We start from the raw sequence: 57468 nt of genomic DNA on the forward strand, positions 1-57468 counted from the left end.
ACGCCGGACGCGCCGGCACGGCCGGGCCGTCGCCGTCCGAGCCGTCCACTGCTTCTGACTGATCGACCTGACTGGTCACTGCCGCGGACCTCCTGTCGGGGAGCCAGCAGCGGGCGTGAGCCGTGTGCCCCGTCCGCCTGGTGCACCGAGGGAATCCTAAGCGGGCGGGGCGCGACTGGAGGGGAACTCGCGCAGACCGTTCCGGTGGCCGGAACGGGGTCAGGACTCCAGGTAGGCGAGGACGGCGAGAACCCGCCGGTGGTCACCCTGGCTCTGGCCCAAACCCAGTTTCTGGAAGATGTTCGACACGTGCTTCTCGACCGCGCCGTCGGAGACCACCAGCTGCTTGGCGATCGCCGCGTTGGTGCGGCCCTCCGCCATCAGGCCGAGCACCTCGCGCTCGCGCGGGGTCAGGCCGGCCAGGGTGTCGCCCCGGCGGCTGCGGCTGAACAGCTGCTGCACCACCTCCGGGTCGAGCACCGTGCCGCCCTCGGCGACCTGGGCCACCGCGTCGGCGAACTCGCGGACCTCGGCGACCCGGTCCTTGAGCAGGTAGCCCACCCCGCGGGTGGAGCCGGCCAGCAGTTCGCTGGCGTACTGCTGCTCGACGTGCTGGGAGAGCACCAGCACGCCCAGGTCGGGGTAGCGGCCGCGCAGCTCCACGCAGGCCCGCACGCCCTCGTCGGTGTGCGTCGGGGGCATCCGCACGTCCGCCACCACGACGTCGGGCAGGGCGCCCGCGCCGTGCAGTTCGTCGATCGTCCGCACCAGGGCGGCGCCGTCCCCGACTCCCGCCACGACCTCCATCCCACGGTCCGTCAGCAGTCGTGTCAGCCCCTCCCGGAGCAGCACGGAGTCCTCGGCGATCACCACGCGCAACATGGCACCGACCCTATCGAGAACGCGGCGGCGCCAGCGGCGCACCGGCTACATGGTGCGGATCGCCACCGTGTCGCACAGCTCCTGCAGGGCGGACTTCGCGGGGCAGTCGGGCAGGGTGTCGAGCAGCGCGCGGGCCTCCTCGGCGTAGCGCAGCGTCTCGCGGCGGGCCCGCTCCAGCGCCGGGTGGCGGCGCAGCAGGCGCAGCGCCTCGGCGTGGGCGGCGTCGTCGGCGGCGAGGTCGGTGTCGAGCAGGGCGCGCAGCCGGGCGTCCTCGGGGTCGCCCGGGTCGGCGGGCATCTGGCGCAGCATCAGCACGGGCAGCGTGGGGACGCCCTCGCGCAGGTCGGTGCCGGGGGTCTTGCCGGACTCGTGGCCGTCGCTGGCGATGTCGAGGACGTCGTCGGCGAGCTGGAAGGCGGTGCCGATCCGCTCGCCGTACTGGGTGAGCAGGTCGACGATCCACGGCTCGGCCCCGGCCATCAGCGAGCCGAAGCGGCAGGAGACGGCGATCAGCGAGCCGGTCTTGCCGGAGATGACGTCCAGGTAGTGGCGCAGCGGGTCGTCCTCGGGGCGCGGCCCGGCGGTCTCCAGGATCTGGCCGGTGACCAGGCGCTCGAAGGCGTCGGACTGGATCCGGACGGCCTCGGGGCCGAGGTCGGAGAGCACCTGGGAGGCGCGGGAGAACAGGAAGTCGCCGGTGAGGATGGCGACCGAGTTGTCCCAGCGGCTGTTGGCGCTGGGGGCGCCGCGGCGCACGGGCGCCTCGTCCATCACGTCGTCGTGGTAGAGCGTCGCGAGGTGGGTCAGTTCGACCACCACGGCGGAGGGCACCACGCCGGGCGCCGCGGGGTCGCCGAACTGGGCGGCGAGCATCACCAGCAGCGGCCTGAACCGCTTGCCCCCGGCCTCGATGAGGTGGCTGGCGGTCACCGTGATGAAGGGCACGTCGCTCTTGACGGCCTCGATCAGGGCGGCCTCCACGGCCTCCATGCCGGCCTGGACGTCGCGGGTCAGATCGCGGTCCTGCACGCTCAGCCCGAAGGGCCCCACGACGGTCACGCTGACCACTCCTGTCCCTGGTCGATCCGGCGGGCCGGTCCCTCGGCCCCGCCGGTGCACATACAAGGCAGCGTATCCGGTCCGGAGTGGATCACTGCACGGGCATGGGCCCGACTTCCCTGGTGGCGGGAGGTGGGCCGTGGACGACCGCGCCCCGGCCGGTCCACGACCGCGGCCCCCGCCCGGTGGGGGCGGGGGCCGCGGCGGTCGGGGACGGTTCAGCGGGTGAACAGGGCGGCCTTGGAGGCCAGGTCGAGGAAGTACTGCGGGAGCAGGCCGAGGCCCAGGGTGACCAGCACGCCGACGCCGATGGCGGTGGCGGTGAGCGGGCTGGGGACGGCCACCGCGGGGCCGGAGGGCTGCGGGTCGGAGAAGAACATCAGCACGATGACCCGGATGTAGAAGAACGCGGCGACCGCGGAGGACAGCACACCGACGATGACCAGCGGGGTGGCCCCGCCCTCGGCCGCGGCCTGGAAGACCGCGAACTTGCCGGTGAACCCGGAGGTCAGCGGGATGCCCGCGAAGGCCAGCAGGAACAGCGCGAACACCGCCGCCAGCAGCGGCGAACGGCGGCCCAGCCCGGCCCAGTTGGACAGGTGGGTGGCCTCGCCCTTGGAGTCCCGCACCAGGGTGACCACGGCGAACGCGCCGAGCGTCACGAAGGAGTACGCCAGCAGGTAGAAGAGCACCGCGGCGACGCCGCGCCGGTCGGTGGCGATCAGGCCGGTCAGGATGAACCCGGCGTGCGCGACCGAGGAGTAGGCGAGCAGCCGCTTCACGTCCTGCTGGGTGATGGCCAGCACCGCGCCGACCACCATGGTGAGGATCGCCACACCCCACATGACGGGCCGCCAGTCCCAGCGGATGCCGGGGAAGGCGACGTAGAACAGCCGCAGCAGGGCGCCGAACGCGGCGGTCTTGGTGGCGGCCGCCATGAACCCGGTGACCGGGGTCGGGGCGCCCTGGTAGACGTCCGGCGTCCAGGAGTGGAACGGCACCGCGCCGACCTTGAACAGCAGGCCGACGGCCAGCATGGCCAGGCCGATCAGCAGCAGCGCGTCGTTCTGGGTGGTGACGGCGAGCGCCGGGGTGACCTGGGAGACGCCGGAGACCACGTCGGCGATCTCGCCCAGCTGCAGCGAGCCCGCGTAGCCGTACACCAGGGCGGTGCCGAACAGGAAGAACGCCGAGGCGAACGCGCCGAGCAGGAAGTACTTGACGGCCGCCTCCTGCGAGATCAGGCGGCGGCGCCGGGCGAGCGCGCACATCAGGTACAGCGGGAGGGAGAGCACCTCCAGCGCCACGAACATGGTCAGCAGGTCGTTGGCTGCGGGGAAGAGCAGCATGCCGCCGACCGCGAACAGGGTCAGCGGGTAGATCTCGGTGGTGCGCAGGCCCTCGCGGGTCGCGTCGCGCTCCTGCTCGCCGCCGGGGACGGCCGCGGCCTGGGCGGCGAACGCGTCGACCCGGTGGCCGTTGATGCGCGGCTCCAGCCGGCCCTCGGCGTAGGTCAGCACCGCCAGCACCGCGGTGAGCAGGATCACGCCCTGCAGGAACAGCGCCGGGCCGTCGATGGCGACCGCGCCCATCGCCAGCAGCCCGGCCCTGGTGGTGCCGTGGCCCTGGGCGGCGAGCACCACCACGGCGGCGAAGGCGCCGCCGAGGCCGAGCAGCGAGACGCCCAGCTGGGCGGTGGCGCGCAGGCGCCGCGGCAGGAAGGCCTCGACCAGCACGCCGAGCAGGGCGGCGCCGAAGACCACCAGCATCGGCGAGAGCTGCCCGTACTCGATGTGCGGGGCGGGGATGCTCGGACCGCTGCCGTTGGCGGCGGCCAGTGCGTGGACGGGGATCACTTCTGCTCGCCTCCGTTGGTGGCGGCGACCGGGTGGGCCGGCGCCGGGTCGGTGCGGTGGACCTGGCTCAGGGTGTCGTTCACGGCCGGGTTCACCAGGTCGGTGAGCGGCTTCGGGTAGACGCCCAGCAGCAGGGTCAGGGCCACCAGCGGGGCGACGACGGCCAGTTCGCGGACCTTCAGGTCCCTGACGCCCTCGACGCCGGCCTTCACCGGGCCGGTCATGGTGCGCTGGTACAGCAGCAGGGCGTACAGCGCGGCCAGCACGATGCCGAAGGTGGCGACGATCCCGATCGCCGGGTAGCGGCTGAAGGTGCCGACCAGGACCAGGAACTCGCTGACGAACGGCGCCATGCCGGGCAGCGACAGCGTCGCCAGGCCGCCGATCAGGAAGGTCCCGGCCAGCACCGGGGCGACCTTCTGCACGCCGCCGTAGTCGGCGATCAGGCGGGAGCCGCGGCGGGAGATCAGGAAGCCGGCGACCAGCATCCAGGCGGCGGTGGAGATGCCGTGGTTGACCATGTAGAGGGTCGCGCCGGACTGGCCCTGGCTGGTCATCGCGAAGACGCCCAGGATGATGAACCCGAAGTGCGAGATGGACGCGTAGGCGACCAGCCGCTTGATGTCCTTCTGCCCGATCGCGACCAGCGCGCCGTAGACGATGCCGATCAGCGCCAGCACCATGATCACCGGGGCGAAGGTCTTCGACGCGTCCGGGAACAGGCCCAGGCAGAAGCGCAGCATCGCGAAGGTGCCGACCTTGTCGACCACCGCGGTGATCAGCACGGCCGTCCCGGCGGTGGACTCGCCCATCGCGTTCGGTAGCCAGGTGTGCAGCGGCCACATCGGGGCCTTCACCGCGAAGGCGAAGAAGAAGCCGAGGAACAGCGCCCGCTGCGCGTTCGGGTCGATCACCAGCTTGCCGGAGGAGATCGCGTCGGTCAGCGCGGTCAGGCTGAAGGTGGCCTGCCCCTGGTCGCCCGCCACCACGTACAGGCCGATCACGGCGGCCAGCATGACCAGGCCGCCGAGCAGGTTGTACAGCAGGAACTTGACGGCCGCGTACGAGCGCTGGCGGTCCGCGTCGGGGCCGCCCGCCCGGTCGCCGAAGCCGCCGATCAGGAAGTACATCGGGATCAGCATGGCTTCGAAGAACACGTAGAACACGAAGACGTCGGTGGCCAGGAAGGACACCAGCACCATCGCCTCGACGGCCAGGATCAGCGCGAAGAACGCCTGGGTGCGCCGCTTGGACTCGAACGAGCCCTCGGGGGCGGCAGGGTCGGCGTCGTGCCAGCCGGCCAGCATCACCAGCGGCACCAGCACGGCGGTGAGCAGCACCAGGGCGGTGCCGATGCCGTCCGCGCCGAGCGAGAAGCTGATCCCGAAGGAGCGGATCCAGGAGTGGGACTCGGTCAACTGGTAGCGGGCGCCGCCGGGTTCGAAGGCGACGGCGATCGCGGCGGCCAGGCCGAGGGTGAGGACGGAGACCGCGAGCGCGACGGTCTTGGTGGTGCGCCGCCGGGCCTCGCTGGTCCCGGCCGGGAGGGCAGCGGTGAGCACCGCTCCGGCGGCCGGGACGGCACAGGTGGCGGAGAGGAGGTAGCTCATCAGACCGACCTCATCAGGAGAGTGGAGGCGACCAGCACCAGCGTGCCGCCGAACATGGAGAGCGCGTACGTGCGGACGTAGCCGGTCTGGATCCGGCGCAGCCGCCCGGAGATCCCGCCGATCGCGGCGGCCAGGCCGTTGACGAGGCCGTCCAGGCCCCGGCTGTCGAACCAGACCAGGGTGGCGGCCAGCGCCGAGCCGGGGCGGACCAGGACGGCGTGGTTGAAGTCGTCCTGCAGCAGGTCGCGGCGGGCGGCCCGGGTGAGCAGCGAGCCGACCGGCGCCTTGACCGGGACGGGGTTGCGGCCGTACATCTGCCAGGCCAGGGCCGCGCCCGCGAGCATGCAGACGGTGGCGAGGCCGGTGACGGTCCACGCGCTCAGCGGGGAGTCGCCCTCGGCGTGGCCGGTGACCGGCTCCAGCCAGTGCAGGAAGGAGTTCCCGTAGATGAACAGGCCGCCCGCGAAGACCGAGCCGAAGGCCAGCACGACCATCGGGACCGTCATGGACTTCGGGGACTCGTGCGGGTGCGGCTCGTTGCCGTCCGCGTCGGGCTGCCAGCGCTTCTCGCCGAAGAAGGTCAGCACCATCACCCGGGTCATGTAGAACGCGGTGATCGCGGCGCCGAGCAGGGCGCACAGGCCGAGGATCCAGCCCTCGGTGCCGCCCTTGGCGAACGCCGCCTCGATGATCTTGTCCTTGGAGAAGAAGCCGGACAGGCCCGGGAACCCGATGATCGCCAGGTAGCCGAGGCCGAAGGTGGCGAAGGTGACCGGCATGTACGTCCGCAGGCCGCCGTAGTGCCGCATGTTCACCTCGTCGTTCATGCCGTGCATGACCGACCCGGCGCCGAGGAACATCCCGGCCTTGAAGAAGCCGTGGGTGACCAGGTGCATGATCGCGAAGGCGTAGCCGATCGGACCCAGGCCCGCCGCCATGATCATGTAGCCGATCTGCGACATGGTCGAGCCCGCCAGGGCCTTCTTGATGTCGTCCTTGGCGCAACCGACGACCGCACCGAACAGCAGCGTCACCGCGCCGACCACCACCACGGCGGTCTGCGCGTCCGGCGCCAGGTTGAAGATCGCGCCGGAGCGGACGATCAGGTAGACGCCCGCGGTGACCATGGTGGCCGCGTGGATGAGGGCGGAGACCGGGGTCGGGCCCTCCATCGCGTCACCCAGCCAGGACTGCAGCGGCACCTGCGCCGACTTGCCGCAGGCCGCCAGCAGCAGCATCAGGCCGATCGCGGTGAGCTTGCCCTCGCTCGCGTCGCCCGCGGTGGCGAACACCGGCTGGAAGGCGAAGGACCCGAACTCCACGAACATCAGCATGATCGCGATGGACAGGCCCATGTCGCCGACCCGGTTGACGACGAACGCCTTCTTGGCGGCCGTCGCGGCGCTCGGCTTGTGCTGCCAGAACCCGATCAGCAGGAAGGACGCGAGACCCACGCCCTCCCAGCCGACGTACAGCAGAAGGTAGTTGTCGGCCAGCACCAGCACCAGCATGGCGGCCAGGAACAGGTTCAGGTAGGCGAAGAAGCGGCGGCGGCGCTCGTCGTGCGCCATGTAGCCCACCGAGTACAGGTGGATCAGGGTGCCGACGCCGGTGATCAGCAGGACGAAGGTGATCGAGAGTTGGTCGAGCTGGAAGGCGACGTCGGCCCGGAAGCCGTCCACCGGGATCCAGCTGTACAACTGCTCGGTGACGGCGCGGTGTTCGGCGTCCCGGCCGAGCATGTCCGCGAACAGGGCCAGGCCGAGGGCGAAGGAGAGCGCGGCCAGGGCGGTCGCGATCCAGTGCCCGAGCCGGTCCAGGGCCCGTCCGCCGAGCAGTAGCAGGGCAGCGCCGGCCAGCGGCGCCGCGACCAGCAGCGGAATGAGAGAGTTCACTGAAGGGCCCTCCGCCTACAGCTTCATCAGGTTGCTGTCGTCGACCGAAGCGGAGTGCCTGGTCCGGAAGATGGAGACGATGATGGCGAGGCCGACCACGACCTCGGCCGCCGCGACCACCATGGTGAAGAACGCGAGGATCTGCCCGTCCAGGTTGCCGTGCATCCGGGAGAAGGTGACCAGCGCCAGGTTCGAGGCGTTCAGCATCAGCTCCACGCACATGAACAGCACGATCGCGTTGCGCCGCAGCAGCACCCCGGAGGCACCGATGGTGAACAGCAGCGCGGCGAGGTACAGGTAGTTGGCCGGGTTCACTCCGCCTCCTCCTTGTCCTTGGTCGGCACGGTCTCCAGCGCCTGGCGCGGCCCGGTGACCTGCGGGCGGGCGGAGGACGGGCGGCCCAGCCAGTCGGCCGTGGTCTCCTCCAGCTCGGCCATCCGCTGCAGCATCTCCTGGCTGACGTCGCGGACCTGGCCGCGCTCGCGCAGGGTGCCCATCACCGAGTCCTCGGCGACCGTGCCGTCCGGCAGCAGCGCCGGGACGTCCACCGCGTTGTGCCGGGCGTACACGCCGGGGGCGGGCAGCGGCGGCACCTGGATGTTGTCCCTGACCCGCTGCGCGGCCAGCTGGCGCTGGGTCAGCGGGGCGCGGACCTTCTCGCGGTGGGTCAGCACCATCGCGCCGACCGCCGCGGTGATCAGCAGCGCGCCGGTCACCTCGAACGCCCACACGTACTTGGTGAAGACCAGCCGGGCCAGGCCCTGCACGTTGCCCTCGGCGTTCGCCTCGGACAGGCCGGTGAAGTTCCGCAGGTGCGCGTTGGCCAGGCCCGCGACCAGCAGCACGCCGAAGCCCAGGCCGCAGAGCACCGCGGCGATCCGCTGGCCCCTCAGCTGCTCCTTCAGCGAGTCCGCCGACGAGACGCCGACCAGCATCACCACGAACAGGAACAGCATCATGATCGCGCCGGTGTACACCACGATCTGCACCACGCCCAGGAACACCGCGCCCTGCGCCATGTAGCAGACCGCCAGCGCCAGCATGGTCGCCGCCAGGCAGAGCGCCGAGTGCACGGCCTTCTTCATCAGCAGCATGCCGAGCGCCCCGCCGACCGCGATCACGGCCAGCACCCAGAACTGCACGGCCTCGCCGGTGGAGGTCATGACTGCTCCTCCTTCTCCCGCTCGTGCTGCTCCTGCCGGACGGTGCCGGGCGCCGCGCCGGTGATCTCGCCCCGGTAGTACGCGCCCTCGTCGGCGCCCGGGAAGATCGCGTGCGGGGAGTCGACCATGCCCTCGGTCAGCCCGACCAGCAGCTGCTCCTTGGTGAAGATCAGGTCCTGCCGGGAGGAGTCCGCCAGCTCGTACTCGTTGGTCATGGTCAGCGCCCGGGTCGGGCACGCCTCCACGCACAGGCCGCACAGGATGCAGCGGGCGTAGTTGATCTGGTACACCGCGCCGTACCGCTCGCCGGGCGAGTAGCGCTCCTCGTCCCGGTTGTCGGCGCCCTCGACGTAGATCGCGTCGGCCGGACAGGCCCAGGCGCACAGCTCGCAGCCGACGCACTTCTCCAGGCCGTCCGGGTGCCGGTTCAGCTGGTGGCGGCCGTGGAAGCGCGGAGCGGTGGGCTTCTTGTACTCCGGGTACTGCTCGGTGAGCCGCTTCTTGAACATGGCCTTGAAGGTCACGCCGAAGCCGGCGGCCGGCCCGAGGACCGACTTCTCTGACGACTCGTCAGGCATCTCGGATCAGCTCCCTTCGGAATGGTCGGCGCCGTTGAGGGCGTCCTGGAGTTGCGGGGTCCGGCGGCGGCGGCGCGGCACGGGCGGCAGTTCCTGCCCGGGCAGCGGCGGCACCGGGTAGCCCCCGGCCATCGGGTCGAAGGCCGGGGCGGCCTCCGGCGCGGGCTCGGGCTTCTTGCGCAGCAGGTCGACCACCAGCGCGACCAGCAGCACCGCCGCCAGCGGCGCGCCCACGTACAGCACCACCTTGGCGAAGTCGTAGCCCTCGTTGCGCAGCGCCCGCACGGTGGAGACCATCACCAGCCACACCAGGGAGACCGGGATCAGCACCTTCCAACCGAGCTTCATGAACTGGTCGTAGCGCAGCCGGGGCAGGGTGCCGCGCAGCCAGATGAAGAAGAACAGCAGCAGCTGGATCTTCAGCACGATCCACAGCATCGGCCACCAGCCGTGGTTCGCGCCCTCCCAGAAGGTCGAGACCGGCCACGGGGCCCGCCAGCCGCCCAGGAACAGCGTGGAGGCGACCGCCGAGACGGTGACCATGTTGACGTACTCGGCCAGCATGAACATCGCGAACTTCAGCGAGGAGTACTCGGTGTTGAAGCCGCCGACCAGCTCGCCCTCAGCCTCCGGGAGGTCGAACGGGGCCCGGTTGGTCTCGCCGACCATCGCGACGATGTAGACGATGAACGACACCGGCAGCAGCACCGCGAACCAGGTCGGCTGCTGCGAGGAGACGATCTCCGAGGTCGACATCGAGCCCGAGTAGATGAACACCGCCGCGAACGACAGGCCCATCGCGATCTCGTAGCTGATCATCTGCGCGGAGGAGCGGATGCCGCCCAGCAGCGGGTACGTCGAGCCGGAGGACCAGCCCGCCAGCACGATGCCGTAGATGCCCACCGAGGCGGTGGCCAGGATGTACAGCAGCGCGATCGGCAGGTCGGTCAGCTGCAGCGGCGTCCGGGTGCCGAAGATCGACACCTGGTTGTCGGCCGGGCCGAACGGGATCACCGCGAACGCCATGAACGCGGGGATCGCCGAGACGATCGGCGCCAGGACGTAGACCGCCTTGTCGGCGTTCTTGACCACCAGGTCTTCCTTCAGCGCCAGCTTCACGCCGTCGGCCAGCGACTGCAGCAGGCCCCACGGGCCGTGCCGGTTCGGGCCGATCCGCAGCTGCATCCAGGCGACGACCTTGCGCTCCCAGACGATGGCGATCAGCACCGTCAGGACCAGGAACGCGAAGCAGAACACCGCCTTCAGCAGCACCAGCCACCACGGGTCGCGGCCGAAGAAGCCGAGCGTGTCGGCAGCAGCAAGGACCCTCATGACTCCTCCGCCGGGGCGATGGTGACCAGGTGGCCGACCGTGGTGCCGAGCGTGCGGTGCGCGCCGCCGTCCGGCGTCGAGTTGAGCGGCAGCCAGACCGTGCGGTCCGGCATCGCGTCGGTGATCTCCAGCGGCAGGGTCAGCGACCCGGCCGGGCCGGTGACCCGCAGCGCCGTCCGCGCGCCGACCTCGGCGGCGGTGGCGGCGGACAGCCGGGCGACCGCGGCGTGCCGCGTCCCGGCCAGGTGGGCGTCGCCCTCCTGCAGCGAGCCGTTGTCCAGCAGCATCCGGTGCCCGGCCAGCACGGCCTGCCCGGTGGCCGGGCGGGGCAGCGCGGCGGGGTGGGCGGCGGGCTCGGCCGGACGGTCGCCCGTCCACGGGGCGAAACGGTCCAGCTCCAGCCGGGCCGCCCGGACGTCGGGCAGGCCGATCGGCCTGCCCAGCGCGTCCGCGACCATGTTCAGCACCCGGACGTCGGCGTGCAGGTGGCGCTGCATCAACTGGTCGGGCTTGAGCGCCGGTTCGAACATCCGGACCCGGCCCTCCCAGTCCAGGAAGGTGCCCGCCTTCTCGGCGACCGCGGCGACCGGCAGCACCACGTCGGCGTGCGCGGTGACCGCGGACGGGCGCAGCTCCAGCGAGAGCACGAACCCGACCCGGGCCAGCGCCTCGTCGGCGAGCGCCGGGTCCGGCAGGTCGTCCGGGTCGACGCCGCCGACCACCAGCGCGTCCAGTTCGCCCGCGGCGGCGGCGGCCAGGATCTGGCCGGTGTCGCGGCCAGGGCGGGCGGGCAGCTCGGCGACGCCCCAGTGCGCGGCGGCCTCGGCGCGGGCGGCGGGCACCGCGACGGACCGGCCGCCGGGCAGCAGCCCGGGCAGCGCGCCCGCCTCGACGGCGCCGCGCTCGCCGGCCCGGCGCGGCACCCAGGCGAGCTTCGCCCCGGTGGCGTGCGCCAGGCGCAGCGCGGCGGTCAGGCCGCCCGCGGTCTGCGCGAGCCGTTCGCCGACCAGCACGACGGCGCCCGGGGAGCGCAGCGCGTCGGCGCAGCGTCCGGCGTCGTCGGCGAGCACCTCGTCGCCCGCGAGCGCGGCCAGCCACTCGACCTCGGTGCCGGGGGCGGCGGGCAGCAGCGCGCCGCGCAGCTTGGCCAGGCCGCGGGTGGCGTGGGTGGCGATCGAGAAGACCCGCAGCCCGCTCGCCCGGTTGGCCTTGCGTAGCCGCAGGAAGACGATCGGCGCCTCCTCCTCGGCCTCCAGGCCGACCAGCAGCACGGCCGGGGCCGCCTCCAGCTGCCGGTAGGAGACGCCGCCGCCGTCCAGGTCGACGCCGGTGCCCGCGACGGCCGCGGCCAGGAAGTCGGCCTCCTCGCCGCTGTGCGGCCGGGAGCGGAAGTCGACGTCGTTGGTGCCGAGCGCGAGCCGGGCGAACTTGCCGTAGCCGTACGCGTCCTCGACGGTGACCCGGCCGCCCGCGAGCACCGCGGCACGCGCCCCGCGCAGCCCCTCGGCGGCCCGGGCCAGCGCCTCCGGCCAGGACGCGGCGACGAGTTCGCCGCCGCGGCGGACCATCGGCGCGGTGAAGCGGTCGCGCTGCTGGGCGTAGCGGAACGCGAACCGGCCCTTGTCGCAGTTCCACTCCTCGTTGACCTCCGGCTCGTTGCCGGCCAGGCGCCGCAGCACCTTGCCGCGCCGGTGGTCGGTGCGCTGCCCGCAGCCCGCCGAGCAGTGCTCGCACACGGACGGGGAGGACACCAGGTCGAACGGGCGGGAGCGGAACCGGTAGGCGGCGGAGGTGAGCGCGCCGACCGGGCAGATCTGGATGGTGTTGCCGGAGAAGTACGAGTCCAGCGGCTGGTCGACGCCGGTGCCGATCTGCTGCAGCGCGCCGCGCTCCACCAGGTCGATGAACGGGTCGCCGGCGATCTGCTGCGAGAAGCGGGTGCAGCGCGCGCACAGCACGCAGCGCTCGCGGTCCAGCAGCACCTGGGTGGAGAGCGGGACGGGCTTCTCGTACGTCCGCTTGACGCCCTCGAACCGGGAGTCGGTGTCGCCGGTGGACATCGCCTGGTTCTGCAGCGGGCACTCGCCGCCCTTGTCGCAGACCGGGCAGTCCAGCGGGTGGTTGATCAGCAGCAGTTCCATCACGCCGCGCTGCGCCTTCTCGGCGACCGGCGAGGACAGCTGGGTGCGCACCACCATGCCCTCGGCGACCGGGATGGTGCAGGAGGCGACCGGCTTGCGCTGCCCCTCGACCTCCACGATGCACTGGCGGCACGCCCCGGCGGGGTCGAGCAGCGGGTGGTCGCAGAAGCGCGGGATCTGGGTGCCGATCTGCTCGGCGGCGCGGATCACCAGCGTGCCCTTGGGGACGCTGACCTCGACGCCGTCGATGGTGAGCGTGACCAGCTCGGTCTGGGTGGAAGGCTCCGTGACCGTCACGCGTGCACCTCCCTCTCGGTGGCGGACTCGTGGCCGGGGGCCCGGTCGGCCCAGACGGTGGAGGCCGCCGGGTCGAACGGGCAGCGGTGTTCGTTGAGGTGCTGCTCGTACTCGGCGCGGAAGTGCTGCAGCGAGGAGACGATCGGGCTGGCCGCGCCGTCGCCCAGGGCGCAGAAGGACTTGCCGTTGATGTTGTCGGCGATGTCCAGCAGCTTCTCCAGGTCGCCCGGCTCTCCCTGGCCCGCCTCGATCCGCTTGAGCAGCTGGACCAGCCAGTAGGTGCCCTCGCGGCACGGGGTGCACTTGCCGCAGGACTCGTGGGCGTAGAACTCGGTCCACCGGGTGACGGCCCGCACCACGCAGGTGGTCTCGTCGAAGACCTGCAGCGCCTTGGTGCCGAGCATCGACCCGGCCGCGCCGACGCCCTCGTAGTCCAGCGGGACGTCCAGGTGCTCGTCGGTGAACATGGGGGTCGAGGAGCCGCCCGGGGTCCAGAACTTGAGCCGGTGCCCGGCCCGGATCCCGCCGGTGATCTCCAGCAGCTGGCGCAGCGTGATGCCGAGCGGCGCCTCGTACTGGCCGGGGTTGGTGACGTGCCCGGAGAGCGAGTAGAGCGTGAAGCCGGGCGACTTCTCGGTGCCCAGCGACTTGAACCAGTCCTTGCCGCGGGCCAGGATCGGCGGCACCGAGGCGATCGACTCGACGTTGTTCACCACGGTCGGGCAGGCATACAGGCCCGCGATCGCCGGGAACGGCGGCCGCAGCCGGGGCTGGCCGCGGCGCCCCTCCAGCGAGTCGAGCAGCGCGGTCTCCTCGCCGCAGATGTACGCGCCCGCACCGGCGTGGACGGTGATGTCCAGGTTGATGCCGGAGCCCTGGATGTCCTTGCCGAGGTACCCGGCCGCGTACGCCTCGGCGACCGCCGCCTGCAGGCGGCGCAGCACCGGGACGACCTCGCCGCGCAGGTAGACGAAGGCGTGCTCGCAGCGGATCGCGTACGAGGCGATGACCATGCCCTCGATCAGCGAGTGCGGGTTGGCGAACAGCAGCGGGATGTCCTTGCAGGTGCCCGGCTCGGACTCGTCGGCGTTGACCACCAGGTAGTGCGGCTTGCCGTCGTTCTGCGGGATGAACTGCCACTTCATGCCGGTGGGGAAGCCGGCGCCGCCGCGCCCGCGCAGGCCCGCGTCCTTGACCAGGGCGATCACGTCGTCCGGGGCCATCGCGAGGGCGGCGCGCAGGCCGTCGTAGCCGCCGTGGCGGCGGTAGGTCTCCAGCGTCCAGGGGCGGTGGTCGTCCCAGGACGCGGACAGGACCGGGGAGAGGAGCTTCTCGGCCGGTTCGGCGGAGGTCATCACGCTTCCGTCCCTTCGTGCCGCGGGGAGACCACCTTGGTGCCCGGGGTGCCGGGCAGCGCCTCGCCCTTGGCCAGCCGCAGGCCCGCCAGCGAGGGCGCGCCGCCCGCGCCGGACTCGTCGACGGCGCCGGGGCGCTCGTCGGCGAAGCCGGCCAGGATCCGGGAGGTCTCCTTGAACGAACAGAGCTTGGCGCCGCGGGTGGGGCGGACCTCCTGCCCGGCGCGCAGCTGGTCGACCAGCTGCTTGGCGCTCTCCGGGGTCTGGTTGTCGAAGAACTCCCAGTTGACCATCACCACGGGGGCGTAGTCGCAGGCCGCGTTGCACTCGATCCGCTCGATCGAGACCGAACCGTCCTCGGTGGTGCGGTTGTTGGCGATGCCGAGGTGCTCGGAGAGCTCGTCGAAGATCTGGTCGCCGCCGAGCACCGCGCACAGCGTGTTGGTGCACACGCCGACGTGGTACTCGCCCGCGGGGCGCCGCCGGTACATCGTGTAGAAGGTCGCGACGGCGGTGACCTCGGCGGTGGTCAGGTCCAACTGCTCGGCGCAGAACCGGATCCCGGTCGGGGTGACGCAGCCGTCCTCGGCCTGCACCAGGTGCAGCAGCGGCAGCAGGGCGGACCTCGACTGCGGGTAGCGGGCGATCAACTCCCGCGCGTCGGCGGCGAGTCGGGCCTCCACCTCCGGCGGGTAGGGCTTGGCCGGCAGCGCCGGCAGGCCGAGTTCAGTGCTGCTCACCGGTCCACGCCTCCCATCACCGGGTCGATCCCGGCCACCGCCACGATCACGTCGGCCAGCGGGCCGCCCTCGCACATCGCGGCCATCGTCTGCAGGTTGGTGAAGGACGGGTCGCGGAAGTGCACCCGGTAGGGCCGGGTGCCGCCGTCGCTGACCACGTGCACGCCGAGTTCGCCCTTGGGCGACTCCACCGCGGCGTAGGCCTGGCCGACCGGCACCCTGAAGCCCTCGGTGACCAGCTTGAAGTGGTGGATCAGGGCCTCCATCGAGGTGCCCATGATCTTCCGGATGTGGTCCAGCGAGTTGCCCATGCCGTCGGGGCCGACGGCCAGCTGGGACGGCCAGGCGATCTTCTTGTCGGCCACCATGACCGGCCCGGGGGCCAGCCGCTCCAGGCACTGCTCGACGATCCGCAGCGACTGCTTCATCTCCTCCAGGCGGATCAGGAACCGCCCGTAGGAGTCCGCGGTGTCGGCCACCGCGACGTCGAAGTCGTAGGTCTCGTACCCGCAGTACGGGTCGGACTTGCGCAGGTCGTGCGGCAGTCCGGTGGCCCGCAGGATCGGGCCGGTGGCGCCGAGCGCCAGGCAGCCGGGCAGGTCGAGGAAGCCGACGTCGACCAGCCGGGCCTTGAAGACCGGGTTGTCGGTGGCCAGCTTGTCGTACTCGTGCATCCGCGAGCGCAGCAGGTTGACGCCCTCGCGGATCTTGTCGACCGCGCCGGGCGGCAGGTCCTGGGCCAGGCCGCCGGGGCGGACGTAGGCGTGGTTCATCCGCAGGCCGGTGACCAGCTCGAAGATGTCCAGGACGACCTCGCGGTCCCGGAAGCCGTAGATCATCAGGGTGGTGGAGCCGATCTCCATGCCGCCGGTGGCCAGCGCCACCAGGTGCGAGGAGATCCGGTTGAGCTCCATCATCAGCACCCGGATCACGGTGGCCCGCTCGGGCACGTCCGCGGTGATCCCGAGGAGCTTCTCCACGGCCAGGCAGTAGGCGGTCTCGTTGTAGAGCGGGGTGAGGTAGTCCATCCGCGTCACGAACGTGGTGCCCTGCACCCAGGAGCGGAACTCCATGTTCTTCTCGATGCCGGTGTGCAGGTAGCCGATGCCGCAGCGGGCCTCGGTGACCGTCTCGCCGTCGATCTCCAGGATCAGCCGCAGCACGCCGTGGGTGGACGGGTGCTGCGGGCCCATGTTGACGATGATCCGCTCGTCGTCGGCGCCGGCCACCGCCTGGGCGACCTCGCCCCAGTCGCCGCCGGTGACGGTGAAGACCCGCCCCTCGGTGGTCTCCCGGGCGCCTGCTTCGTAGTGGGTGCTGCTCATCAGCTGTACGACCTCCGCTGGTCGGGAGCCGGGATCTGGGCGCCCTTGTACTCGACGGGGATGCCGCCGAGCGGGTAGTCCTTGCGCTGCGGGTGGCCCAGCCAGTCGTCCGGCATCATGATCCGGGTGAGCGCCGGGTGGCCCTCGAAGACCAGGCCGAAGAAGTCGTAGGTCTCCCGCTCGTGCCAGTCGTTGGTCGGGTAGACGCTCACCACGGACGGGATCCGCGGGTCGGCGTCGGGCGCGGTGACCTCCAGCCGGATCAGCCGGCCGTGGGTGATCGAGCGCAGGTGGTAGACCGCGTGCAGCTCCCGGCCCTTGTCCTGCGGGTAGTGCACGCCGCTGACGCCCAGGCACAGTTCGAAGCGCAGCGCCGGGTCGTCGCGCAGGATCCGCACCGCCGTGAGCAGGTGCTCGCGCTCGACGTGGAAGGTCAGCTCGCCGCGGTCGACGACGGTCTTCCCGATCACGTCGGCGACGTCGAGGCCCTGCTCCTCCAGCGCGCCCTCGAACTCGTCGGCCACCTCGTCGAAGTAGCCTCCGTACGGGCGCTCGCTGGGGCCGGGCAGCACGATCGGCGCGGTCAGGCCGCCGAAGCCGGAGGTGTCGCCGGTGCCGCGGGCGCCGAACATGCCCTGCCGGGCGCCGACCACCTCGACCGGGATCTCCCGCCGGGTCGCCGGGACCTCGGGCTGCTGGGGCTTCTGCTCCTCGCTCATCGCAGCAGCCCCCGCATCTCGCTGGTCGGGGTGGCCTGCAGCGCGAGGCGCTCGGCCTCCTCCTCGGCCCGGCGCCTGTGCACGCCGAGCTTCTCGTGCTGGATCTTCTCGTGCAGCTTGATGATCGCGTCCATCAGCATCTCCGGACGGGGCGGGCAGCCCGGCAGGTAGATGTCCACGGGGACGATGTGGTCGACGCCCTGGACGATCGCGTAGTTGTTGAACATGCCGCCGGAGGAGGCGCACACGCCCATCGAGATGACCCACTTCGGGTTCGGCATCTGGTCGTAGACCTGCCGCAGCACCGGCGCCATCTTCTGGCTGACCCGGCCGGCCACGATCATCAGGTCGGCCTGCCGGGGCGAGCCGCGGAAGACCTCCATGCCGAACCGGGCCAGGTCGTAGCGGCCCGCGCCGGTGGTCATCATCTCGATCGCGCAGCAGGCCAGACCGAAGGTGGCCGGGAAGAGCGACGCCTTCCGCACCCAGCCCGCGGCGGCCTCCACGCTGGTGAGCAGAAAGCCGCTCGGCAGCTTCTCCTCGATACCCATCAGTTCCCTCTCAATGCCCTCGAGTCCGGTGGCTTGTCCGCCCGTTCACAAACGTCCGCGCGTCCCGTGCGCGGCGGCGGCCGCGGTCTAGTCCCACTCCAGGCCGCCGCGGCGCCAGACGTAGGCGTAGGCGACGAACACGGTGGCGATGAACAGGAGCATCTCGACCAGCCCGAAGATCCCCAGGGCGTCGAAGCTGACCGCCCAGGGGTAGAGGAAGACGATCTCGATGTCGAAGACGATGAACAGCATCGCCGTCAGGTAGTACTTGATCGGGAACCGACCGCCGCCCACCGGCTGCGGGGTCGGTTCGATGCCGCACTCGTACGCCTCCAACTTGGCCCGGTTGTAACGCTTCGGGCCGGTGAGCGAGGCCATCACGACGGAGCCGACCGCGAACGCCGCCGCGATGGCACCGAGTACGAGGATCGGCGCGTAGGCATTCATAGCCCCCGCTCCCTCCGTCCAGTCGTCCTTGACTGCAAATCGGAACCACCAGGTCACCGAGGGTGAACCGATGATCCACTTCGTGGGATCCGGCTCCATGTGAGGCAGTTCACAAAGCCAGGTTGGAGCGCATCCTATGCCTGTCCGCTTGTGATCTGCGACACGCAGTTCCCGATGATCTTTGTGATCTTCGCCACCCGACGAAGGCCCACGAAGGCGGATCGGTCACCACTGTTCGACCCAGAGCGGGCGATTGACCACATACAGTCGCAACACGGAGCGAAACGACCGCCGTTCGGCCACGCCCTATATCAATTCTGCGGCGGTCGAGGCAAATTTCGGAGTGATCGGGTTTACGTGATAGTGGATCTCACCCTGGCGGTGGACCCGGAGCGGCAGCCGCTTGACCCTTCGTTCACAAGCTCTCAAGAGCCCTCGGGGAGCCTCAGGAGCCCACGGCGGAGCGCGGCGCCCGCCGCCGCCCCCACTCGGTGCCCGCCAGCACCGCCACCGCCCCCAGCAGCGCGAGCGGGCCCGGCCGGTCCCCCGCCAGCACGATCCCGCACAGCGCCGCCCACAGCGGCTCGGTGCCCAGCAGCAGGCTCACCCGGGACGCCGAGGTGGCCCGCACCGCCCACAGCTGCACGAAGAACGCGAACAGCGTGCACAGCAGCGACAGGTACAGCAGCAGGCCCCAGCGCGCCGCGTCGAAGGAGGCCGCCACGCTCAGCGGGGACGGGCCCGCCAACGGCGCCGCCAGCACGAACACGGCCGTGGCGAAAGCCAGTTGGACCCAGGTCAGGGCCAGTGCGTCCACCCCGCGCACCGACCGCAGCCGGGCCGTCGCCAGCACGTTCACCGTCCGCGCCACCGCCGCGCCCAGCACCAGCAGGTCACCCGCCGACGGCGCCCGCAGCCCGCCGCCCCCGGTCAGCAGGGCCACCCCCAGCACCGACAGCCCCGCCGCCGCCAGGAACGCCCCCGACGGCGCCGAGCGCCGCAGCGCCGCCTCCGCGAGCGGCGTGAACACCATCGTCAGGCTGATCACCAGCCCCGCGTTGGTCGCCGAGGTGTGCACCACCCCGTACGTCTCCAGCAGGAACACCGCCCCCAGCACCGCCCCCAGCACCGCCCCGCCGCCCCACTGCGCCGCCGACAGCCCACGCAGCCGCCGCCACGCCACCGCCCCCAGCACCGGCAGCACCAGGGCGAACCGCAGCGCCAGCACCGCCACCACCGTCCGGTCCTCCGCCACCTGCCGGACCGCCCAGAAGCTCGACCCCCACACCACCGCCACCACCAGCAGCGGCAGGTCCCGCCACGCCTGCGAACGGACGGGTTCGATCGACACGACGGCCACGGCACGGCTCCCGGAGCACTCGACGGGGGCCCGTGCGGCGTCGGACGGGAGGGGTACGGAGGCCGCCACTCTCCCGCACGCGGAAGGCGGCGGGCAAGCGCTTTCGCGCCCGCCCGCCGCCTTCCGGGGCCCGGGTCGGTCAGGCGCGCGGCGCCACCTTGGCCAGGCCGTTGATGATCCGGTCCGCGACGTCGCCGCCGGTCGGGTCGGTCAGGTTGGCCAGCAGCTTGAGGACGAACTTCATCAGCACGGGGTGGGTCAGGCCGCGCTCGGCGGCGATCCGCATCACCTTGTCGTTGCCGATCAGCTTCACGAAGGCCCGGCCGAGCGTGTAGTAGCCGCCGTAGGTGTCCTTGAGCAGCTGCGGGTAGCGGGCCAGGGCGCGCTCGCGGCCCTCGGGGGTGATCCGGGCCATGGCCTGGACGATGACGCCCGCGGCGAGCTGGCCGGATTCCATCGCATAGGCGATGCCCTCGCCGTTGAACGGGTTGACCAGGCCGCCCGCGTCGCCGACCAGCAGCAGGCCGCGGGTGTAGTGCGGCTGCCGGTTGAAGGCCATCGGCAGGGCGGCGCCGCGGATCGGCTCGGTCATGTTCTCCGGCGTGTAGCCCCACTCCTCGGGCATGCCGGCGCACCAGCTCTTCAGCACCTCGCGCCAGTTCAGGTCGCCGAAGGCGGGCGAGGAGTTGAGGATGCCCAGACCCACGTTGGAGGTGCCGTCGCCCATGCCGAAGATCCAGCCGTAGCCGGGCAGCAGCTTCCTCTGCCCGCCGCGGGTGTCCCACAGCTCCAGCCAGGACTCCAGGTAGTCGTCGTCGTGCCGGGGCGAGGTGAAGTACGTCCGGTAGGCGACGCCCATCGGCCGGGACTCGATCCGGTGCAGGCCCATCGCCAGCGACAGCCGGGTGGAGTTGCCGTCCGCGGCGACCACCAGCGGCGCGTGGAACTCGACCTCGCGCTTGTCCGGCCCGAGCTTGGCGGTGACGCCGGTGATCCGCCCGGTGCGGTCCTGGACGGGGCCGCTGACGTTGCAGTTCTCGTACAGCCGGGCGCCGGCCTTCTGCGCCTGCCGGGCCAGCAGCTCGTCGAAGTCGGCGCGCTTGCGCACCAGGCCGTAGTCGGGGAAGGCGGCCAGGTCCGGCCAGTCCAGCTCCAGCCGGACGCCGCCGCCGATGATCCGCAGGCCCTTGTTCTGCAGCCAGCCGTTCTCGGCGGACACGTCGACGCCCATGTCGACCAACTGCTTGACGGCGCGCGGGGTCAGGCCGTCCCCGCACACCTTCTCGCGCGGGAACTCGGTCTTCTCCAGCAGCAGCACGTCCAGGCCCGCCTGGGCCAGCCAGTACGCGGTGCTGGAGCCGGCCGGACCGGCGCCGACCACGATGACGTCGGCGGTGGACTCGACGGCGGTCTCGGTCATACGGGGCTCTCTCCTGAGCGCGTCGGGGTCACGGGGTCGGGCACGGCCGCCCCGCCGACGCCTTCCCGGCGGACGGGGTGCCGAACCACCGCAGTCTACGGGGCCTTGAAGCCGCGGTGGAGGGCGACGATGCCGCCGGTCAGGTTGCGCCACGCCACCTTCGTCCAGCCCGCCTGCTGCAGCTGGGCGGCCAGCGCGGGCTGGTCCGGCCAGGACCGGATCGACTCCGCGAGGTACACGTACGCCTCCGGGTTGGACGACACCCTGGTCGCCACCGGCGGCAGCGCACGCATCAGGTACTCGGTGTAGACCGTGCGGAACGGCGTCCAGGTCGGCGTGGAGAACTCGCAGATCACCAACTTGCCGCCGGGCTTGGTCACCCGCAGCATCTCCCGCAGCGCGACCTCGTGCTCCTGCACGTTGCGCAGCGCGAACGAGATCGTCACGGCGTCGAAGGACTCGTCCGCGAACGGCAGCCGGGTCGCGTCGCCCGCGGTCAGCGCGAGTTCGGGGTGGCGGTTCTTGCCCTCGGTCAGCATCCCGATCGAGAAGTCGCACGGCACCACGTCGGCGCCGGCCTCCAGGAAGGGCAGCGAGGACGTCCCGGTGCCCGCACCGAGGTCCAGGATCCGCTGGCCCGCGACGGCCCCCACCGCATCGGCCACCGCCCGCCGCCACAACCGGGCCTGGCCCAGCGAGAGCACGTCGTTGGTGCGGTCGTACTTGGCCGCGACGTCGTCGAACATGGCGGCGACGTCCTGCGGCTGCTTGTCCAGATGGGCTCGGGTCACGAGCCCATTGTTCACCTTGCGGTGCCGCGGACCTCAACCAGGGCTCACCGCAGGGCGCGGCGGCCCCCCTTGCGGCGGCGCCGGGAGCGCTTGCCGTGGGTCAGCGCGGGCATCCCCTCCGCGGCGAACGCGACCGTGAACGCGGCCCGTTCCCGCTCCGCGCCCGCCCGGCCGCGCCGGATCCGCCACAGGCACAGCGCGCACAGCAGCACCGCCGCGGGCACGCTGGTCTGCGCCAACCCGACGCCCACCGGCTGCGGGTAGGTCTTCCCGCACACCCGCACCGCACCGGGGTCGTCCGCCGCGTGCTCCAGGCAGATCGGGTCGCCCACCCGCGCGTCCGACGGCAGCCACAGGTCCGCGGCGGTCAGCCGCCGCCCGTCCGCCGGGTACGCGACCTGGCTGTACGTGCCGCTGCCGCCGGGGAGTTGGGTGACCGTCCCCTCGACCCGCACCGGGTGCGCGTCGATCCGGTCGGCCTGGTCGGCCTGGCGCCACCCCAGCAGGCACATCGCCACCGCCACCACCGCGCTCAGCACGGCTCCGACGTACCACCCCCGGCCGGTGCGGCTCCGAGGACGTTCGGGGGTCGCGGCTCGCATACGTCCTGTTCCTGACTCGGGCTGAGGTCTGAACCGGGATGTTAGCCGCAAAGGGCTCCCCGGGTCACGGGGAGTCAGAAAGGCGGGTACGCTTCGCCGTCGAACGAACCGTCCCCGTCGCCGTTCCCGCTACCGCCGCCGGTAGAGCAGCCGTCCGTCCAGCACCGTGGCCAGGCAGGCCGCCGCGCCGCCCGCCAGCTCCTCGACCGTCCCGACCGCGAACACGGCGAAGTCCGCCGCCCCGCCGACCGTCAGCGGCCGGTGCACGGCGTCCGCCGGCTGCCGCCCGTCCAGCGGGTCGAGCGGGCCCGGTCCGGCGTCCGGGCCGGGGAGGTGGCGCAGGCCGGAGCGGGCCACCGCGGTGCGGACGGCGGGACGGTGCAGCGGCCCGGACAGGGCCGTCGCGCCGTGGCCGAGCAGCCGTTGGAGGCCGCGGCGGGCGCTGCCGCCCCACTGCTCGTCCGTCAGTTCCCGCTCCGGCAGCAGCGGCCGGTCGCCGGCCCCCTCCCGCGGGTCCGGGTGGTAGGCGGTCTCCAGCAGCCAGGCGCCGTGCCGGTTGAGCAGCCCGGGCACCAGCACCCCGGGCCACTCGCGGACCCGGGCCGACCCGGCCGCCGGGCCGCCCGCCAGCTCCCCGAAGGGCCCGACCGCGGCGACGCGTGCGCCGTCGACCAGCACCGCCCCGTCCGCGACCGAGCCGGTGCCGGTGCCGGTGAACAGCAGGCGGGCCCGGTGCAGCGTCAGCACGTCGCGCGGGTCAGTTCGTCGCGAGGATGGTCAGTTCGGGGTGCGCGGTGCCGCCCTCGATCGCGGTGGAGGCGATGTGCGAGGCGACCCGCGGGTCGACCGGGTCGTTCGCCGGGTCGTCGAGGACGCGCAGGTGCTCGTAGGTGGTGGAGCGCTGCGCGGGCACCCGGCCCGCGGTGCGGATCAGGTGGATCAGCTCGTGCAGGTTGGAGCGGTGCTTGGCCCCGGCCGCGGAGACCACGTTCTCCTCCAGCATGACCGAGCCGAGGTCGTCCGCGCCGTAGTGCAGCGACAGTTGGCCCGCCTCCTTGCCGGTGGTGAGCCAGGAGCCCTGGATGTGCGCGACGTTGTCGAGGAAGAGCCGGGCGATGGCGATCATCCGCAGGTACTCGAAGACCGTGGCCTGGGTCGAGCCCTTCAGGTGGTTGTTCTGCGGCTGGTAGGTGTAGGGGATGAACGCCCGGAACCCGCCGGTGCGGTCCTGCACGTCGCGGATCATCCGCAGGTGCTCGATCCGCTCGGCGTTGGTCTCGCCGGTGCCCATCAGCATGGTGGAGGTCGACTCGACGCCGAGGCGGTGCGCGGTCTCCATGATCTCCAGCCAGCGCTCGCCGGACTCCTTCAGCGGCGCGATCGCCTTCCGCGGCCGCTCCGGCAGCAGTTCGGCCCCGGCGCCCGCGAAGGAGTCCAGGCCCGCGGCGTGGATCCGGGTGATCGCCTCCTCCACCGACACGCCCGAGATCCTTGCCATGTGCTCGACCTCGGAGGCGCCCAGCGAGTGGATCACCAGCTGCGGGAACGCGGCCTTGATCGCGGCGAAGTTCTCCTCGTAGTACTCGACCCCGTAGTCGGGGTGGTGCCCGCCCTGGAACATGATCTGGGTGCCGCCGAGCTCGACGGTCTCCGCGCACCGGCGCAGGACCTCGTCCAGCTCCCGCGACCAGCCCTTGTCGCTCTTCGGCGGCACGTAGAACGCGCAGAACTTGCACGCCGTCACGCAGACGTTGGTGTAGTTGATGTTCCGCTCGATGATGTACGTGGCGATGTGCTCCACCCCCGCGTACCGCCGCCGCCGCACCGCGTCCGCCGCCGAGCCGAGCGCGTGCAGCGGTGCCGACCGGTACAGCTCCAGGGCCTCCTCGGCGGTGATCCGGCCGCCCTCGGCCGCGCGGTCCAGCACGGCCTGCAACTGGGTGGCGGAAAGGTTCTGCTCGGACACCTGGCGGGCCTGCTTTCTTCGTCGAAGGGCCGGACCCGCCCAGCCTACGCCAGCACGTTTCCGCCCCACCGCAGGCCCGTTCCACGCCGCCTACTGCTTGAGCAGGTCGCCCTCCGGGTCGGAGCCGAACGCCGCCTCGGAGACCGCCACGTGCAGCCCGCCGCCGTTGACCAGGGTGTACGTCTGCTTCTCGGGGACGCCGGTGCAGGCGCTGTCGCTGCCGTCCGGGCGCTCCTGCAGCAGCACCTTGCCGTCCTCGACCGAGAGCAGGGTGAGCACGCCCCGGCAGACGGTGCTGCTGATCTCGGAGGCGTTGCTGGTGCGCCCGACCTCGTCGCCGACCCTGCCGGGGGTGAAGGTCACGGTGAAGACCGAGGAGAGCGGGACGATCTTGGTGGTGATGGTGCCTTTGAAGGTGCCCACGAAGGCGGCGGGGAGTGCCTTCCCGCTGCCCTTCCCCGGTGTCGCCGTCCCGCTCGGGCTCCCGCTCGGGCTCCCGCTCGGGCTCCCGCTCGGGCTCCCGCTCGCTGCCGCACTCGCGGCCGCACTCGCACCGGCCGTCCCGGTGACCGCGTCCTGCCCGGGCGTGCCGCTCGGGCCGGGGCCGTCCGGCGACCAGGGCAGGTTGCCGCTCGCCGCCAGCCCGCCGTACAGCGCGCCCGCCAGCACCACCGCGGCGGCGGCCGCCGCCCACCGGGGCCGCCGCCCGCGCCGTTCCCGCTCCGGCGCCGGTCGCCGCCCGCCGTCAAGGACGGTCGGCACCCGGTCCGCGGGGGCCGCGCCGACGGGGCCGGTGGCGCCCTCCAGGTCGAGGAGTTCGACGGCGGCGCGGCCGACCGCGGCGGCCAGCGGGCCGGGCAGCCAGCCCTCGGGGCCGTCCGCGGCGGCGGGGGCGAGGCGGGCGCGCAGTTCGGCGGGGGCGGGGCGCAGCTGCGGGTCCTTGGCGAGGCAGGCGGCCACCACCGCGCGCAGTTCGCCGTCCAGGCCGTCGAGTTCGGGTTCCTCGTGCAGCACCCGGTAGAGCAGGACGGCGGCGCTGACGCCCTCGCCGAACGGGGCGGTGCCGGTCGCGGCGAAGGCGAGCAGCGCGCCGAGCGAGAAGACGTCGCCGGCCGGTCCGGTGGGCGACCCGGCGGCCTGTTCGGGCGACATGAAGCCGGGCGAGCCGACCACGTAGCCGCTGTGGGTGAGGGTGGTGGCGGCGTCGAGCGCGCGGGCGACGCCGAAGTCGATCAGCCGGGGCCCGTCCAGGGCGAGCAGCACGTTGGACGGTTTGACGTCCCGGTGCACCAGGCCGAGGGCGTGCACCTGTTCCAGCGCCTCGGCGAGCCTGCTGCCGAGGGCGTGCACGGAGGGGACGGGGAGCGGTCCGGCGGTGCGGACGGCCTCGCCGAGCGAGGGCCCGGCGACGTAGCCGGTGGCGACCCAGGGGCGGGGGCCGTCGGTGTCGGCGTCAAGCACGGGGGCGGTCCAGCGGCCGCCGACCCGCCGGGCGGCGGCCACCTCCTGGCGGAACCTGGCCCGGAACTCGGGGTCGTCGGCGAGTTCGGGGCGGACGACCTTGACCGCGACGGTCCGGCCGCCCGCGGTGCGGCCCAGGTAGACCCGTCCCATGCCGCCCGCGCCGAGGCGGCGCAGCAGCCGGTAGTCGCCGATCGCCGCCGGGTCGTCGACCGCCAACGGTTCCATGCCCGCCCCCTCGTTCCCCGTTCCGGGCCTCCCGGCCGGTCCGATCATCCCAGGGCGGCGGCCGGTCGGGACGCCGAACCGCTCAGACCGCCGCGGGCGCGCTCTCCAGCAGCCGGATCGGCACGTCCGGGGCGAAGCCGCTGTCGTGGGCGACCCGGCGGGCGAACTCGGCGATCCCGGCCAGCTGGCGTGCGCCGAGCGAGAAGTCGAGCGCCTCGGAGAAGTACGTCTCCAGCAGCGGGGCGTCGAACTCCTCCCAACGGGCGGCCTGCTCGGCGACCTTGGCGGCCTCGGTCAGCGAGAGGTCGCGGGACTCCAGGAAGGCCCGGTGGACGGCGGCGGTCAGTTCGGGGTGCCGTTCGGCGTACTCGCGGCGGGCGGCCCAGACGGCGAAGACGAACGGCAGCCCGGTCCACTCCTTCCACATCGCGCCGAGGTCGTGCACGGCCAGCCCCTGCCGGGGGGCCTGCTCCAGCGAGGCGCGCAGCGCGGGGTCGCCGATCAGGACGGCGGCGTCGGCCTCGGCCAGCATCGCGTCCAGGTCGGGCGGGCAGGAGAAGTACTCGGGGTGCACGCCCTCGCGCTCCTCCAGCAGCAGCCGGGCCAGCCGCACCGAGGTGCGGCTGGTCGAGCCGAGGGCGACCCTGCGGCCGTCCAGTTCGGCCAGTGGGACCTTGCTGACGATCACGCAGGACATCACCGGCCCGTCGCTGCCGACCGCGATGTCGGGGAGGACGACCAGCGCGTCCGCGTTGCGCAGGTACTCCACGCAGGTGATCGGCCCGAGGTCGAGCTCCCCGGCCACCAGCCGGTCGCTGAGCTTCTCCGGGGTGTCCTTGCTGAGGTCGAGGTCGAGCAGGTTCCCGGTGCGCGCGAGGCCCCAGTAGAGGGGAAGACAGTTGAGGAACTGAATATGGCCGACCCGCGGCCTGACCGCGCTCTCCGGCCGTCCGGCATCGCTACTGCTCACCGTGTGCTCCCTTGCCGTTGGTGCTCTCCCGGCAGGGTATGCCCGCTGATTGGGACGGTTCGCACCCGGTGCCCGACACACCGTCCGACACCCCTGTTCACCCCTGGTCGGGGCAGCCACCGCGTGCTACCGTTCCACTCAGTTGCAGTTTGATTCCCCTTGCAGTACTTGGAGCCTGCGGAGCATGTAACCGCAGGCTTTTTGTAATTTTTCAGCAGTAACAGGCGTCAATTGAGCTTTGATTGAAGCACTGTGCGAAAAAACTCCGGGCTCGTCCGGAGGCAGGGCGATCAGCGCAGCGGACCCGGGCGCCACAAGGTGTGGTGTCCACAACGTCCCTCGCAAGGAGAACGGTATGGCGACCGGAACCGTCAAGTGGTTCAACGCCGAGAAGGGCTTCGGCTTCATCGCCCAGGAGGGCGGCGGCCCCGACGTCTTCGTCCACTACTCCGCCATCAACGCGACCGGTTTCCGCTCGCTGGAGGAGAACCAGGCGGTCAGCTTCGACGTCACCCAGGGCCCGAAGGGCCCGCAGGCGGAGAACGTCACCCCCGTCTGAGACAACATCTCCCATCTGATCGCTCACGGCCCCTCGGGTCCGTACGAGTAGCAGTTCCCAAGGAGGCCCGCCCCGGCGGGCCTCCTGCCTTTTCCGCGCATTCCCGCCGCATTCCGCCGGTTGCGCCCGCATTTTCCCGCCCCGTCCCTTTCGGGCCCCGCCCGGGGCGCCCGGCCGCCACCGGGGGAGGATCGGTGCCATGCACCGCCTCCGCTCCGCCCGCCGCGCCCTCGACCGCACCCTCGGCCGGATCGGCGTCGACACCTACCTCCTGCTGCTGCTCGGCACCGTCCTGCTGGCCACCCTGCTGCCCGCCCGCGGCGCCGCCGCCACCGCCGTCACCGACGCGGTCTCGCTCGCCGTCGCCCTGCTCTTCTTCCTGTACGGGGCCCGGCTCTCCCCGCAGGAGGCGCTGGCCGGGGCCCGGCACTGGCGGCTGCATCTGCTGGTCCTCGGCTGCACCTTCGTGCTGTTCCCGCTGCTGGGCGAGGCGACCCGGCTGCTGCCGGACGCGGTGCTGCCGCCGCAGCTGTTCACCGGCGTGCTCTTCCTCACCCTGCTGCCGTCCACCGTGCAGTCCTCGATCGCGTTCACCTCGGTCGCGGGCGGCAACGTCGCGGCGGCGATCTGCGCGGCGACCTTCTCCAGCCTGCTCGGCGTGGTGCTGACCCCGCTGCTGGCGGCCTGGCTGCTGTCCGGCGCGGCCGGGGTGAGCGTGGACGGCGGGCAGGTGCTCGACATCGTGCTGCAACTCCTCGTCCCGTTCGCGCTCGGGCAGCTGCTGCGCCGCCGGGTCGGCCCGTGGATCGCCCGGCACCGGCTGGTCACCACGCTGGTCGACCGCGGTTCGATCCTGCTGATCGTCTACAGCGCGTTCGGCACGGGCGTCCGCGAGGGCATCTGGAGCCGGGTCACCCCCGTCCAGCTGCTCGGGCTGGCCGCGGTCTCGCTGGCCCTGCTCTCCGCCGTCCTCGGCTTCACCCGTCTCGCCGCCCGCCGCCTCGGCTTCTCCCGCGCGGACGGGATCACCCTCCAGTTCTGCGGCTCCAAGAAGTCCCTGGCCAACGGCCTCCCGCTGGCCACCATCCTGTTCCCGGCCCCCGCGGTGGGCCTGGCGGTGCTGCCGCTGATGCTCTTCCACCAGCTCCAGCTGATGGTCTGCACCGTCCTCGCCCAGCGCTGGTCGCGCGCCGCGGCCCGCGGGTGACCCTCCCCCGGCGCCGGGCCCGGTCAGGCCAGCGGCGTGCGGTGCAGGCCGATCAGCAGGCGCCACACCCGCCCCGCGACGGCCGCCGGGGGCTCGTCGACCAGCCTGTGCAGCCAGTCGGCCAGGACGCCGGTGAACGCGCCCGCCACCGCCGAGGCGATCAGCGGTGCGTCCGGGGCGCCCGCCAGCTCCCGCTCCGTCCGGCTGCGCTCGCGCAGTTCCCGGTGCAGCACCGGCCCCAGCGGGCCGCCGCCGCCCGGCGCCAGCAGCTCGCGGTACAGCCCGGCGTGGGCGGCCGCCCGGCCGAAGAACTCCACCAGTGCGGACGGGGGCGCCGCCGGGTCCGCGACGCCGCGCCAGGCGTGCAGCGCGTCCACCGCCTCCCGGACCACGCCCGCGCAGGCGTCCACCGCCAGCGCCGACAGGTCGGGGTAGTGCAGGTAGAACGTCGCCCGGCCGACGCCCGCCCGGCGCGCCACCGCCGCCACGCCCAGTTCCGCCAGCGGGCGGTCCGCGCACTCCGCCAGCAGGGCGGCCCGCAGTTTCGCCCTGGTCCGCTCGGCCCGCGGGTCGCCCGCCGCGCCCGCCGCGCCCGCCCGGCTCACCCGGCCGCCAGCACCGCGGCCAGCGCCACCGCGCCCGGCAGGGCCTGGGCGAGCAGGATGCGGCGGTTCGCGGTCAGCCCGCCGTACAGGCCCGCCACCAGCACGCAGGCCAGGAAGAAGACCCGCACCCGGAAGCCGGTCGGGTCGTCCGCCACCAGGCCCCACACCAGGCCGGCCGCCAGGAAGCCGTTGTACAGGCCCTGGTTGGCCGCCATCGGAGCCGTCCGGCGGGCCAGCTCGGCGTCGAACCCGGACAGCGCCCGGCCCGGGGCCTTCTCCCACAGGAACATCTCCAGCACCAGGATGTACCCGTGCAACAGGGCCACCGCCCCGACCAGCACCGTCGCCACGACCTCCACGGCCGCCTCCTTTTCTGGACAGGTGTCCAGAATAACCGGACATCCGTCCAGAACGGCATCCCCTCCACCCGCCGACACCCACCCGGCTACGCTGCCCGGGTGACCTCACTGCCGGACAGCCCGCAGACCCGGATCGGCGCCGCCGACCGCGACGCCGCCGTGGACCGCCTCAACCTCGCCTACGCCGAGGAGCGGATCACCCAGGACGAACTCGACCAGCGCGTCCACGCGGCCCTCACCGCCACCGTCCGCGCCGACCTCGACGCCGTCCTGCACGACCTCCCCGCCGAGGCCCCCGGCAGCACCGTCACCCTGAGCGCCGTGAACGGCCGCCTGGTCCGCCGCGGCCCCTGGCGCGTCCCGCGCTCGCTGACCGTCACCTCCGCCTTCGCCAAGGTCCACCTCGACCTCGGCGCCGCGGTCATCGAGCACCCCGTCGTCGACATCCACCTCGGCCTCGGCTTCGGCCGCGCCACCATCACCGTCCCGCACGACGCCACCGTCGACCTCGACGGCCTCCAGCAGTCCTGGAAGACCGTCCGCTACCGCCCCCCGCACACCCCCTCCCCCACCCCCGGCCCCACCGTCCGCATCACCGGCACCCCGGGCTTCGGCCGCCTCAAGATCCGCCACGCCCGCCGCTGACGCGGCCGCCTCAGAACCGGGAGGTGTCCACCCGCAGCCCGAACGGCTCCGGCAGCTCGATCGGCTCCCCGAACGGCAGCGGTCCGATCGCCCGGGTGTACCCGAGCGCGCCCGGCTCGGAGAACAGCGTGCAGGCCCGGTCCTGGCGGTCGATCAGCAGGTAGAGCGGCGCCCCGTACTCGGCGTACCGGCGCCGCTTCACCACCCGGTCGGTGTCCGCGTTCGAATCGGACGTCACCTCGACCACCAGCAGCGTCTGATCGGGCAGCAGGGCGGCACTGCCCTTCGCCAGTGCCTCGGGCACGACCGCGACATCGGGGATGTACCAGTTGCTCGACCCCGGCAGGTCCAAGTCCCCGGCACCCATCACGCAGTCGAGCTCGAAAACCCTGGCCGTCAGTTGGCGGCGCAAGTGGCTGGCGATCGATTCGTGGTCCCACCCCGGCGACATCGGCTCGATGACCCCTTCCACGATCTGGACGCGATCACCGGCGTGGTGCTGGATCGCGTACTTCAGTGCCTGCTCCGGGTCGACCGAGCTGTACGGACGTTCACCGCCGGGCAGTGCGCTCATCGGCCCCTCCTTCAGTCGCCTCCACGCTACCGAGCGCCCCGCCCCGCCCCAAGCGGTCTCACTCCAACGTGCGAAGGCCCGCACCCTCGCGGGGTGCGGGCCTTCGTGTGCGCCGGAGCGGGCCGGGCGTCAGGCGGCGACGGGCTCGTTGGTGGCCTGGGCCGGGACGGTGGCCGGGCGGTCCTCGGCGAGGAGGTCGCCGGTGGGGGTGTTGTAGGCGGTGAGGTCGAGGGTCTTCTCGCGGGCGGAGACCAGGATCGGGACGACGACCTGACCGGCCACGTTGGTGGCGGTGCGCATCATGTCGAGGATCGGGTCGATCGCCAGCAGCAGGCCGACGCCCTCCAGCGGGAGGCCCAGGGTGGAGAGGGTCAGGGTGAGCATCACGATCGCGCCGGTGAGGCCGGCGGTGGCCGCGGAGCCGATCACCGAGACGAAGGCGATGAGCAGGTAGTCCTTGACACCGAGGTCGATGCCGTACACCTGGGCGACGAAGATCGCGGCCAGCGACGGGTAGATCGCGGCGCAGCCGTCCATCTTGGTGGTGGCGCCGAACGGCACCGCGAAGGAGGCGTACTCGGACGGGACGCCCAGGCGCTCGGTGACGCGGCGGGTGACGGGCAGGGTGCCGACCGAGGAGCGGGAGACGAAGGCGAGCTGGATCGCGGGCCAGGCGCCCTTGAAGAAGTTCAGCGGGTTGAGGCCGCCGACGAAGCGCAGCAGCAGCGAGTAGACGCCGAACAGGACGATCGCGCAGCCGACGTAGACGTCGACGGTGAGGGTGGAGAAGGGCTTGAGCAGGTCCCAGCCGTAGGCGGCGACGGACTTGCCGATCAGGCCGAGGGTGCCGAGCGGGGCGAGCCGGATGACCCACCACAGGGCGGTCTGGACGAGTTCGAGGATCGCCTCGGAGAGCTTGCGGACCGGCTCGGCCTTCTCGCCGAGCTTGAGGACGGCCGCGCCGACGACCACGCCGAGGAAGACGATCTGGAGGACGTTCACCTGGAGGAAGGCGTCGGCGATGTTGGTCGGGATGATGCCGGTGAGGAAGTCGACCCAGGTGCCGCCCTTCTCCACGCCCTTGACGCCCGCGGTGGAGAGGTTGGCGCCCTTGCCGGGGTCGGTGAGCAGGCCGAGGCCGAGGCCGACGGCGACCGCGATCAGCGAGGTGGCCAGGAACCAGAACAGGGTGCGGACGGCGAGGCGGGCCGCGTTGGTGACGTTGCGCAGGTTGGCGACCGAGACGACGATCGCGGTGAAGACCAGCGGCGGGACGGCCAGCTTGAGCAGCTGGACGAAGGTCTTGCCGATGGTGTCGAGGGTGGTCTTCAGCCAGGACACGTCGCCGGAGCGGGCGATCCAGCCCAGCAGCAGGCCGAGGACGAGGCCGCCGACGATCTGGACCCAGAAGGGGGTGCGGCGGAGGCGTCCCAGCAGGGTGGGCGCGGGCGCGGTGGACATGGGTGTGCGTCTCCGGGGGGTGGTGGAGCAGGCGGGGGGAGGGGGCGGGGGCGGCGGCACGACGGACGCGGGGCCGGGCGGGGAGGCCCGGGGCCGACAGCTGTGGCGGTCGGTGCGTCAGGAGGGGCGTGCCGCCCGCATACAGCCGCCGGAGCGACAGCGACGCGGGCCGTCCACGGCACCGGGCAGACGCGGGCAGCACGGCACGAGCGGGGTGCTCGTCCCGGCCCGGCGCGCGGCGTCTGCAGTGGTCATGGCCAGCACATTAGCAACAAACCTTTGAGATGTTCAAAGTACTTGTTTGAGGTCGTTCCCGAACCACCCTTTCCTGACGGGGCGTCAGTGGATCACGGGCAGCTTTGACGCCCATCGGTTATACGTATAACTTGAAGCGACACCCCACCGCCGGAAGGACGCCCATGGGCTACGCCGCACTGCTCCGCGCCCCGCACGTCGCCCGGCTGCTGCTCGGCACCCTGCTCGGCCGCCTCCCCGCCGGGATGACCGCCCTGGTCGTCGCGCTCGCCCTGCGCGAGGCCGGGGCGCCGTACAGCCGGATCGGCCTGGCCACCGCCGCGTACGCGATCGCCGCCGCCGTCGGCGGGCCCGTCCTCGGCCGGATCGTCGACCTGACCGGGCAGCCCCGCGTCCTGCTCGCCTCCGCCGTCCTGGCCGGCACCGGCTACGCCCTGCTCGCCCTCGCCCCCGGCTCCGCGCTCGCCGCCCCGCTCGGCGCCGCGGTCGCCGGGCTGTGCATGCCCCCGCTGGAGCCCTGCCTGCGCTCGCTCTGGCCCGACGTGGTCGCGGAGGAGCAGCTCGACACCGCGTACGCCTTCGACTCCGCCTCCCAGCAGGTGCTGTACGTGGCCGGGCCGCTCGCCGTCGCCGGGATCGCCGGGGCCGCCTCCCCCACCGCCGCGCTGTGGACCGCCGCCGTACTCGGCCTGCTCGGCGCCCTGGTGGTGGCCGGGTCCGCGCCCGCCCGGGCCTGGCAGGCCCCGCCGCGGGCGGCCTCCGCCGGGCTGCTCGGCCCGCTGCGCTCGCCCGGGCTGGTCCTGCTGCTGCTCGGCCTGGCCGGCGCGGGCTGGGCGGTCGGCGCGCAGAACGTGCTGTTCATCGCGTACGCCGAGCAGCACCCCGGCGGCCTGCCCGGCGGCGCGGGCACCCTGCTCGCGCTGGCCGCGCTGGCCGGGCTGCTCGGCGCGCTGGCCTACGGCGCGGCCCGCTGGCGGGCCGACACCGCGACCCGGACCTGGGTGCTCGCCCTCGGCATGGCCGCCTGCTACCTGCCGCTGCTGCTCCTGCCCGGCCCCTGGCCGATGGCCGCGCTCGCCTTCGTCTCCGGCCTGGGCCTGGCCCCGCTGCTGGCCGCCGCGTTCGTGCTGGTCGCCGAGCTCGCCCCGACCGGCACCGTCACCGAGGCGTTCGCCTGGCTGGTCACCCTCTTCGCCACCGGCAACGCCGCGGGCTACGCCGTCTCCGGCGCCCTGGTCGACACCTCGCTGCACGCCGTCGCGCTCTGCGCCACCGGCGGCATCGCCCTCGGCGGCCTGCTGCTGCTCACCGCCCGCACCCGGCTGCGTCCGGCCGCCGCCCCCGCCGCCCTGGTGACCGCCTGACTCAGTCCGCCCGCCACCAGTCGCCGCCGCCCTCGGTCAGCGCCCGCCGCAGGTAGTCCTCCAGCCGGTAGCAGACCAGGGTGCGGCTGTCCGTCTCGTGGTCCCAGACGAACACCTCCTCGCGCTCGGGCGTGCGCGGGCAGCCGAACAGGTCGCCGCCGGGGCCGCTGCCGAAGAACAGCAGCGGCTCGAACGGCATGTACAGCCGCGCGAGCGACGGGTCGGTACGCAGCTGCGCGTTCTCCCGGGCGATCCGTCCCGCGCTCCACACCACCTCCAGGGCGGCGTCCTCGCCGACCCCGCCGCACTCCCGCAGCAGCTCCGCCAGCCCGCGCGGCAGCCGCTGCCCGAGCGCCCGCTCGACCTCCGCGAGCTCCTCCGGCCCGGCGGGGGCGCCGAGCACCGCGTCCGCCGCGATCCCCGCGATCAGTTCACTCCACATCCGCCCAGTCTCCCCGACCGGAAACCCCTCGCCCGCACCCTCCGCCGCCTGCTTGGATGCGCCGCATGACCAGTTTCGAACTGCCCGCCGGGTACCGCGTCTCCACCGACCCCGACCGCCTCGACCGGGCGGCCGTGCACCGCTGGCTCTCCGAGGATGCGTACTGGGCGCTCGGGCGGCCCCGCGAGAAGCAGGAGCGGGCCATCGACAACTCGCTCAACTTCGGCCTGTACGAGGAGGGTTCGGGCGCCCAGGTCGGGTACGCCCGGGTGGTGACCGACCGGGCCACCTTCGCCTGGCTGTGCGACGTGTTCATCGCCCCGGAGGCCCGCGGCCGGGGCCTGGGCACCGCGCTCGCGGCCGCCGTCCGGGACGAGCTCGCCGGACTGGGCCTGCGCCGCCTGCTGCTGGCCACCAAGGACGCGCACGGGGTGTACGCCAAGGTCGGGTTCGAGCCGATGACCGAGACCGAGAAGTGGATGGTCCTCGGGCAGCAGTAGGACGCCCGGGCGGCAGGAGGGCGCTCAGGCCGCCGCGGTGGAGTCCCGCACCACCAGCGTGGTCGCCAACGGGGCCACCGGCGACGGCAGTTCGCCGTCCAGCAGGGCGGCCAGGGTGGCCAGCCCGGCCCGGCCGAGCCGCTCACCGGGCAGGTCGACGGTGGTCAGCGGCGGGCTGAGCAGCTCGGCCACCGGGATGTTGTCCATGCCGACCACCGAGAGGTCCCGCGGGATCCGCAGCCCCAGTCCCGCCGCGGCCCGGTACAGGCCGGACGCCACCACGTCGTCGTCGCAGACCACCGCGCCGGGCCGCCCCGGCCCGGCCAGCAGCTCCCGGGCGGCCCGCTCCGCCTCCCGGCTGCCCTCGTTCAGGCTGACCGCCAGCTCCCGCACCTCCAGGCCCGCGGACGCCGCCGCGAACGCCGCCTGCCGGACCCGGAAGGTGTACGCGGAGTGCGCCGAGCGCAGGTGGCCGATCCGCCGGTGGCCCAGGCCCGCGAGGTGGTCGACGGCGGCGCGCATGCCCGCCGCCAGGTCCAGTTCGACGGTGGGGCGGCCGGGCCGGTCGGCCGGGTCGGCGTCCAGGAACACCGCCGCGGTGTCGGCGGGCAGTTCGCCCAGCTGCCGGTCGTCCGGCGAGCACACCAGCAGCCCGTCGAAGCGCCCGGCGGCGGCCGCCTCGGCCAGCGTCGCCGCGTCCCAGCCGCTGGAGACCACCACGGCCAGGCCGTGCCGGGCCGCCTCCTCGTGCACGCCGGTCAGCACCCGGCCGAAGAACGGCCCCAGCAGGTTCGGCACCGCCAGCAGCACCATCCCGCTGCGGCCCAGCCGCAGTTGCCGGCCGGCGGCCTGCGGGCGGTAGCCCAGCTCGCGGGCCGCGGCGTGGATCCGCTCCCGGGTGGCTTCCGAGACCCGGTGCCCGGCGCTGCCGGAGAACACCAGCGACACCGTCGCCTGCGACACCCCCGCCAGCCGGGCCACGTCACGGCCGGTCGGGCGGCGCCGCGCGCCCTCGCCGGGCGGGCTGTCCGCCAACGCCGGTCAGCCGGCCTGGGCCTGCTGGGCCGCGGCCGCCCGGGCCGCGTCGTCCGCCGCGTCCTCCGCGGAGTCCCGCGTCACCGCGCGGGACTTGCGGGCCTCGATCCGCTCGGCGATCTGCGCGGACATCTCGTCGCGCTGCTTGCTCAGCGCCACGTAACTGATCGCCGAGGAGGCGACCGCGGCCAGCGCGAACAGCAGCAGCACGCCGAGCGAGCCCACCACCGGGATCACCTTGAAGTGTCCCAGGATCAGGGCGACCAGCAGGCAGGCCAGGAAGATGCTGGCCCGCAGCGAGGTGTAGCGGAGCGTGGCGTGGTTCTTGCTGCTCACCGGGATCGTCCTTCGCTGCCGGGTCGCGCCGGCGGGCGCGCGGGGTCATGGGCCCTCCCAGTGAAGCACGACCTCACACCGCGGGGTCGCGCAGGTCGAGCCACATCGTCACGTCGTCCCGGTCGTCGCCCGGGGCGACCCGGATCGCGCCCGGCACCCGGCCGACCTCCACGTAGCCGCTGCGCCGGTAGAACTCCTCCAGGCCGTGCCCGCCGCGCAGGGTCAGCTTCAGCCCCGCCAGGCCCCACTCCCGGGCCACCCGCTCCGCCTCCGCGAGCAGGTGCGTCCCGTAGCCGCGGCCCTGCGACTCCGGGTGCACCATCACCCGCTTCAGCAGCCGCCAGTGGTCCATCAGCCCGAACCGCAGGTCCTCGAAGAACACCACCGCCACGACCCGGCCGTCCGGCTCGTACCCGACCAGCAGCCGGTCCGGCCCCAGCGCCGCGAACTGCCGCTCCGCCACCGGCCGGACGTCCTCCACCGTCACCGGCGGCACGAACCCGACCGCGCCGCCGGCGTTGGAGACCTCCGTCCACAGCGCGGTGACCTCCTCCCGCAGTGCGGGGGTCGGTTCGGGGTCCAGGACGAATCGCAGGCTCATGCGGCCAGCCTAAGCGGGCGCCGCCCCCGGTCCCGCGGCCGGCCGCACCCGCCCGCGCAGCGCCAGGCAGCAGCCCACCGCCACCGCGCACAGGCCGCCCGCCGCGTACCAGGTCGTGTCGTAGTCGCCGAAGCGGTCGCGGGCCAGGCCCGCCAGCCCGGCCACCGCGGCGGCGCCGACCTGGTGCGCGGCCAGGACCCAGCCGAAGACGATCGGGGCGTCCTCGCCGAAGTGGCGGCGGCAGAGCGCGACGGTGGGCGGGACGGTGGCGACCCAGTCGAGGCCGTAGAAGACCACGAAGGCGAGGATCGGCGGCCGCAGGCTCCCGGCGAACAGCGCGGGCAGGAAGACCAGCGAGAGCCCGCGCAGCGCGTAGTAGGTGACCAGCAGCCGGACGGGGTCGAAGCGGTCGGTGAACCAGCCGGAGGCGATCGTCCCGGCGACGTCGAAGACGCCGATCAGGGCGAGCAGCGAGGCGCCGGTGGTGACGGGCATGCCGTGGTCGTGGGCGGCGGGGATGAAGTGGGTGCCGACCAGGCCGACGGTGGTGGCGCCGCAGATCGCGAAGGACGCGGCCAGCAGCCAGAACGCCCGCCGCCCGGTCGCCTGCCGCAGCACCCGCAGCGAACGGGCCACCGCCGACCCGTCGGTGACCGGCGGCGGCGGGGCGGTGCTCGCGCCGTACGGCAACAGGCCGACGTCGGCGGGCCGTTCGCGCATCAGCAGCAGGACGGGGACGGCCACCGCGGTGGCGCAGAGCGAGACCACCACGACCGCGGTCCGCCAGCCGTGGTGCTCGACGAGCGCGGCGAGCAGAGGCATGAAGACCAGGTTCCCGGCGGCCCCGGCGGCGGTCAGGACGCCGGTGACCAGGCCCTGCCTGGCCTGGAACCAGCGTCCGGAGATGGTGGTGGCGAAGGCGCCGGCCATCGAGCCGCTGCCGAGTCCGACCAGCACGCCCCAGCACAGGACCAGCTGCCAGGGGTGGGACATCAGCATGGTGAGGCCCGCGCCGGTGGAGATGGTGAGCAGCGCGCAGACCACCACCAGGCGGACGCCGAAGCGGTCCATCAGGGCGGCGGCGAACGGGGCGGTGAGCCCGTACAGCGCCAGGTTGACGGAGACCGCGCTGGAGATGGTGGCGCGGGACCAGCCGAACTCGTCGTGCAGGGCGTCCATCATCAGGCCGGGCGTGGAGCGGAACCCGGCCGAGCCGACCAGGACGACCAGCGAGACGGCGACCACGATCCAGCCGTAGTGGACGCGGGGGGTGCGGCGGGGCGGGGCGGGGTCACGGGCGGGGGCGGCGGCGAGGTCCAGTTCCTTCACCCGTCCGAGTCTCCCGGCCGCGGGCCCGCCCGACGACGGCTCCGGCTGCCACGTCTGCCCGAATTCCGGACACGGGCCCGCCGGGGCCGCTGCCCGGCGTCCGGCCCGCCCGTCCGGACCGGCTCAGTGCCCGGACCGCCCGTCCGGACCGGCTCAGTGCCCGGACGCGACCACCCCGGCGTCGGGGGCCCGGCGCAGGTTGCGGATCGGCGGGCTGAGCAGCAGCGCGGTCGCGGTGCCCAGGGTGACCAGGCCGCCGATCAGGTAGACCCGGGTGGTGCCGAGGGCGTCGACGGCGGGCCCGGCCAGCGCCGAGCCGAGCGGGAACATGCAGACGGAGCCCGCCACTTCGTACGCGTGGATCCGGTTGAGCACCTCGCCGGGCACCTGGGTCTGCACGCTGGTGGCCCACATGACGCCCCAGAAGCTGATGCCGATGCCGGAGACCAGCTGGGCGGTGCCGAGCAGCGGCCAGGGCAGGCCCGCGGCGAAGGCGAACTGCTGGACGGCGAACAGGAACAGCGCGGCGGCGCCGGCGGCCAGCGGGCGGACCGGCTTGACCCGGATGGCGAGGACGCCGCCGATGATGGTGCCCGCGCCGAGCATGCTGTTGATCACGCCGTAGACCACCACGCCGTCGCGCTTGGCCACGTCGCCGACCACCACCGGGGCGAGCGGGCCCCAGGAGAGCACGGTGAAGGCCATCCAGATCAGGATGACGCCCCACATCCAGCTGCGGGACCAGAACTCGTGCCAGCCGCCGACCAGGTTGCGCCACAGGCTGTCGCCGGGCGGCGGGGCGGGGACGGGTCCCAGCCGCAGGGCCAGCAGGCAGCAGGCGCTGACCGCGTACGTCACGGCGGCGATCACCATCACCCAGCCGGTGGAGAAGGTGATCAGCGCGGCGGCCAGCGAGGGCCCGGCCAGGCCGGTCAGCGCCTCGGAGATCCGCAGCACGCCGTTGGCGCCCTGCACGTCGGTGGCGACCAGCGGGACGGTGGAGGCGGCGCCGGGCTGGAACATCGCGGCGGCGGTGCCGGCCAGCGCGAGCAGCAGGTAGAGCTGCCAGAGCCGGTCGAAGCCGTGGAAGAAGAGCACCGCGAGCAGCACCCGGGTGACGAGGTTGAGCAGGTCGGCGAAGATCATCAGCCGCCGGGCGGTGAACCGGTCGGCGAGCACCCCGCCGAACAGCACCAGTCCGGCGAACGGGCCGAGCAGGAAGGCCATCGCGAAGCCGACCTCGGAGGTGCGGTAGCCGGAGGTCACCAGGCCGGCCGAGACGGCCACCGGGAGCATCGCGTCGCTGAGCAGCCCGGCCGTGCGGGCGGTGAAGTAGAGCCGGAAGTTGCCCGACCAGATGGCGGGCGTTTTCGCCGTGCTGACCAGCGGGGTGGGGGCGGATTGCAGTTCGGGTGCGGTCACGCCCTCAGTTTTGGTGTAGACCACTACCGGTTTCCAGTGGTTTTGGGTCACGATGCGGCGTCCGCGCCCCCGGTGGCGGAACGGCGGCCCGCCGTGCGCACCCCGAGCACGGCACGGCGGGACGCCGTCCGGTCGGCGTCCGGGCCCTGAAGCCGTGACGCCCGGGCGGCCCGATTTCGCCGAGGTTCCGGACGGGGACGGCCAACGACCCCCTGAGTGTCGGCACCGCCCGGTCTCCCTCGGCGTCCCCTCGCAACGGGCGCCGCACCCAAGAGTGATCAGTCGGATACGTCACGTCAATGGGTTGTCCGAAATTCAGACGGGATCATCCGGGGCGCGGACCGCGCGCGACGGGCGCGCGACCGGCCCGCCGACGGGCGGGCGGCGCACCGCGCACCGCCCGGGAGGGTCAGCCGACCGAGGCCACCCGGGGCTCCCGGGCCACCGGCTGCACCGCCAGCGGGCAGGGCGCGTCCGGGTCGCCGATCTCGCACCACACCCGCTTGCCGGAGCCGTCCGGGTACCAGCCCCAGCGCTCGCAGAGCAGCTCGACCAGTTCCAGGCCGCGCCCGTTGGTGGCGTCCTCGTCGGCCCCGGCGTGCCGGGGGGCGGGGGCGGCGCAGCTGGTGTCGAAGACCTCCACCCGGACGGCGGCCGGTCCGGTGGCGGGGTCGACCGGCAGCAGCAGCCTGAGCACCGCCGGGCGGCCGGTGTGCACCACCGCGTTGGTGACCAGCTCGGAGACCACCAGCACCAGGGTCTCGGCCACCTGGGAGTCCTGGTCGATCCCGCCCGCCCGCAGCCGGTCCCGGACCCACCGCCGCGCCCGTGACACCTCCGCCGGGTCCGCCTGGACCGCCAGCTGTACCTGGAGTACCTGCACCGCTCCACCACCCGCACTAGGTATTCGGCCCGCTTGATCCCGCCGGTCCGGTCGGCCCCCCGCAGCGGAGGTCGCCGACCGGGACTGCCCATGGCATCGACACGAATACGCCCCAGAATGATTCCGTGACCGGGTCGCAGCAAGAGCTTCGGGCATATTCCAGCGTTCGGGGGACGGCTCGGTGCATACTGTCCCGCTCACCCTGCCGGGGTTCGCACGACCGGACGGCGGCACCGCCCTCGCGGGTACCCACGACCGTACCGCCGTCGGCGCGCCCGACACCGGGCCGCCACGTGCGAACCACCCTTCCTACAAATGTCCAGCCGCGCTCGAACACCGGCGGCCGCACGGGAGCTGACCGGGCGTCGGCAGGAGCACCGGCGCGACCGTCAGGCGAAGACCACGGTGCGCGAACCGTTCAGCAGCACCCGGTGCTCGCTGTGCCACTTCACGGCGCGGGCCAGCGCCTGGCACTCGACGTCCCGGCCGAGCGCCACCAGCTGCTCCGGGGTGACGTCGTGGGTGACCCGGGCGACCTCCTGCTCGATGATCGGGCCCTCGTCCAGGTCGGCGGTGACGTAGTGCGCGGTGGCGCCGATCAGCTTCACGCCCCGGGCGTGCGCCTGGTGGTACGGCTTGGCGCCCTTGAAGCTCGGCAGGAAGGAGTGGTGGATGTTGATGACCCGTCCGGACAGCGCCTTGCACAGCTCGTCCGAGAGCACCTGCATGTAGCGGGCCAGCACCACCAGGTCGACCCGCTCCTCGGCGACCAGGTCGAGCAGCCGCTGCTCGGCCTCGGCCTTGGTGTCCCGGGTGACCGGGACGTGGTGGAAGGCGATGCCGTACGACTCGGTCAGCTCGCGGAAGTCGGTGTGGTTGGAGACCACGCCGACGATCTCCACCGGCAGCGCCCCGATCCGGGTGCGGAACAGCAGGTCGTTCAGGCAGTGCCCGAACCTGGAGACCATCAGCAGCACCCGCATCCGCTCCGCGGAGTCGTGGATCTGCCACTCCATCCGGAACGAGTCGCCGATCGCGGAGAAGCTCGCCCGGAGCTTCTCGGCGGTGACCGGCTCCTCCGCGGAGAAGTGCACCCGCATGAAGAACAGGCCGGTCCCGGCGTCGCCGAACTGCTGGCTGTCGATGATGTTGCAACCCGTCATGAACAGGTAGCTGGAGACCGCGTGCACGATGCCCTGCTTGTCGGGGCAGGACAGCGTCAGGACGTACTGGGAGCGGGCGGTCTCTTCCATGGCGGGCCCCGTTTCTGGTTCCGGTTTTCCTCGGTTCGGGTGAGGACGGGCAACGTCACAGCCTGGCACAGATCGCCGCGGCCCGTGGACGCGGCCCGCCCCCCGAGACTCCCCCCGGCGGGGGCGGCGGTCAGCCGCGCGCGGTCAGCCGCCGCAGCTCGGCCAGCGGGAGCGGCGGTAGGTCCGGGTCCTCGCCGTCGTTGACGGCCAGCCGGTGGTGCGCCTCGCGGGCCGCCCGCACCGCCTCCGGCCAGTCCGGGTGGCCCAGGTACGCCGCGGCCGGGGCGTCCGCACCGACCTGGTGCAGGATCCGCAGCACCCGCAGCACCGCGCCGTCCACCGCGACCGCCTCCGCGGAGTCCCGGAAGACCGAGCCGACGTACTTCTCCGCCGACCAGCGGTCCAGCCAGCTGTCCTCCACCAGCCGGTACACCGCGTCGGTGACGTCCCCGTACCCGCCGGGGCCCGCCAGCCAGGCCGAACGCTGGAAGGCGGGGTCGGAGAACATGTGCAGCGCCGAGCGGATCCGGGCCCGCCAGCGCCACCAGGGCAGATCACTCAAGGGCATGCCGCCCATCGTGCTGGAGCGGACGCCCGTTCGAGAAGCGTTTCGGGCAGACCGGTGCGGAGAATCCATGCTGTCGGACACGGGAGTCGATCGTACGTTCCCGCCCGGCCCGGCTCTACACGCGTCACCGGTCGGCAACGCTCCGTGTTCCTCCCCCGTTGGCGATCCGTTCACATCGCGTCCCTCTCGGCGTGCCCGGTGACGACCACCCTTGATCCGCCGCACCTGCGCAACGGAGCACGGGACGACCCGAAGCAGCACCTCCAGGGAGGAAAAGAGCGCCATGACGCGGAACGGAACCCCCCACCCGGTACCCGCCGTCAGCGGACGACGCCGCGCGGCCACCGCCCTGGCGGCCACCGCCGCGGTCCTGCCCGCCCTGCTCTCCGCCTCCGCCTGCGGCGGGCCCGCCGCCGCCGACGCCGCCGGCCAGGACGTCACCGTCATGACCTGGGCCCCGTCCGGCACCGGAGCCGCCGACCGCCCCGGCATGACCGCCCTCGCCGAGGCCGTCGGCCGCGAACTCAACGACCACGGCGGCCTGAACGGCCACAAGGTCCGCGTCCTCACCTGCAACGAGCACGACACCACCGACGGCGCCACCGCCTGCGCCGAGCAGGCCGTCAACGCCCACGCCGTCGCCGTGGTCGGCTCCGCCAGCCAGTACGGCAGCGCCTTCATCCCGGTCCTCGAACAGGCCGGCATCCCCTTCCTCGGCGGCTACGGCCTCTCCGCCCCCGAGTTCAGCAGCCCGCTCTCCTACCCCGTCAACGGGGGCCTCCCCGCCCTCGTCGCGGGCAGCGGGCGCCAGCTCGTCGAGGCCGGCTGCAAGCAGATCGCCCTGATCCGCCCCGACACCCGGGCCGGCGACACCCTGGTCAACTACCTCACCAGCGCCGTCGCGAGGACCGGCATCAAGGTCACCGACGTCAGGGCCCCCGAGAAGTCCAACGACTACTCCCCGTACACCCGCCGGGCCGTCGGCGACGACCGTCCCGGCAACTGCATGCTCTCCGCGCTCGGCGCCGAGCCCACCGCCAACCTGCTCGACCCGTACCGCCGCGCCAACCCGAAGAACACCCAACTCGCGTCCGTCATCGGCTCCTTCCAGCAGTCCGTGGTCGACTCCACCGGCGGCGACAACGGCCCGCTGCGCGGCGCGTACGCCACCGGCTGGTTCCCCGCCGAGTCCTCCACCGTCTGGGACGGCCTCCGCGCCACCGCCCGCACCTACGGCAACGGCGCCACCATCGACGTCGCCGACCCCGGCGTGCAGACCACCTGGGTCGCCTACGCGGTCCTCCGCCAGGCCGTCGGCCGCATCGACCGGAGCCTGCCGATCACCGCCAAGGCCCTCCAGGTCATCCTCGACAGCGGCGACCCCATCGACACCGCGGGCGCCACCCCGCCCCTCAGCTGGGGCGTCACCAACATGCTCCCCAGCGCGGAGTCCCCCCGCCTGGTGAACACCTCCGTCACCTTCCAGAAGGTCCAGAACGGCCGCCTCACCGAACAGCACCAGGGCTTCACCGACGTCCGCTGGGCCCTCACCAACGGCGAGCCCCCCGCGTAGGGCACCGGCGGGGGCGCTTCCGGTCAGTGCGCTCCCCGGCGCCGCCCTACAGCTCGCCCGCGCTCTTGCCCTGCAGCCCCGTCTTCGTCGCGATCGCGCCCCACAGCTCCGAAGCCTGCTTCTTCGCCGTCGTGGCCTGCCCGCTCGCCGCGTCGCCGTTGCGCAGGTGCTCGTTGTCCTTCGACTTGGCCGGGTCGCAGCCCGCGACCAGGTCGCCGGCCCACTGGGCGTACTCGGAGTCGGCGGTGGCGGAGGCCTGCCACGCCTGCTGGAGCTGGGCGACGAGCTTCGCGCCGTCGGTGAGCTGGTCGACCTTGAGGTCGCCGAGCTTCTTGAGCAGGTCCTGCCGCTGGGCCGAGGCCGCGGTGAGCGCGGCCTGCGCGTCGGGGAGGTTCTGGCACTTGCCGACCGCGCTGACCGCGTTGACCACCGAGGTGCGGCTGGCACTGGCGGTGCCGAGCAGGTCGGACATGGCCTGCGCCTGGGCCTTCATCTCGGGGCTGACGGCGGCGTTCCCGCTGTTCTGGCTGGGGGCGGCGCTCTGGCCGGCCGTGGTGCCGCCCTTCGCGGTGTCCTTGTCCTTCTTGTCGCCGCCGCTGACCAGCACCCCGACCAGGACGGCGACCGCCACGACCCCGGCCACGCCCGCACCGATCAGCACCTTGGTGTTGGGCTTCGCGCGTCCGCCCCCGTCGGCCGCGTAGCCCTGCTGCGGCGGCTGCGGGGCCCCGTAGCCCACGCCGCCCCCGTACGTCGGCTGGGAGGGCTGGGGAGCCCCGTACCCGGGCTGCGGCTGGAACGCGGGCGCCTGCGGCTGCTGCGGGGGCTGCTGCGGGAAGCCGGGCTGGGTGGCGCCGCCGACGGACGGACCGCCGGTCGGGTAGGGCGGGAGGTACTGGGTGGCGCCCTCGTCGGCCTGCGGGGCAGCCGCGGCCTGCTGCGGGGGCGCGCCCCAGTACTCGGGGCTGCCGCTCTGGCCGAGCGGCGGCGCGGACTGCTGCTGCGGGACGGGGGCCTGCGGGAAGGGGGCCTGCGGCGGGGCGTACGGAGGCTCCGCGGCAGCCTGCGCCGGAGTGCCCTGACCGTCCGCGGCGGGCTCCGGGCGGAACAGGTCGTCCAGATTGAAGTCGCCGGAGTTGGGGTACGAGCGGCGCTGGCTCAACGCGATTCCTCACCTGTGCACGGCTCCGGGATCCCGGGCCTCTCGGTTGCCCCGCCGAAGTGCTGACGGCGGACCACAACTGCGAGGCCACGGTACCCGTTCACCGGCACAGGTGACTACGCGGGCCGCTGATCCGTGCTATTGATTCACGTTCCGCCGTCGACCGGGGGCGCTACGCGGCCTCCCCGTCCATCCGGGCGTGGAACTCGCGCACGGCGCGGTGCCCGCGGTACGGCTCCAGCCGGTTGCGGAAGTCGTCGAGGTACTCGACGCCGCGGTTGGAGCGCAGCCCGCTGAGCAGCCGGACGGCCTCGGTGCCGGTCTCGCAGGCGCGTTCCAGGTCGCGCTGCTGGAGCTGGGCGGTGGCCAGCAGGACCAGGTCGACGGCGCGGCGGCGGACGCGGTGCGCGGGGTGGAGTTCCAGCGCGGTGCGGGCGTAGTGCTCGGCCCGCTCGCCCTGCTGCAGGTCCCGGTGGCAGTGCGCCAACTCGTCGGCGAGGTACGCCTCGTCGAAGTGGACGATCCAGTCGGGGTCGTCGGCCGGGTTGCGCTGCTCCATCGCGGCCAGCGCCTTGGCGGCGACGCTCTCGCAGGCGTACGCGTCGCCGAGCAGGGCGTGGCCGCGGGCCTCGGCGGCGTAGAACATCGCCATCGCGGTGGGCGTGGCGACGGTGCGGGCGCCCTCCTGGGCGGCGCGGGCGAGTTGGGCGATCTCCCGGGGGTTGCCGAGGGTCGCGGCGAGGTGGCTCATCGAGGCGGCGAGCACGTAGCCGCCGTAGCCGCGGTCGTCGGCGGCCTGGGCCAGGCGCAGCGCCTGGATGTAGTACCGCTGGGCGAGGCCGGGTTGGCCGGTGTCGACCGCCATGTACCCGGCCAGTTCGGTCAGCCGGGCGACGGCGCCGAAGAGTTGACGTCCCGTCTCGTCGCGGTAGGAGCCGCCGAGGAAGCCGGAGACCACGCTGTTGAGGTAGTGCACCACGACGGGGCGGACGTGGCCGCTGCCGAAGCGGTGGTCGAGGTCGACCAGCATCTGGGTGGTGGCCCGGATCGCCGCGACGTCGGCCAGGCCGACCCGGGTGCCGCCGGTGCGGGCGACCACCGGGTCGGGCGGGGTGATCAGCCAGTCCCGGCTGGGCTCGACCAGCGCGGAGGCGGCGACGGTGGTGCCGGCCAGGAAGTCCCGCTTGCCGACGTCGCTGCGCCACAGCTCGCAGATCTGCTCCAGCGCGGCGCCCAGGCTGGGCGCGAACTGGAGGCCGACGGCGGAGCTGAGGCTCTTGCCGTCGGCCATGCCGATCTCGTCCACGGTCACGCCGCGGCCGAGCTTGCGGCCGAGCGCCTCGGCGATCACCGCGGGCGCCTGCCCGCGGGGTTGTTGCCCGCGCAGCCAGCGGGCGACCGAGGTCTTGTCGTAGCGAAGGTCCAGTCCGTGTTCTGCTCCGCAGAGGTTGACCCGGCGGGCGAGGCCCGCATTGGAGCAGCCCGCCTCCTGGATCAGCTGCTGCAGACGCTCGTTCGGCTCTCGTGCGACGAGTGGTCTCGCGGCCATGGGATTTTTCCGCCTCCCCAACGCCGTCCGGACCCGACCGGAGGGCGACGACTGTGCAACACCATGCGGAATACCCACGGTGACGTACCCACTCCCCACGCGCCCGGGTGAATGCCTCCGTGCGCCCCCACTGCGCCCGTTACCGCCCCTGCTCGGCCGACCGGTTCCGACCAGGATCACCGTCCCGGGTGACATCGCGCGCCCCGTTCGAACCGTTCGGCCCGGGGCCGTAACCCGCACTCACGGACGGTAGTTGTGCAGCACGTGGACAACACCCCCGGAGCCCCCGAACAGAACCTGCCGCCGCTGCTGATCGAAGCCGTCCGCTACGCCGAGGACCGGCACTGGGAGGTCGCGCCGGGCGCCTGGCTGCTCGACGGCGACGGCCCGGCCCGCTGCTCCTGCGGCGAGGAGGGGTGCGCGCTCCCCGGCGCGCACCCCCTCGGCGCGGACTGGCGGCGCCGGGCGAGCGCCGGGCCCGGGGTGGTCCGCAAGTGGTGGACCGAGAACCCGGAGGCCTCGATCCTGCTGCCCACCGGGCGGGCCTTCGACGTGCTGGACGTGCCGGAGGTCGCGGGCTGCCTGGCGCTGGCCCGGATGGAGCGGATGGGGCTGCAGCTGGGCCCGGTGGTCGCGGTGCCCGCCGCACCGGGGCGCACCGGGCGGCGGCTGCACTTCCTGGTGCTGCCCGGCGTGGTCGACAAGCTGCCGGACCTGCTCCGGCAGATCGGCTGGTCGCCGGAGCGGCTCGACCTGGTGGCCCGCGGCGAGGGCGACTGGGTGGTGGCCCCGCCGTCCCGGGTCGGCGGCTACGCCTCCGCCCAGTGGGCCCGGCCGCCGTCCGCGCTGAACCGCTGGCTGCCGGACGCGATGGAACTGGTCAGCCCGCTGGCGTACGCCTGCGGGCGCGAGGCTTCGGCCCCGCGCCCCGTGCAGCGCCCGGCGGCCGCCGTGCGCTGACCTCCCGAGCGTGCCCCCGGCCGATCCGGTGGGGGCGTGTCCGCGCGGCACCCCGCGCGGCCGTGGCGGGTCCGGCCCCCGATCCGGGGGCCGGACCCGCCGTTCGTGTGCCCGGGGCCGGTGCCGGGCCGTCCGGAGCGTGATCTTCCGGAACCGGTCGTCATACCCGCAGGTCAACGGGGGAAGCCCACCGATCGGGTGACATCGCTCAAGGATTGGCCGCGGTTGCCGAGGGGATCATCCTCAGCGTCAGCACGGGCCGACCGAGCGGAGGGAGCGAACGGGCCGAGAGCGCGGGGGGCTGCCGGGAGGGCGTTCGGACGGGGAAGCCGAATGCGGCAGCGGGAGGGAGCAGGAGGGGCGAGGGGGAACGGGGAGGGAGCGGCCGGGCGCGGCCGGGGAGCCGCGCACGACCGCGACCGGGCGGGGGACGGGAGGGGAGACGGGGGGAACGGGGGACGGCGCGGGGCCCGGTGCGGGGACACCGGGCCCCGCGCCGTGCGTCCGTCCGTCGCGCGCCCGTCGGCCGCTCGCCCGCCGCGCCGCCTACGGGTGGGCGACGAACACGTGCGCGGCGATGTCCTTGCCCAGCTCGGCCGCGCTCTCGCCGGTGCCGACCAGCACGCCGCCGGCCGCCGGGGAGACCCGCACCGTCGCCCCGGGGCGGACGCCCGCCCGGCGCAGGGTGCGCATCAGCTCGCCGTCGGTCTGGATCGGCTCGCCGATCCGGCGGACCACCACGTCCGCCCCGTCCCGGGCCGCGACGGCCTCCAGCGTCACCAGCCCGGCGTCGTAGCCCTCGCCCTCCGCCTTGGTGTCGCCCAGCTCGTCCAGGCCCGGGATCGGGTTGCCGTACGGCGACTGGGTGGGGTGGCCGAGCATCGCGAGCACCTTGCGCTCGACCGTCTCGCTCATCACGTGCTCCCAGCGACAGGCCTCCTCGTGGACCTGCTCCCACTCCAGGCCGATCACGTCCACCAGCAGGCACTCGGCGATCCGGTGCTTGCGCATCACCCGGACGGCCAACTTGCGGCCCTCGCCGGTCAGTTCGAGGTGGCGGTCCTCGGCGACCTGGAGCAGGCCGTCGCGCTCCATCCGGCCCACCGTCTGGCTCACCGTCGGGCCGGACTGCTCCAGCCGCTCGGCGATCCGGGCGCGCATCGGGGTGATGCCCTCCTCCTCCAGCTCCAGGATGGTGCGGAGGTACATCTCAGTGGTGTCGATCAGCCCTGACATCGCCCCTGGCTCCGTTCTTCGGTGTCCTCACCGCCAATTCTGACGTACCGCGGTGACAACCGGATCCGCGCACCCGCTATGCCCGGCGCCTTTCGTCGTGGTTGACAGCCGGGTCCGGCGCGGGCCACCGTGCACGCCGTAGCTTTCTCCATAGCGGTCTGGACCACCCGGCCGCGCACCGAGCCCGTACGGAGCAGAGATGAGCGAGCTGGTCGGCCGGTACCTGGACGCCGCCGTGGCCCACCTGGAGCGGATCCGCGCCGAGGAGGGGGAGAACGTCGAGGCCGCCGCGGAGCTGCTGGCGGAGGCCGTCGAGCACGGTCGGCGGATCTTCACCTACGGCGCCGGGCACTCCTCGCTGGCCGCCCAGGACGTGGTCTACCGGGCCGGCGGCCTGGTCGTGGTCAACCTGCTGAACGTGCCCGGGATGACCGGCGTGAACGTGATGCCCGCGCACCTGGGCAGCGCGCTGGAGCGGGTCTCCGGGCTGGCCACCACCACCCTGGACCTCACCCCGGCCCGCAGCGGCGACCTGCTGTTCGTGATCTCGCTCTCCGGCCGCCAGGTGATGCCGGTCGAGCTGGCGCAGCACGCCCGCGCCCGCGGCCTGAAGGTGATCGGCGTGACCTCGCTGGCCTATCCCGGCGAGGTCGGCTCCAACCACCCGTCCGGCACCTACCTCAAGGACAACTGCGACGTCGTCCTGGACAGCAAGATCGGGATCGGCGACGGCGAGCTCGACCACCCCGGCGCGGGCGCCCCGTTCGGCTCGGTGTCGACCATCACCACCAGCGCCCTGATGCAGTCGGTGGTGGCCTCGGCGATCGGCAAGCTGGCCGACCGCGGCATCACCCCGCCGCTGTTCCGCTCCGGCAACGTGGACGGCGGCACCGAGTGGAACAACAAGGTGATCGCCGACAACGCGGACCGGATCTTCTACGCCTGGTAGCGCCGCCGCGGCGACCCGCCCCATTCGGCCAACTCCGGTGCCGCTCGCGTAAGTTCGCCCGGCACTGGGAAGGACTCCCGAGACCGGTGAGACGGCGCTGCGGGGGCGGGGATGGCGGCTGGGGCGGGGCGTTCGATCGGCTTCGTGCGGGAGCAGGACCTCCTCCCGCGCGTCTTCTGGGCCGCCGACGGCGCGTCCCTGCAGGGCCAGGCCAGGGCGGTGGCGCTCTCCCGCTGGGAGCTGCTCCTGCTGGTGGGGGCCGCCTTCGCGGGCTCCGCGGACGGCCGGCCCTGGGCCTGGGCCGCCGCCGTGGCGTACCTCGGCGCGCTGTTCATCGCCGTCACCGTCGCCCGGCAGAACCCGCAGCGGCTCTGGTACGACGGCCGGGCGGTCGCCGAATCGGTGAAGACCCTGGTGTGGAAGTACGCGGTGCGCGCCGACTCCTACCAGCCGCCGCCGCGCAAGCTGCCGGACGCCGAGCGCCTCTACGACATCCAGCTCTCCGGCATCCTCGGCGAGTTCGACACCGGCCTGGTCGCCCCCGGCGTCATCGAGGAGCTCGGCACCTGGCGCGCCCCGGCCCGCCACCCGCAGATCACCGACACCATGGAGAAGCTGCGCGAGCAGCCGCTCCCCGTCCGCCGCGAGGTCTACCTGCGCGAACGGGTGCAGAGCCAGCGCCAGTGGTACCAGGCCAAGGCCGTCCAGTGCCGCAACGCCACCCGCCGGGTCGGCCGGCTCGCCGTCGTGCTGCCCGCCGCGGGCCTGCTGCTGGCCGTGCTGCGCGCCCTCGGCCAGTTCGGCTTCGACGCGCTCGGCGCGGTCTCCGCCGTCGCCGCCTCGGTCTCCGCCTGGGCCCAGCTGCGCCAGTACCGGCCGCAGGCCGCCGCCTACACCCTGGCCGCAGCCGAACTCGCCAAGGTGGAGGCCCAGTTGGCCTCCCTCGACCTGGACTCCGCGGAGGCCGAGGAGATCTGGGCCCGGTTCGCCCGGGACGCGGAGGACGCCATCTCCCGGGAGCACACCACCTGGCAGGCGCGCCGCGAGGTGCGCAGCCTCGACATCCCCAGCTGAGCAGGAGGGCCGCCGCGTGGCGACACGGAGGATCGAGACCCCGGACGGCGGCGTCCTCGCCGTCGACACCTCGGGCGACCCGTCCGGCAGTCCGGTCTTCCTGCTCCACGGCACCCCCGGCAGCCGGGTCGGCCCGGCCCCGCGCAGCGCCGTCCTGGCCCGGATGCGGGTCCGCCTGATCTCCTTCGACCGTCCCGGCTACGGCGAGTCCACCCGGCTGCCCGGCCGGGACGTCGCCGCCGCCGCGCACGACGTCACCGTGATCGCCGACGCCCTCGGCCTCGACCGCTTCGCCGTGGTCGGCCGCTCCGGCGGCGGGCCGCACGCGCTCGCCTGCGCCGCGCTGCTCCCCGACCGGGTCCGCCGGGCCGCCACCCAGGTCTCGCTCGCCCCCCGCCACGCGGAGGGCCTCGACTGGTTCGCCGGCATGACCCCCTCCAACGAGCGCGCCTACCGCCAGGCCGAACTGGGCCAGCCCCGGATCGCCGCCCAGTTCCAGGCCCGCTCCCGGGTGATCCGCCGCGACCCGGCCCAGCTGATCCGCAACCTCGTCCCCGAGCTCAGCCCGCCGGACCGCACCGTCGTCGCCGACATCGGCATCCGCCGGATGCTCCACTCCACCTACCGCCAGGCCTTCCGCTACGGCGCGGACGGCTGGATCGACGACGTCCTGGCCTTCATCACCGACTGGGGCTTCGCCGTCGACGACATCCGCGTCCCGGTCCGCCTCTGGCACGGCGCCGACGACAAGTTCTCCCCCGTCGGCCACTCCGCCTGGCTCGCCGACCACATCCCCGGCGCCCAGCTCTACCTCGAACCGGGCGCCGCGCACTTCGGCTCCCTCAAGGAGATGACGGACGCCATCCGCTGGGCCGCCCACGCGTAGCGCCCCACGCGCGAGCAGGCGCACGGACAGGGGCGCGGGGAACTGCGCGAGCAACCCGGCCCCCCCGCGAGGTCGCGAGCCAGCGGCCCCCACCGCTCGCCTCGCGACCCCGCGGTGCGCCCGGGGCCGGCCGCGCTACAGCGGCTGCGGCTCCAGGTCGCGGTTGCTGCGCTGCCAGCCGCGGGCGGCGACGACCGACGGGTGGTCCTCGCCGAAGAGTTCGACGAGCGCGGCGACCGCCTGCATCCGCAGGGCCTCCGCCTCGCCGCGGCGGCCCGCGGCCCGGATGGTGACGGCCAGGTTGGCCTGGCTGACCAGCGCGTCGGGGTGGTTGGCGCCGTAGCGGGCGGCGAGGCTGTCGTAGGTCGCGCGGGCGAGTTCCTCCGCCTCGGCGAGTTCGCCGGACTCGGCGAGCGCGTTGGCGAGGTTGGTCCCGGCGTTGAGGACGAAGGGGTGGTCGTCGCCGAGGACGCGGGCCAGGCCCGCCAGCGCGTCCCGGCCGTGCCGGACGGCGCCGGCCAGGTCGCCGGAGCCGCGCAGGTAGATGGAGAGGTTGTTCTCGCAGGCGAAGGTGAAGGGGTGGTCGTCGCCGAAGAGGCGGCGGTGGCCCTCGTAGGCGTCGGCGGCGATGTCGCGGGCGGTCTCCTTGTCCCCGGCGGCGCTGAAGTCCGCGGCGAGGTTGAGTCGGCAGGCGAGCGCGTCGACGAAGTCGGGCCCGTAGAGGGCGACGTAGCGCTCGTAGGTGCGTTCGGTGAGTTCGCGGGCCTCGGCGTACTGCCCGGCCCGGCGGAGCGAGACGGCAAGGGACTTGGCGTTGCGCAGTTCCTCGGGCAGGCCGGAGGCGTCGACGTTGTCGAAGGCGTCGGTGACCTCGCGGAGCAGTTCCACGGAGCCCTTGTAGTCGCCGATCTCGCGCAGGTCGCGGGCCAGGTTGGACTTGGTGCTGAGCGTGTAGGGGTGGAGCGGCCCGAGGACGGCGGAGCGGCGTTCGACGGTGTCCTGGTCGAGGTCGCGGGCGGCGACGGTGTTGCCGACCAGGCGGTGGTCGATGGCGAGGTTGTTGGCGACGGCGAGGGTGCGCGGGTCGTCCTCGCCGAAGAGTTCGACGAACTGGTCGTAGGTGTCCTGGTCGAGGGCGAGCGCCTCCTGGAAGCGGTTGAGGTAGCGCAGGTCGGCGGCCATCGAGTTGGCGGTCATCAGGGCGTACGGGTGGTGCTCGCCGAGGAGTTCGCGCTGCCCGGCGAGGGTGGCCTGGTTGAGGGCCAGCGAGTCGTTGTAGGAGCCCTGGGAGCGCAGCACGTTGGCGACCTGGAAGCGCAGGCTGTAGATCTGGCGGCGCCACAGGCGCTGTTCCTCGGGGTCGGTCTCGCTCTCGGCGCGGACCTCCCAGGCGGCGTCGAGCTGGCGGCCGAGTTGCAGGGCCTGGTCGAGGTCGACCCGCTTCCACAGGTACCGGACGCGGTCGATGAGCAGTTCGCGCACCTCGCGCTCGTCGCAGTCCTGGGCCCGGGAGGGGCCGAGGTGCGGCCAGATCTTCTCCAGGGTGGGCCAGTTGGCGGGGTCGTCGGTGTCGCCGCGGGGCGGCCGGGCGTTGACCAGGATGCGGTGCACCTGGTGCATGGCGGCGGCGCGCTCGGTCTCGCTCATGCCGCTGCGGACGACGGCCTGCACCAGCCGGTGGACCTGGAAGGAGTCGGAGGCGGCGTCGGTCTTGGCCAGCGCGTAGCGGCTGACGGCGCGCAGCACCTTGCCGAGCAGGAAGGTGTCGGTGAGTTCCGGGTCGTAGGGGACGAGGGCGAGCCGCATCTGCTCGGAGAAGAAGAACTGCCGCAGCGAGATCGGCTCGGGCGCGAAGAACGCGCACAGTTCCAGCAGCCGGACGGCGGCGGGTGACTGCTCGCGCAGCCGGGTGATGGAGACGTTCCAGGTGAGGCCGACGGGGGTGGGGTAGTCGACGGGGGTCTCGCCCGCCGCCAGGACCTTGGTGGCCTCGGCCTTGAGCTGGTTGACGTAGGTGTCGACGGGGGTGCGGGTGGTCTCCAGCCAGGCGGCGGCGACCTCGACGGCGAGCGGCAGGTCGCCGACGGCGTCGGCGACCCGGTCGGCGTCGACGCGGGAGAGGCCGCGGACCCGGCGGGTGAGGTGGTCGACGGACTCGGTGCGGTCGAACACGTCGACGTTGAGCACGCCGGCCTGCCCGGACCAGCCCTGGTTGCGGGAGGTGACCAGGATGTGGCCGGGGCCGTCGGGGAAGAAGCGGCGGATCTCGCCGGGCTCGTCGGCGTTGTCGAAGATCAGCAGCCAGTTGGGGGTCGGGATGCCCTGCCGGAGCGCGTCCCGGGCGGCCTGCGCGGCCTCGCTGACGTTGTCGCCGACCCGGAGCCCGAGGCGTCCGGCGAGGTCGGCGAGGTCGACCACGACGTTCTCGCTCTGCTCGGCGTCGATCCACCACACCAGGTCGTAGTGCGACATGTAGCGGTGCGCGTACTCCAGCGCGACCTGGGTCTTGCCGACGCCGCCGAGGCCGTACAGGGTCTGCGGCGGCGGCAGCACGGCCGTGGTGCCGCCCGCCAGTTGGGCCCGCAGGTCGTCGAGGACCTTGACCCGGCCGGTGAAGGAGTGGTTGCGCTGCGGCACCTCCCAGTGGGTGGGCTTGGTGCCGGGGAAGCGCGGCGCGCCGGGGCTGCGCTCGGGCAGTTCGGCCTCGGTGCGGCCGAGCGCCCGCAGCAGCGCGGTGGCGGCGGCGACCTCGTCGCGGCCGATCAGGTCGACCGGGTTGCGGTTGTTGTACGGCGCGTTCAGGCGGACGTCGGAGACCCGGACCGGGATCAGCTGGCGGCGGGCCCCGGCCGGGTCGGCGAGCACGGTGCGGTCCCACAGCGCCTGGGCCTGCGGGGACTGCAGGTAGGCGGCGGACAGCAGGGCGACGGTGCGGTACGCGGAGTCGATGCCGCGCCCGGTGGCCTCGCGCGGGTTGGCCCCGGCGCCGACGTCGCGCGGGACGACCCGGTAGCCCGCGTCGACCAGCAGCGCGGAGATCCAGTCCGCCCAGGCCCGGTCCTCGGGGACGTAGCTGAGGTACAGGTCGGCGGGGGCGGTGGGGCGGCGGCGGGCGAAGCCGTCGAGGAAGCGCAGCCGCAGGTCCTCGGACATCGGCGGCAGCCCGCTGACCCGGCCCTGCGTGATCTCCCGGGTGAGCCGCTCGTTGGCGGCGAGCATCGATCCGGGCAGCCCGGGCTGGTCGCCGAACGGGGCGAGGATCTCCTCGTACGCGTAGAACGGCCGGTAGGGGATCTCCACCCCGGCCCAGTAGCGGGCCAGTTCGACCTCGCCGAAGCCGGCGGGCAGGCCGGCGAACTTGATCCGGGCCAGCGCCCGGCCGGCGTCGGCCTTCTCCTTCTCGCCCTCGTCGATGCGCATCGGGACGGGCAGGATGCGGATGTCGCGGTCGCCGTAGCGGTCCTCGATCACCCGGGCGATCCGGGAGGCGCCGTCGATGGACTGGTCGCTGAGGGTGAAGCAGACCACCAGGTCGTCGGGCATCTCGACGGTGCAGATGTCGGCGGTGTCGGTGAGGCCGGTGCGGCTGTCGATCAGCACGTAGTCGTAGCGGCGCTTCATGTCGGCGCGCAGCGACTGGATGAACCGGCGGCCCTCGTAGCGCTCGTACAGCAGGTCCCAGTCCAGCCGGGCCACCGAGTAGTCGCGGTTCTGCTGCCCGGCGGGGACGAGGTCGATCCGGCCGCCGCCGGGGAAGTGCGGCCAGGCCAGCGAGAGGGCGTGCGGGTGGATGCGGGCGAAGTCCTCGATCCACTCGGGGTCGCGGTCGATCGGGCGGCGGGCCTCTTCGAGGTAGTCGCCGAACAGGTCCATGATCCCGGTGGTGGCGGCGACCACCTCGGGGTTGAGGAAGGGCCGGAAGAACTGGGCCAGGCCGGGGGCCTCCAGGTCCCAGTCGACGACCAGCACCCGGTAGCCGTTGGCGGCCAGGATCCAGGCGGTGTTGGCCAGCGCCATGGTGCGGCCGGTGCCGCCCTTGTAGGAGTAGAAGGTGACGATCCGGCCGTGCCGGTTCTCGATCGTGGCGTCGCGGCGGCGCGCCTGGATCTGCGGGCCCTTCGCCTGCCTCTCGGTCATGACGTTCCCTCCCCCGGGCCCTTGGTGCCCGTCGTGGTGCGCACGCCGTGCTCACCGGCCGGAGTCCCGACCGCCCGGTGCCTTGCAGGTGCCGTTCCGGGCCCGGTCAGGGCCCGATGCTGGGTCTGCGGTCGACCGGCCCGTCGTGCGGGCCGCCGTGCTGCTGCTCGTGGGCGGTGCAGGCGCGCATCACGGCGCGCTCCATCTCGCCGCGGAACTCCTCGATGCTGCCGGGGGAGCCCGCGCTGCCCTCCTCGCGCAGGCTGGGCCGCTGCCGGGAGCCGCGGCTGACGGCCAGCACGCCGTCGCCGAGCTCGTTGAGCATCCGCTCGTGCTCGCGGCTCTGCTGGTCCTCGCGGTTCCAGGGCTCGATGACGGCCACCGAGCCGAGGTTGCGCCGGTCCAGCCGGCGCACCGCCTCGGCCCGCCGCCCGTCCAGGAACGCCCACCGGTCGACCAGCAGCACGCAGGGCCGGGACGGCCGCTCCCCGGTCAGCAGCTGGTCCGCCCCGTCCTCGAACTCGCTCACGGTGGGCTGGAAGCCCATGCCGCGGGCGATGTCGGCGGCGTCCTGGGCCAGCGGCCGGGAGGAGTCCGGCCGGTACGGCTGCCAGTCGGTGCGCTGCTCGCCGTACCAGACCGCGCTGCGCTGGGGCGGCAGTTCGCGCTGCTGGTAGGAGAAGACCGAGATCCGGACCTGGTCGGCGTTGTCGGGCGGGTCGAAGGCGGACGGCTGGGACTCGAAGTCCAGCACCTGGCCGATCGGGATGACGGTCTGCTCGGCGACGTCGACGATCCGCCGGGCCAGCCGCCACACCGCGGTGTGGTACTGCGAGCTGAACGCCGCGATCTTCATCAGCGCGTACAGGCCCTCGGCGGCGTACTCGGCGCCGAAGCTGTCGTGGTTGAACTGGAGCTCACCGGCCACCCGGGGCAGCTGGTAGTGCTCCATCGAGACCCACAGCGCCGGGACGATGCCGGTCATCCGCTCCGCGGTGGGGCGGCGCTGGTAGACCGAGCGGCGGGTGAACAGGTGCCACTCCCGGCCGCACGCCTCGGACTTGAAGTAGCGCGGCGAGTACAGCGGCACGAACACCCGGCAGGTGGCCAGCTCGCGGGAGAGCCGCTCGGCCCACTTCTGCCCCTGGTGCATGGAGCGGTCCATGAAGCCGACGGGGTGCCCGGACGGCGCGTCGGTGATCTGCAGGATCGCCTCGCTCAGGTCCTGGTACAGCTTCGCCACCCACAGGTTGGGGTCGGCCGCGCCCCGCGAGTTGATCCGCGGCGTGTGCGCGTAGCTGAGGAAGAAGTACGGCCGGGGCGCGTCCTTCCCCTGGCCCGCACCGCTGCTCACACGCGCCTCCCCCGAGCCCGCCTGTCACTGTTCCCCCCAAAGGGACTCAAGTGTAGGAAGGTCGGCGGTCCGAATGGAATAGGGCCTTGATCTGATCCCGCGTCAAATCTGCCTGTTCCGGTACCACTTGTCCGCGAGGTCGACCGCTTCGCGGATCGGCATCAGGTGGCAGCGGGCGTCACCGACCGGGCCGGAGCGGATCTCGTCCGCGAGGCCCTCGGCGAGCACCTCGCCCATCGCCGGGAAGTGCTCGTCGTGCAGCCGCGTGCCGGTGAAGGAGCGCCAGCTGCGGCGGCCGTCGGGGGTGCGCACCACGCACCGGTAGCGCTGCTCCTCGCGGTCCGGCTGCCAGTACTCGAGCAGGTGGAGCGGCGTGCAGCACCACACCGGGACGCCGATCATCAGACAGCGGGCGCCCGCCTCGTAGAGTCGGTGGGCGGGC

General features: G+C 73.2%; 54 protein-coding genes (2 of these 54 cut by a window edge). 10 read left to right on the forward strand and 44 right to left on the reverse strand.

The window, feature by feature from the left end; genetic code table 11:
- The 25 genes from QSK52_RS12935 to QSK52_RS13055 all read right to left on the reverse strand — a co-directional run.
- Nucleotides 1–49, reverse strand: the start of a protein-coding gene (locus tag QSK52_RS12935; RefSeq protein WP_435053240.1) for a 2-oxoacid:acceptor oxidoreductase subunit alpha. Its footprint begins 1871 nt before the window's first position; the window shows 49 of its 1920 coding nt (coding positions 1–49); it begins with the start codon at nt 47–49; the stop codon falls past the left edge of the window.
- A 170-nt stretch (nt 50–219) separates the two neighbouring features.
- Entirely contained in the window at nt 220–879 is a 660-nt protein-coding gene (locus QSK52_RS12940; RefSeq protein WP_285736298.1) for a response regulator transcription factor, read from the reverse strand.
- 48 nt (nt 880–927) lie between these two features.
- Complete coding sequence (locus QSK52_RS12945) at nt 928–1941, reverse strand: polyprenyl synthetase family protein (protein WP_285736135.1); 1014 nt, start codon at nt 1939–1941, stop codon at nt 928–930.
- A 218-nt stretch (nt 1942–2159) separates the two neighbouring features.
- Nucleotides 2160–3797 carry an NADH-quinone oxidoreductase subunit NuoN gene (gene nuoN, locus QSK52_RS12950; protein ID WP_285736136.1) on the reverse strand — a complete coding sequence of 546 codons (1638 nt, stop codon included), beginning with the start codon at nt 3795–3797 and terminating at the stop codon, nt 2160–2162.
- Nucleotides 3794–5407: an NADH-quinone oxidoreductase subunit M gene (locus tag QSK52_RS12955; RefSeq protein ID WP_285736137.1), complete on the reverse strand. Its 1614-nt coding sequence runs from the start codon at nt 5405–5407 to the stop codon at nt 3794–3796. The genes nuoN and QSK52_RS12955 overlap by 4 nt, the downstream gene beginning before the upstream one ends.
- Nucleotides 5407–7302, reverse strand: a complete 1896-nt coding sequence (gene nuoL / locus QSK52_RS12960) for an NADH-quinone oxidoreductase subunit L (protein ID WP_285736138.1) — start codon at nt 7300–7302, stop codon at nt 5407–5409. Before nuoL ends, QSK52_RS12955 begins: the two co-directional genes overlap by 1 nt.
- A 15-nt stretch (nt 7303–7317) precedes the next feature.
- Nucleotides 7318–7617, reverse strand: coding sequence for an NADH-quinone oxidoreductase subunit NuoK (nuoK, locus tag QSK52_RS12965; protein WP_033215314.1), 300 nt, complete (start codon nt 7615–7617; stop codon nt 7318–7320).
- Nucleotides 7614–8465 carry an NADH-quinone oxidoreductase subunit J gene (locus QSK52_RS12970; protein ID WP_285736139.1) on the reverse strand — a complete coding sequence of 284 codons (852 nt, stop codon included), beginning with the start codon at nt 8463–8465 and terminating at the stop codon, nt 7614–7616. The genes nuoK and QSK52_RS12970 overlap by 4 nt, the downstream gene beginning before the upstream one ends.
- Entirely contained in the window at nt 8462–9043 is a 582-nt protein-coding gene (gene nuoI, locus QSK52_RS12975; protein WP_285736140.1) for an NADH-quinone oxidoreductase subunit NuoI, read from the reverse strand. Before nuoI ends, QSK52_RS12970 begins: the two co-directional genes overlap by 4 nt.
- A gap of 6 nt (nt 9044–9049) precedes the next feature.
- Nucleotides 9050–10375, reverse strand: a complete 1326-nt coding sequence (nuoH, locus tag QSK52_RS12980; protein WP_285736141.1) for an NADH-quinone oxidoreductase subunit NuoH — start codon at nt 10373–10375, stop codon at nt 9050–9052.
- Entirely contained in the window at nt 10372–12813 is a 2442-nt protein-coding gene (locus QSK52_RS12985; protein WP_285736142.1) for an NADH-quinone oxidoreductase subunit G, read from the reverse strand. The genes nuoH and QSK52_RS12985 overlap by 4 nt, the downstream gene beginning before the upstream one ends.
- Nucleotides 12810–14168 (reverse strand): NADH-quinone oxidoreductase subunit NuoF, encoded by a 1359-nt coding sequence (gene nuoF, locus QSK52_RS12990; protein ID WP_285736143.1) that lies wholly within the window; start codon nt 14166–14168, stop codon nt 12810–12812. The genes QSK52_RS12985 and nuoF overlap by 4 nt, the downstream gene beginning before the upstream one ends.
- Entirely contained in the window at nt 14168–14887 is a 720-nt protein-coding gene (gene nuoE / locus QSK52_RS12995; protein WP_285736299.1) for an NADH-quinone oxidoreductase subunit NuoE, read from the reverse strand. Before nuoE ends, nuoF begins: the two co-directional genes overlap by 1 nt.
- Nucleotides 14888–14904: 17 nt before the next feature.
- A complete protein-coding gene (locus QSK52_RS13000; RefSeq protein WP_285736144.1) occupies nt 14905–16233 on the reverse strand; it encodes an NADH-quinone oxidoreductase subunit D in 1329 nt (442 codons plus the stop codon).
- Entirely contained in the window at nt 16233–16952 is a 720-nt protein-coding gene (locus QSK52_RS13005) for an NADH-quinone oxidoreductase subunit C (protein WP_285736145.1), read from the reverse strand. The genes QSK52_RS13000 and QSK52_RS13005 overlap by 1 nt, the downstream gene beginning before the upstream one ends.
- Nucleotides 16949–17503 (reverse strand): NuoB/complex I 20 kDa subunit family protein, encoded by a 555-nt coding sequence (locus QSK52_RS13010; protein WP_285736146.1) that lies wholly within the window; start codon nt 17501–17503, stop codon nt 16949–16951. Before QSK52_RS13010 ends, QSK52_RS13005 begins: the two co-directional genes overlap by 4 nt.
- A gap of 87 nt (nt 17504–17590) precedes the next feature.
- Entirely contained in the window at nt 17591–17950 is a 360-nt protein-coding gene (locus tag QSK52_RS13015; RefSeq protein WP_014137597.1) for an NADH-quinone oxidoreductase subunit A, read from the reverse strand.
- A gap of 445 nt (nt 17951–18395) precedes the next feature.
- Complete coding sequence (locus QSK52_RS13020; protein WP_285736147.1) at nt 18396–19310, reverse strand: DMT family transporter; 915 nt, start codon at nt 19308–19310, stop codon at nt 18396–18398.
- Between the two features lie 139 nt (nt 19311–19449).
- On the reverse strand, nt 19450–20730 hold the full coding sequence (locus QSK52_RS13025) for a geranylgeranyl reductase family protein (protein ID WP_285736148.1): 1281 nt from the start codon (nt 20728–20730) through the stop codon (nt 19450–19452).
- Between the two features lie 95 nt (nt 20731–20825).
- Nucleotides 20826–21521, reverse strand: a complete 696-nt coding sequence (locus tag QSK52_RS13030) for a demethylmenaquinone methyltransferase (protein ID WP_285736149.1) — start codon at nt 21519–21521, stop codon at nt 20826–20828.
- A gap of 44 nt (nt 21522–21565) precedes the next feature.
- A complete protein-coding gene (locus QSK52_RS13035; RefSeq protein ID WP_285736150.1) occupies nt 21566–22123 on the reverse strand; it encodes a hypothetical protein in 558 nt (185 codons plus the stop codon).
- A 129-nt stretch (nt 22124–22252) separates the two neighbouring features.
- Nucleotides 22253–22870, reverse strand: coding sequence for a hypothetical protein (locus tag QSK52_RS13040; RefSeq protein WP_285736151.1), 618 nt, complete (start codon nt 22868–22870; stop codon nt 22253–22255).
- 10 nt (nt 22871–22880) lie between these two features.
- Nucleotides 22881–24089, reverse strand: coding sequence for a cyclic dehypoxanthinyl futalosine synthase (mqnC, locus tag QSK52_RS13045; protein WP_285736152.1), 1209 nt, complete (start codon nt 24087–24089; stop codon nt 22881–22883).
- A 90-nt stretch (nt 24090–24179) separates the two neighbouring features.
- Nucleotides 24180–25778: a serine/threonine-protein kinase gene (locus QSK52_RS13050; protein WP_285736153.1), complete on the reverse strand. Its 1599-nt coding sequence runs from the start codon at nt 25776–25778 to the stop codon at nt 24180–24182.
- An 82-nt stretch (nt 25779–25860) separates the two neighbouring features.
- Nucleotides 25861–26748: a menaquinone biosynthetic enzyme MqnA/MqnD family protein gene (locus QSK52_RS13055; protein WP_285736154.1), complete on the reverse strand. Its 888-nt coding sequence runs from the start codon at nt 26746–26748 to the stop codon at nt 25861–25863.
- A gap of 355 nt (nt 26749–27103) precedes the next feature.
- On the opposite strand from QSK52_RS13055, the gene QSK52_RS13060 reads away from it, so the two are divergent.
- Together QSK52_RS13060 and QSK52_RS13065 are read left to right on the forward strand one after the other, a co-directional pair.
- On the forward strand, nt 27104–27307 hold the full coding sequence (locus tag QSK52_RS13060) for a cold-shock protein (RefSeq protein ID WP_176189615.1): 204 nt from the start codon (nt 27104–27106) through the stop codon (nt 27305–27307).
- A gap of 199 nt (nt 27308–27506) precedes the next feature.
- Complete coding sequence (locus QSK52_RS13065) at nt 27507–28514, forward strand: bile acid:sodium symporter family protein (RefSeq protein WP_285736155.1); 1008 nt, start codon at nt 27507–27509, stop codon at nt 28512–28514.
- Between the two features lie 23 nt (nt 28515–28537).
- Here the strand turns inward: QSK52_RS13065 and QSK52_RS13070 are convergent, their stop codons facing one another.
- The gene (locus QSK52_RS13070) at nt 28538–29119 is read right to left on the reverse strand and encodes a TetR/AcrR family transcriptional regulator (RefSeq protein WP_285736156.1); all 582 of its coding nucleotides are present in this window, start codon (nt 29117–29119) and stop codon (nt 28538–28540) included.
- Nucleotides 29116–29478 carry a DUF1304 domain-containing protein gene (locus QSK52_RS13075; RefSeq protein ID WP_285736157.1) on the reverse strand — a complete coding sequence of 121 codons (363 nt, stop codon included), beginning with the start codon at nt 29476–29478 and terminating at the stop codon, nt 29116–29118. Before QSK52_RS13075 ends, QSK52_RS13070 begins: the two co-directional genes overlap by 4 nt.
- 99 nt (nt 29479–29577) lie before the next feature.
- Here QSK52_RS13075 and QSK52_RS13080 point away from each other — a divergent pair, with 99 nt between their 5' ends.
- Nucleotides 29578–30123, forward strand: a complete 546-nt coding sequence (locus QSK52_RS13080; RefSeq protein WP_285736158.1) for a DUF1707 SHOCT-like domain-containing protein — start codon at nt 29578–29580, stop codon at nt 30121–30123.
- Nucleotides 30124–30133: 10 nt separating this feature from the next.
- Here QSK52_RS13080 and QSK52_RS13085 read toward each other — a convergent pair whose 3' ends face one another.
- Nucleotides 30134–30697, reverse strand: a complete 564-nt coding sequence (locus tag QSK52_RS13085; RefSeq protein WP_285736159.1) for a Uma2 family endonuclease — start codon at nt 30695–30697, stop codon at nt 30134–30136.
- Between the two features lie 129 nt (nt 30698–30826).
- Nucleotides 30827–32158 carry a dicarboxylate/amino acid:cation symporter gene (locus tag QSK52_RS13090; protein WP_285736160.1) on the reverse strand — a complete coding sequence of 444 codons (1332 nt, stop codon included), beginning with the start codon at nt 32156–32158 and terminating at the stop codon, nt 30827–30829.
- A 419-nt stretch (nt 32159–32577) separates the two neighbouring features.
- On the opposite strand from QSK52_RS13090, the gene QSK52_RS13095 reads away from it, so the two are divergent.
- Nucleotides 32578–33777, forward strand: a complete 1200-nt coding sequence (locus QSK52_RS13095) for an MFS transporter (RefSeq protein ID WP_285736161.1) — start codon at nt 32578–32580, stop codon at nt 33775–33777.
- A 1-nt stretch (nt 33778) separates the two neighbouring features.
- Here the strand turns inward: QSK52_RS13095 and QSK52_RS13100 are convergent, their stop codons facing one another.
- The gene (locus QSK52_RS13100; protein WP_285736162.1) at nt 33779–34219 is read right to left on the reverse strand and encodes an SMI1/KNR4 family protein; all 441 of its coding nucleotides are present in this window, start codon (nt 34217–34219) and stop codon (nt 33779–33781) included.
- A gap of 65 nt (nt 34220–34284) precedes the next feature.
- Between QSK52_RS13100 and QSK52_RS13105 the strand changes: the two genes are divergently transcribed.
- Nucleotides 34285–34719 carry a GNAT family N-acetyltransferase gene (locus tag QSK52_RS13105; protein ID WP_285736163.1) on the forward strand — a complete coding sequence of 145 codons (435 nt, stop codon included), beginning with the start codon at nt 34285–34287 and terminating at the stop codon, nt 34717–34719.
- 24 nt (nt 34720–34743) lie between these two features.
- On the opposite strand, the gene QSK52_RS13110 is transcribed toward QSK52_RS13105, so the two are convergent.
- The 8 genes from QSK52_RS13110 to QSK52_RS13145 form a co-directional block, all read right to left on the reverse strand.
- Nucleotides 34744–35754, reverse strand: a complete 1011-nt coding sequence (locus QSK52_RS13110) for a LacI family DNA-binding transcriptional regulator (RefSeq protein WP_285736164.1) — start codon at nt 35752–35754, stop codon at nt 34744–34746.
- Between the two features lie 6 nt (nt 35755–35760).
- A complete protein-coding gene (locus QSK52_RS13115; RefSeq protein WP_285736165.1) occupies nt 35761–36090 on the reverse strand; it encodes a DUF4229 domain-containing protein in 330 nt (109 codons plus the stop codon).
- Nucleotides 36091–36163: 73 nt separating this feature from the next.
- Nucleotides 36164–36691 (reverse strand): GNAT family N-acetyltransferase, encoded by a 528-nt coding sequence (locus QSK52_RS13120; RefSeq protein WP_285736166.1) that lies wholly within the window; start codon nt 36689–36691, stop codon nt 36164–36166.
- 9 nt (nt 36692–36700) lie between these two features.
- Nucleotides 36701–38020: an MFS transporter gene (locus QSK52_RS13125; RefSeq protein WP_285736167.1), complete on the reverse strand. Its 1320-nt coding sequence runs from the start codon at nt 38018–38020 to the stop codon at nt 36701–36703.
- Nucleotides 38021–38173: 153 nt separating this feature from the next.
- Nucleotides 38174–39442 carry an MFS transporter gene (locus QSK52_RS13130; protein WP_285736168.1) on the reverse strand — a complete coding sequence of 423 codons (1269 nt, stop codon included), beginning with the start codon at nt 39440–39442 and terminating at the stop codon, nt 38174–38176.
- 409 nt (nt 39443–39851) lie between these two features.
- A complete protein-coding gene (locus QSK52_RS13135) occupies nt 39852–40325 on the reverse strand; it encodes an ATP-binding protein (RefSeq protein WP_285736169.1) in 474 nt (157 codons plus the stop codon).
- A gap of 389 nt (nt 40326–40714) precedes the next feature.
- Entirely contained in the window at nt 40715–41578 is an 864-nt protein-coding gene (gene purU / locus QSK52_RS13140) for a formyltetrahydrofolate deformylase (RefSeq protein ID WP_285736170.1), read from the reverse strand.
- 130 nt (nt 41579–41708) lie between these two features.
- Nucleotides 41709–42146, reverse strand: a complete 438-nt coding sequence (locus QSK52_RS13145) for an SCO4402 family protein (protein ID WP_285736171.1) — start codon at nt 42144–42146, stop codon at nt 41709–41711.
- A gap of 283 nt (nt 42147–42429) precedes the next feature.
- Here QSK52_RS13145 and QSK52_RS13150 point away from each other — a divergent pair, with 283 nt between their 5' ends.
- Nucleotides 42430–43719, forward strand: a complete 1290-nt coding sequence (locus tag QSK52_RS13150) for an ABC transporter substrate-binding protein (RefSeq protein ID WP_285736172.1) — start codon at nt 42430–42432, stop codon at nt 43717–43719.
- 46 nt (nt 43720–43765) lie between these two features.
- On the opposite strand, the gene QSK52_RS13155 is transcribed toward QSK52_RS13150, so the two are convergent.
- Entirely contained in the window at nt 43766–44881 is a 1116-nt protein-coding gene (locus QSK52_RS13155) for a hypothetical protein (protein WP_285736173.1), read from the reverse strand.
- A gap of 172 nt (nt 44882–45053) precedes the next feature.
- Nucleotides 45054–46430 (reverse strand): transcriptional regulator, encoded by a 1377-nt coding sequence (locus tag QSK52_RS13160; protein ID WP_285736174.1) that lies wholly within the window; start codon nt 46428–46430, stop codon nt 45054–45056.
- Nucleotides 46431–46685: 255 nt separating this feature from the next.
- On the opposite strand from QSK52_RS13160, the gene QSK52_RS13165 reads away from it, so the two are divergent.
- Nucleotides 46686–47390 (forward strand): bifunctional DNA primase/polymerase, encoded by a 705-nt coding sequence (locus QSK52_RS13165; protein ID WP_285736175.1) that lies wholly within the window; start codon nt 46686–46688, stop codon nt 47388–47390.
- Between the two features lie 546 nt (nt 47391–47936).
- Here the strand turns inward: QSK52_RS13165 and QSK52_RS13170 are convergent.
- Nucleotides 47937–48626 (reverse strand): metal-dependent transcriptional regulator, encoded by a 690-nt coding sequence (locus QSK52_RS13170; RefSeq protein ID WP_285736176.1) that lies wholly within the window; start codon nt 48624–48626, stop codon nt 47937–47939.
- A 199-nt stretch (nt 48627–48825) separates the two neighbouring features.
- Here QSK52_RS13170 and QSK52_RS13175 point away from each other — a divergent pair, with 199 nt between their 5' ends.
- The 3 genes from QSK52_RS13175 (at nt 48826) to QSK52_RS13185 (ending at nt 51535) form a co-directional block, all read left to right on the forward strand.
- Nucleotides 48826–49575 carry an SIS domain-containing protein gene (locus tag QSK52_RS13175; RefSeq protein WP_285736177.1) on the forward strand — a complete coding sequence of 250 codons (750 nt, stop codon included), beginning with the start codon at nt 48826–48828 and terminating at the stop codon, nt 49573–49575.
- A gap of 144 nt (nt 49576–49719) precedes the next feature.
- Nucleotides 49720–50649 (forward strand): DUF4231 domain-containing protein, encoded by a 930-nt coding sequence (locus QSK52_RS13180; RefSeq protein WP_285736178.1) that lies wholly within the window; start codon nt 49720–49722, stop codon nt 50647–50649.
- A 16-nt stretch (nt 50650–50665) separates the two neighbouring features.
- Entirely contained in the window at nt 50666–51535 is an 870-nt protein-coding gene (locus tag QSK52_RS13185) for an alpha/beta fold hydrolase (protein ID WP_285736179.1), read from the forward strand.
- Nucleotides 51536–51670: 135 nt separating this feature from the next.
- Here QSK52_RS13185 and fxsT read toward each other — a convergent pair whose 3' ends face one another.
- From fxsT to QSK52_RS13200, 3 genes are all read right to left on the reverse strand, one after another.
- Nucleotides 51671–55672, reverse strand: a complete 4002-nt coding sequence (gene fxsT / locus QSK52_RS13190) for an FxSxx-COOH system tetratricopeptide repeat protein (RefSeq protein ID WP_285736180.1) — start codon at nt 55670–55672, stop codon at nt 51671–51673.
- A gap of 106 nt (nt 55673–55778) precedes the next feature.
- Nucleotides 55779–57026: a TIR-like protein FxsC gene (locus QSK52_RS13195; protein ID WP_285736181.1), complete on the reverse strand. Its 1248-nt coding sequence runs from the start codon at nt 57024–57026 to the stop codon at nt 55779–55781.
- Nucleotides 57027–57128: 102 nt separating this feature from the next.
- A protein-coding gene (locus tag QSK52_RS13200) for an aminoglycoside N(3)-acetyltransferase (protein ID WP_285736182.1) crosses the window boundary here: on the reverse strand, nt 57129–57468 show its 3' end. Its footprint extends 443 nt past the window's final position; 340 of the gene's 783 nt are visible here — the last part of the coding sequence; its start codon lies beyond the right edge, outside the window — the gene reads right to left on this strand; it ends in the stop codon at nt 57129–57131.

Source organism: Kitasatospora phosalacinea (assembly GCF_030268885.1).
In the GTDB taxonomy this organism is placed as follows: Bacteria; Actinomycetota; Actinomycetes; order Streptomycetales; family Streptomycetaceae; genus Kitasatospora; species Kitasatospora phosalacinea_C.

Coding starts and splice junctions, on each gene's coding strand:
- QSK52_RS12955 (WP_285736137.1), bottom strand. CDS start 5,407: ATGAGCTACCTCCTCTCCGCCACCTGTGCCGTCCCGGCCGCCGGAGCG.
- QSK52_RS12970 (WP_285736139.1), bottom strand. CDS start 8,465: ATGACCTCCACCGGCGAGGCCGTGCAGTTCTGGGTGCTGGCCGTGATC.
- nuoI (WP_285736140.1), bottom strand. CDS start 9,043: ATGCCTGACGAGTCGTCAGAGAAGTCGGTCCTCGGGCCGGCCGCCGGC.
- nuoH (WP_285736141.1), bottom strand. CDS start 10,375: ATGAGGGTCCTTGCTGCTGCCGACACGCTCGGCTTCTTCGGCCGCGAC.
- nuoF (WP_285736143.1), bottom strand. CDS start 14,168: ATGACCTCCGCCGAACCGGCCGAGAAGCTCCTCTCCCCGGTCCTGTCC.
- QSK52_RS13000 (WP_285736144.1), bottom strand. CDS start 16,233: ATGAGCAGCACCCACTACGAAGCAGGCGCCCGGGAGACCACCGAGGGG.
- QSK52_RS13005 (WP_285736145.1), bottom strand. CDS start 16,952: ATGAGCGAGGAGCAGAAGCCCCAGCAGCCCGAGGTCCCGGCGACCCGG.
- QSK52_RS13010 (WP_285736146.1), bottom strand. CDS start 17,503: ATGGGTATCGAGGAGAAGCTGCCGAGCGGCTTTCTGCTCACCAGCGTG.
- QSK52_RS13015 (WP_014137597.1), bottom strand. CDS start 17,950: ATGAATGCCTACGCGCCGATCCTCGTACTCGGTGCCATCGCGGCGGCG.
- QSK52_RS13025 (WP_285736148.1), bottom strand. CDS start 20,730: ATGACCGAGACCGCCGTCGAGTCCACCGCCGACGTCATCGTGGTCGGC.
- QSK52_RS13035 (WP_285736150.1), bottom strand. CDS start 22,123: ATGCGAGCCGCGACCCCCGAACGTCCTCGGAGCCGCACCGGCCGGGGG.
- QSK52_RS13050 (WP_285736153.1), bottom strand. CDS start 25,778: ATGGAACCGTTGGCGGTCGACGACCCGGCGGCGATCGGCGACTACCGG.
- QSK52_RS13060 (WP_176189615.1), top strand. CDS start 27,104: ATGGCGACCGGAACCGTCAAGTGGTTCAACGCCGAGAAGGGCTTCGGC.
- QSK52_RS13065 (WP_285736155.1), top strand. CDS start 27,507: ATGCACCGCCTCCGCTCCGCCCGCCGCGCCCTCGACCGCACCCTCGGC.
- QSK52_RS13085 (WP_285736159.1), bottom strand. CDS start 30,697: ATGAGCGCACTGCCCGGCGGTGAACGTCCGTACAGCTCGGTCGACCCG.
- QSK52_RS13090 (WP_285736160.1), bottom strand. CDS start 32,158: ATGTCCACCGCGCCCGCGCCCACCCTGCTGGGACGCCTCCGCCGCACC.
- QSK52_RS13095 (WP_285736161.1), top strand. CDS start 32,578: ATGGGCTACGCCGCACTGCTCCGCGCCCCGCACGTCGCCCGGCTGCTG.
- QSK52_RS13100 (WP_285736162.1), bottom strand. CDS start 34,219: ATGTGGAGTGAACTGATCGCGGGGATCGCGGCGGACGCGGTGCTCGGC.
- QSK52_RS13105 (WP_285736163.1), top strand. CDS start 34,285: ATGACCAGTTTCGAACTGCCCGCCGGGTACCGCGTCTCCACCGACCCC.
- QSK52_RS13120 (WP_285736166.1), bottom strand. CDS start 36,691: ATGAGCCTGCGATTCGTCCTGGACCCCGAACCGACCCCCGCACTGCGG.
- purU (WP_285736170.1), bottom strand. CDS start 41,578: ATGGAAGAGACCGCCCGCTCCCAGTACGTCCTGACGCTGTCCTGCCCC.
- QSK52_RS13145 (WP_285736171.1), bottom strand. CDS start 42,146: ATGCCCTTGAGTGATCTGCCCTGGTGGCGCTGGCGGGCCCGGATCCGC.
- QSK52_RS13150 (WP_285736172.1), top strand. CDS start 42,430: ATGACGCGGAACGGAACCCCCCACCCGGTACCCGCCGTCAGCGGACGA.
- QSK52_RS13160 (WP_285736174.1), bottom strand. CDS start 46,430: ATGGCCGCGAGACCACTCGTCGCACGAGAGCCGAACGAGCGTCTGCAG.
- QSK52_RS13170 (WP_285736176.1), bottom strand. CDS start 48,626: ATGTCAGGGCTGATCGACACCACTGAGATGTACCTCCGCACCATCCTG.
- QSK52_RS13175 (WP_285736177.1), top strand. CDS start 48,826: ATGAGCGAGCTGGTCGGCCGGTACCTGGACGCCGCCGTGGCCCACCTG.
- fxsT (WP_285736180.1), bottom strand. CDS start 55,672: ATGACCGAGAGGCAGGCGAAGGGCCCGCAGATCCAGGCGCGCCGCCGC.